Source organism: Fictibacillus sp. UD (assembly GCF_043558025.1).
GTDB lineage: Bacteria > Bacillota > Bacilli > Bacillales > Fictibacillaceae > Fictibacillus.
The window spans coordinates 1-57,671 of the sequence record NZ_JARUHH010000020.1 but is presented as its reverse complement, the minus strand read 5'-3'; the positions used below and the strand labels follow the sequence as shown (position 1 = coordinate 57,671).

64 protein-coding genes, 1 tRNA gene and 1 rRNA gene (1 of these 66 running past the window's edge) are annotated in these 57,671 nt (G+C 41.1%); 3 read left to right on the top strand and 63 right to left on the bottom strand.

Annotated features, from left to right (window positions below; all coding sequences use genetic code 11):
• From lysS to P8610_RS18865, 31 genes are all read right to left on the bottom strand, one after another.
• Positions 1 to 910, bottom strand: partial view of a lysine--tRNA ligase gene (gene lysS, locus P8610_RS19015; protein ID WP_394605785.1) — the 5' portion only. 584 nt of this gene lie to the left of the window's left edge; only the first 910 of its 1,494 coding nucleotides appear in the window; it begins with the start codon at positions 908 to 910; the stop codon falls past the left edge of the window.
• Between the two features lie 16 nt (positions 911 to 926).
• A complete protein-coding gene (locus P8610_RS19010) occupies positions 927 to 1,340 on the bottom strand; it encodes a GreA/GreB family elongation factor (protein WP_289493690.1) in 414 nt (137 codons plus the stop codon).
• A gap of 101 nt (positions 1,341 to 1,441) precedes the next feature.
• Positions 1,442 to 2,431: a tRNA dihydrouridine synthase DusB gene (gene dusB / locus P8610_RS19005; protein ID WP_394605784.1), complete on the bottom strand. Its 990-nt coding sequence runs from the start codon at positions 2,429 to 2,431 to the stop codon at positions 1,442 to 1,444.
• 43 nt (positions 2,432 to 2,474) lie between these two features.
• The gene (locus P8610_RS19000) at positions 2,475 to 2,672 is read right to left on the bottom strand and encodes a helix-turn-helix domain-containing protein (RefSeq protein WP_066238222.1); all 198 of its coding nucleotides are present in this window, start codon (positions 2,670 to 2,672) and stop codon (positions 2,475 to 2,477) included.
• Positions 2,624 to 3,157 (bottom strand): 2-amino-4-hydroxy-6-hydroxymethyldihydropteridine diphosphokinase, encoded by a 534-nt coding sequence (gene folK / locus P8610_RS18995; RefSeq protein ID WP_394605783.1) that lies wholly within the window; start codon positions 3,155 to 3,157, stop codon positions 2,624 to 2,626. The genes P8610_RS19000 and folK overlap by 49 nt, the downstream gene beginning before the upstream one ends.
• Positions 3,158 to 3,520, bottom strand: coding sequence for a dihydroneopterin aldolase (gene folB, locus P8610_RS18990; RefSeq protein WP_394605782.1), 363 nt, complete (start codon positions 3,518 to 3,520; stop codon positions 3,158 to 3,160).
• The gene (folP, locus tag P8610_RS18985) at positions 3,513 to 4,367 is read right to left on the bottom strand and encodes a dihydropteroate synthase (RefSeq protein ID WP_394605781.1); all 855 of its coding nucleotides are present in this window, start codon (positions 4,365 to 4,367) and stop codon (positions 3,513 to 3,515) included. Before folP ends, folB begins: the two co-directional genes overlap by 8 nt.
• A gap of 26 nt (positions 4,368 to 4,393) precedes the next feature.
• A complete protein-coding gene (gene pabC / locus P8610_RS18980; RefSeq protein ID WP_394605780.1) occupies positions 4,394 to 5,242 on the bottom strand; it encodes an aminodeoxychorismate lyase in 849 nt (282 codons plus the stop codon).
• Positions 5,227 to 5,823, bottom strand: a complete 597-nt coding sequence (gene pabA / locus P8610_RS18975) for an aminodeoxychorismate/anthranilate synthase component II (protein ID WP_394605779.1) — start codon at positions 5,821 to 5,823, stop codon at positions 5,227 to 5,229. The genes pabC and pabA overlap by 16 nt, the downstream gene beginning before the upstream one ends.
• 30 nt (positions 5,824 to 5,853) lie before the next feature.
• Positions 5,854 to 7,275, bottom strand: coding sequence for an anthranilate synthase component I family protein (locus P8610_RS18970; protein WP_394605788.1), 1,422 nt, complete (start codon positions 7,273 to 7,275; stop codon positions 5,854 to 5,856).
• Positions 7,276 to 7,399: 124 nt separating this feature from the next.
• Entirely contained in the window at positions 7,400 to 7,534 is a 135-nt protein-coding gene (locus P8610_RS18965) for a hypothetical protein (protein WP_394605778.1), read from the bottom strand.
• A gap of 102 nt (positions 7,535 to 7,636) precedes the next feature.
• On the bottom strand, positions 7,637 to 8,563 hold the full coding sequence (gene cysK / locus P8610_RS18960) for a cysteine synthase A (RefSeq protein ID WP_394605777.1): 927 nt from the start codon (positions 8,561 to 8,563) through the stop codon (positions 7,637 to 7,639).
• Positions 8,564 to 8,719: 156 nt separating this feature from the next.
• Positions 8,720 to 9,604, bottom strand: a complete 885-nt coding sequence (gene hslO, locus P8610_RS18955) for an Hsp33 family molecular chaperone HslO (RefSeq protein ID WP_394605776.1) — start codon at positions 9,602 to 9,604, stop codon at positions 8,720 to 8,722.
• Positions 9,605 to 9,616: 12 nt separating this feature from the next.
• A complete protein-coding gene (locus tag P8610_RS18950) occupies positions 9,617 to 10,387 on the bottom strand; it encodes a type III pantothenate kinase (RefSeq protein ID WP_394605775.1) in 771 nt (256 codons plus the stop codon).
• An 86-nt stretch (positions 10,388 to 10,473) separates the two neighbouring features.
• Positions 10,474 to 10,620, bottom strand: a complete 147-nt coding sequence (locus tag P8610_RS18945) for a hypothetical protein (RefSeq protein WP_394605774.1) — start codon at positions 10,618 to 10,620, stop codon at positions 10,474 to 10,476.
• A 326-nt stretch (positions 10,621 to 10,946) separates the two neighbouring features.
• On the bottom strand, positions 10,947 to 12,851 hold the full coding sequence (gene ftsH / locus P8610_RS18940) for an ATP-dependent zinc metalloprotease FtsH (RefSeq protein ID WP_289493710.1): 1,905 nt from the start codon (positions 12,849 to 12,851) through the stop codon (positions 10,947 to 10,949).
• A gap of 48 nt (positions 12,852 to 12,899) precedes the next feature.
• The gene (hpt, locus tag P8610_RS18935) at positions 12,900 to 13,439 is read right to left on the bottom strand and encodes a hypoxanthine phosphoribosyltransferase (protein WP_289493711.1); all 540 of its coding nucleotides are present in this window, start codon (positions 13,437 to 13,439) and stop codon (positions 12,900 to 12,902) included.
• A gap of 14 nt (positions 13,440 to 13,453) precedes the next feature.
• Positions 13,454 to 14,842 carry a tRNA lysidine(34) synthetase TilS gene (tilS, locus tag P8610_RS18930; RefSeq protein ID WP_394605787.1) on the bottom strand — a complete coding sequence of 463 codons (1,389 nt, stop codon included), beginning with the start codon at positions 14,840 to 14,842 and terminating at the stop codon, positions 13,454 to 13,456.
• Positions 14,843 to 15,156: 314 nt separating this feature from the next.
• Entirely contained in the window at positions 15,157 to 16,131 is a 975-nt protein-coding gene (locus P8610_RS18925; protein WP_289493714.1) for a serine/threonine protein kinase, read from the bottom strand.
• The gene (locus P8610_RS18920) at positions 16,094 to 16,846 is read right to left on the bottom strand and encodes a hypothetical protein (RefSeq protein WP_394605773.1); all 753 of its coding nucleotides are present in this window, start codon (positions 16,844 to 16,846) and stop codon (positions 16,094 to 16,096) included. Before P8610_RS18920 ends, P8610_RS18925 begins: the two co-directional genes overlap by 38 nt.
• A gap of 308 nt (positions 16,847 to 17,154) precedes the next feature.
• Positions 17,155 to 19,650: a stage II sporulation protein E gene (spoIIE, locus tag P8610_RS18915; protein WP_394605772.1), complete on the bottom strand. Its 2,496-nt coding sequence runs from the start codon at positions 19,648 to 19,650 to the stop codon at positions 17,155 to 17,157.
• 674 nt (positions 19,651 to 20,324) lie between these two features.
• Positions 20,325 to 20,401 (bottom strand) — tRNA-Met (locus P8610_RS18910).
• A gap of 122 nt (positions 20,402 to 20,523) precedes the next feature.
• Positions 20,524 to 20,646, bottom strand: a complete 123-nt coding sequence (locus P8610_RS18905; protein ID WP_394605771.1) for a hypothetical protein — start codon at positions 20,644 to 20,646, stop codon at positions 20,524 to 20,526.
• A gap of 204 nt (positions 20,647 to 20,850) precedes the next feature.
• A complete protein-coding gene (locus tag P8610_RS18900) occupies positions 20,851 to 21,300 on the bottom strand; it encodes a S1 domain-containing RNA-binding protein (protein ID WP_289493718.1) in 450 nt (149 codons plus the stop codon).
• Between the two features lie 91 nt (positions 21,301 to 21,391).
• Positions 21,392 to 21,751: an FtsB family cell division protein gene (locus P8610_RS18895; RefSeq protein ID WP_289493719.1), complete on the bottom strand. Its 360-nt coding sequence runs from the start codon at positions 21,749 to 21,751 to the stop codon at positions 21,392 to 21,394.
• A gap of 20 nt (positions 21,752 to 21,771) precedes the next feature.
• A complete protein-coding gene (gene yabQ, locus P8610_RS18890; protein WP_394605770.1) occupies positions 21,772 to 22,371 on the bottom strand; it encodes a spore cortex biosynthesis protein YabQ in 600 nt (199 codons plus the stop codon).
• Positions 22,368 to 22,676: a sporulation protein YabP gene (gene yabP / locus P8610_RS18885; protein ID WP_066390532.1), complete on the bottom strand. Its 309-nt coding sequence runs from the start codon at positions 22,674 to 22,676 to the stop codon at positions 22,368 to 22,370. Before yabP ends, yabQ begins: the two co-directional genes overlap by 4 nt.
• A gap of 346 nt (positions 22,677 to 23,022) precedes the next feature.
• Positions 23,023 to 23,289 carry an RNA-binding S4 domain-containing protein gene (locus P8610_RS18880; protein ID WP_066238169.1) on the bottom strand — a complete coding sequence of 89 codons (267 nt, stop codon included), beginning with the start codon at positions 23,287 to 23,289 and terminating at the stop codon, positions 23,023 to 23,025.
• 2 nt (positions 23,290 to 23,291) lie between these two features.
• On the bottom strand, positions 23,292 to 23,564 hold the full coding sequence (locus P8610_RS18875; protein WP_066238167.1) for an HU family DNA-binding protein: 273 nt from the start codon (positions 23,562 to 23,564) through the stop codon (positions 23,292 to 23,294).
• A 128-nt stretch (positions 23,565 to 23,692) separates the two neighbouring features.
• Positions 23,693 to 25,135, bottom strand: a complete 1,443-nt coding sequence (gene mazG, locus P8610_RS18870; RefSeq protein WP_394605769.1) for a nucleoside triphosphate pyrophosphohydrolase — start codon at positions 25,133 to 25,135, stop codon at positions 23,693 to 23,695.
• On the bottom strand, positions 25,135 to 26,721 hold the full coding sequence (locus P8610_RS18865) for a putative polysaccharide biosynthesis protein (protein WP_394605768.1): 1,587 nt from the start codon (positions 26,719 to 26,721) through the stop codon (positions 25,135 to 25,137). Before P8610_RS18865 ends, mazG begins: the two co-directional genes overlap by 1 nt.
• A 382-nt stretch (positions 26,722 to 27,103) precedes the next feature.
• Here P8610_RS18865 and P8610_RS18860 point away from each other — a divergent pair, with 382 nt between their 5' ends.
• Entirely contained in the window at positions 27,104 to 27,298 is a 195-nt protein-coding gene (locus P8610_RS18860; protein WP_394605767.1) for a hypothetical protein, read from the top strand.
• On the opposite strand, the gene spoVT is transcribed toward P8610_RS18860, so the two are convergent.
• From spoVT to metG, 19 genes are all read right to left on the bottom strand, one after another.
• Positions 27,275 to 27,811 carry a stage V sporulation protein T gene (gene spoVT / locus P8610_RS18855; protein ID WP_394605766.1) on the bottom strand — a complete coding sequence of 179 codons (537 nt, stop codon included), beginning with the start codon at positions 27,809 to 27,811 and terminating at the stop codon, positions 27,275 to 27,277. The genes P8610_RS18860 and spoVT overlap by 24 nt on opposite strands.
• A 144-nt stretch (positions 27,812 to 27,955) precedes the next feature.
• On the bottom strand, positions 27,956 to 31,495 hold the full coding sequence (gene mfd / locus P8610_RS18850) for a transcription-repair coupling factor (RefSeq protein ID WP_394605765.1): 3,540 nt from the start codon (positions 31,493 to 31,495) through the stop codon (positions 27,956 to 27,958).
• Between the two features lie 340 nt (positions 31,496 to 31,835).
• Positions 31,836 to 32,066, bottom strand: a complete 231-nt coding sequence (locus P8610_RS18845; protein ID WP_066238149.1) for an anti-sigma-F factor Fin family protein — start codon at positions 32,064 to 32,066, stop codon at positions 31,836 to 31,838.
• A 64-nt stretch (positions 32,067 to 32,130) separates the two neighbouring features.
• Positions 32,131 to 32,691 (bottom strand): aminoacyl-tRNA hydrolase, encoded by a 561-nt coding sequence (pth, locus tag P8610_RS18840; RefSeq protein WP_394605764.1) that lies wholly within the window; start codon positions 32,689 to 32,691, stop codon positions 32,131 to 32,133.
• 99 nt (positions 32,692 to 32,790) lie between these two features.
• The gene (locus P8610_RS18835) at positions 32,791 to 33,453 is read right to left on the bottom strand and encodes a 50S ribosomal protein L25/general stress protein Ctc (protein WP_394605763.1); all 663 of its coding nucleotides are present in this window, start codon (positions 33,451 to 33,453) and stop codon (positions 32,791 to 32,793) included.
• 337 nt (positions 33,454 to 33,790) lie between these two features.
• Positions 33,791 to 34,741 (bottom strand): ribose-phosphate diphosphokinase, encoded by a 951-nt coding sequence (locus P8610_RS18830; protein WP_066238138.1) that lies wholly within the window; start codon positions 34,739 to 34,741, stop codon positions 33,791 to 33,793.
• Between the two features lie 30 nt (positions 34,742 to 34,771).
• Positions 34,772 to 36,151, bottom strand: coding sequence for a bifunctional UDP-N-acetylglucosamine diphosphorylase/glucosamine-1-phosphate N-acetyltransferase GlmU (glmU, locus tag P8610_RS18825; protein WP_394605762.1), 1,380 nt, complete (start codon positions 36,149 to 36,151; stop codon positions 34,772 to 34,774).
• A 238-nt stretch (positions 36,152 to 36,389) separates the two neighbouring features.
• Positions 36,390 to 36,680: a septation regulator SpoVG gene (spoVG, locus tag P8610_RS18820; protein WP_066238133.1), complete on the bottom strand. Its 291-nt coding sequence runs from the start codon at positions 36,678 to 36,680 to the stop codon at positions 36,390 to 36,392.
• A 417-nt stretch (positions 36,681 to 37,097) separates the two neighbouring features.
• The gene (locus P8610_RS18815) at positions 37,098 to 37,475 is read right to left on the bottom strand and encodes a RidA family protein (protein ID WP_394605761.1); all 378 of its coding nucleotides are present in this window, start codon (positions 37,473 to 37,475) and stop codon (positions 37,098 to 37,100) included.
• Positions 37,472 to 38,302: a pur operon repressor gene (purR, locus tag P8610_RS18810; RefSeq protein ID WP_394605760.1), complete on the bottom strand. Its 831-nt coding sequence runs from the start codon at positions 38,300 to 38,302 to the stop codon at positions 37,472 to 37,474. Before purR ends, P8610_RS18815 begins: the two co-directional genes overlap by 4 nt.
• A 60-nt stretch (positions 38,303 to 38,362) precedes the next feature.
• Positions 38,363 to 39,226 carry a 4-(cytidine 5'-diphospho)-2-C-methyl-D-erythritol kinase gene (ispE, locus tag P8610_RS18805; RefSeq protein WP_394605759.1) on the bottom strand — a complete coding sequence of 288 codons (864 nt, stop codon included), beginning with the start codon at positions 39,224 to 39,226 and terminating at the stop codon, positions 38,363 to 38,365.
• 141 nt (positions 39,227 to 39,367) lie between these two features.
• Positions 39,368 to 39,550 (bottom strand): small, acid-soluble spore protein, alpha/beta type, encoded by a 183-nt coding sequence (locus tag P8610_RS18800; RefSeq protein WP_197134475.1) that lies wholly within the window; start codon positions 39,548 to 39,550, stop codon positions 39,368 to 39,370.
• Positions 39,551 to 39,688: 138 nt separating this feature from the next.
• A complete protein-coding gene (gene veg, locus P8610_RS18795) occupies positions 39,689 to 39,949 on the bottom strand; it encodes a biofilm formation stimulator Veg (protein ID WP_066238125.1) in 261 nt (86 codons plus the stop codon).
• A 465-nt stretch (positions 39,950 to 40,414) separates the two neighbouring features.
• The gene (gene yabG / locus P8610_RS18790) at positions 40,415 to 41,281 is read right to left on the bottom strand and encodes a sporulation peptidase YabG (RefSeq protein WP_394605758.1); all 867 of its coding nucleotides are present in this window, start codon (positions 41,279 to 41,281) and stop codon (positions 40,415 to 40,417) included.
• An 87-nt stretch (positions 41,282 to 41,368) separates the two neighbouring features.
• A complete protein-coding gene (rsmA, locus tag P8610_RS18785) occupies positions 41,369 to 42,244 on the bottom strand; it encodes a 16S rRNA (adenine(1518)-N(6)/adenine(1519)-N(6))-dimethyltransferase RsmA (RefSeq protein WP_289493745.1) in 876 nt (291 codons plus the stop codon).
• A 6-nt stretch (positions 42,245 to 42,250) separates the two neighbouring features.
• Entirely contained in the window at positions 42,251 to 42,814 is a 564-nt protein-coding gene (gene rnmV / locus P8610_RS18780) for a ribonuclease M5 (protein ID WP_289493746.1), read from the bottom strand.
• A 509-nt stretch (positions 42,815 to 43,323) separates the two neighbouring features.
• Positions 43,324 to 44,544, bottom strand: a complete 1,221-nt coding sequence (locus tag P8610_RS18775) for a ubiquitin-like domain-containing protein (protein ID WP_394605757.1) — start codon at positions 44,542 to 44,544, stop codon at positions 43,324 to 43,326.
• A 215-nt stretch (positions 44,545 to 44,759) separates the two neighbouring features.
• A complete protein-coding gene (locus tag P8610_RS18770; protein WP_394605756.1) occupies positions 44,760 to 45,527 on the bottom strand; it encodes a TatD family hydrolase in 768 nt (255 codons plus the stop codon).
• Between the two features lie 184 nt (positions 45,528 to 45,711).
• On the bottom strand, positions 45,712 to 47,673 hold the full coding sequence (gene metG, locus P8610_RS18765) for a methionine--tRNA ligase (RefSeq protein ID WP_394605755.1): 1,962 nt from the start codon (positions 47,671 to 47,673) through the stop codon (positions 45,712 to 45,714).
• 721 nt (positions 47,674 to 48,394) lie between these two features.
• Here metG and P8610_RS18760 point away from each other — a divergent pair.
• Complete coding sequence (locus P8610_RS18760; protein ID WP_066285380.1) at positions 48,395 to 48,679, top strand: AbrB/MazE/SpoVT family DNA-binding domain-containing protein; 285 nt, start codon at positions 48,395 to 48,397, stop codon at positions 48,677 to 48,679.
• 46 nt (positions 48,680 to 48,725) lie between these two features.
• Here P8610_RS18760 and P8610_RS18755 read toward each other — a convergent pair whose 3' ends face one another.
• The 4 genes from P8610_RS18755 to P8610_RS18740 form a co-directional block, all read right to left on the bottom strand.
• Positions 48,726 to 48,878, bottom strand: coding sequence for a hypothetical protein (locus P8610_RS18755; RefSeq protein ID WP_394605754.1), 153 nt, complete (start codon positions 48,876 to 48,878; stop codon positions 48,726 to 48,728).
• A 189-nt stretch (positions 48,879 to 49,067) separates the two neighbouring features.
• The gene (gene rsmI / locus P8610_RS18750) at positions 49,068 to 49,952 is read right to left on the bottom strand and encodes a 16S rRNA (cytidine(1402)-2'-O)-methyltransferase (RefSeq protein ID WP_394605753.1); all 885 of its coding nucleotides are present in this window, start codon (positions 49,950 to 49,952) and stop codon (positions 49,068 to 49,070) included.
• Positions 49,924 to 50,217, bottom strand: coding sequence for a GIY-YIG nuclease family protein (locus P8610_RS18745; protein ID WP_394605752.1), 294 nt, complete (start codon positions 50,215 to 50,217; stop codon positions 49,924 to 49,926). Before P8610_RS18745 ends, rsmI begins: the two co-directional genes overlap by 29 nt.
• Entirely contained in the window at positions 50,201 to 50,953 is a 753-nt protein-coding gene (locus tag P8610_RS18740; protein ID WP_394605751.1) for a tRNA1(Val) (adenine(37)-N6)-methyltransferase, read from the bottom strand. Before P8610_RS18740 ends, P8610_RS18745 begins: the two co-directional genes overlap by 17 nt.
• A 179-nt stretch (positions 50,954 to 51,132) precedes the next feature.
• Here P8610_RS18740 and P8610_RS18735 point away from each other — a divergent pair, with 179 nt between their 5' ends.
• The gene (locus P8610_RS18735) at positions 51,133 to 51,294 is read left to right on the top strand and encodes a hypothetical protein (protein WP_394605750.1); all 162 of its coding nucleotides are present in this window, start codon (positions 51,133 to 51,135) and stop codon (positions 51,292 to 51,294) included.
• A gap of 28 nt (positions 51,295 to 51,322) precedes the next feature.
• Here P8610_RS18735 and yabA read toward each other — a convergent pair whose 3' ends face one another.
• From yabA to rrf, 9 genes are all read right to left on the bottom strand, one after another.
• Entirely contained in the window at positions 51,323 to 51,676 is a 354-nt protein-coding gene (yabA, locus tag P8610_RS18730; protein ID WP_289493760.1) for a DNA replication initiation control protein YabA, read from the bottom strand.
• 14 nt (positions 51,677 to 51,690) lie between these two features.
• Positions 51,691 to 52,521 carry a PSP1 domain-containing protein gene (locus P8610_RS18725; protein WP_137792182.1) on the bottom strand — a complete coding sequence of 277 codons (831 nt, stop codon included), beginning with the start codon at positions 52,519 to 52,521 and terminating at the stop codon, positions 51,691 to 51,693.
• Positions 52,522 to 52,525: 4 nt separating this feature from the next.
• A complete protein-coding gene (gene holB / locus P8610_RS18720) occupies positions 52,526 to 53,515 on the bottom strand; it encodes a DNA polymerase III subunit delta' (protein WP_394605749.1) in 990 nt (329 codons plus the stop codon).
• Between the two features lie 14 nt (positions 53,516 to 53,529).
• Positions 53,530 to 53,970, bottom strand: coding sequence for a YaaR family protein (locus P8610_RS18715; protein WP_394605748.1), 441 nt, complete (start codon positions 53,968 to 53,970; stop codon positions 53,530 to 53,532).
• 20 nt (positions 53,971 to 53,990) lie between these two features.
• Entirely contained in the window at positions 53,991 to 54,320 is a 330-nt protein-coding gene (locus P8610_RS18710) for a cyclic-di-AMP receptor (RefSeq protein ID WP_394605747.1), read from the bottom strand.
• A 15-nt stretch (positions 54,321 to 54,335) separates the two neighbouring features.
• The gene (gene tmk, locus P8610_RS18705) at positions 54,336 to 54,980 is read right to left on the bottom strand and encodes a dTMP kinase (protein WP_394605746.1); all 645 of its coding nucleotides are present in this window, start codon (positions 54,978 to 54,980) and stop codon (positions 54,336 to 54,338) included.
• A gap of 12 nt (positions 54,981 to 54,992) precedes the next feature.
• Positions 54,993 to 56,417: an aminotransferase class I/II-fold pyridoxal phosphate-dependent enzyme gene (locus tag P8610_RS18700; RefSeq protein WP_394605745.1), complete on the bottom strand. Its 1,425-nt coding sequence runs from the start codon at positions 56,415 to 56,417 to the stop codon at positions 54,993 to 54,995.
• 117 nt (positions 56,418 to 56,534) lie between these two features.
• The gene (locus tag P8610_RS18695; protein ID WP_394605786.1) at positions 56,535 to 56,696 is read right to left on the bottom strand and encodes a sigma factor G inhibitor Gin; all 162 of its coding nucleotides are present in this window, start codon (positions 56,694 to 56,696) and stop codon (positions 56,535 to 56,537) included.
• Positions 56,697 to 57,566: 870 nt separating this feature from the next.
• A 5S ribosomal RNA gene (gene rrf / locus P8610_RS18690) occupies positions 57,567 to 57,671 on the bottom strand; the annotation flags it as partial.

Below are 57,671 nucleotides of genomic sequence, written 5' to 3'. Positions count from 1 at the left end.
TTACAGTAGTTGAACCTAGAACATCCTCTGCGATATGGGCGATCAAGTTCTCGGTTAACTCCATAATATCAAGGTAATCCGCATATGCTTCATATAGCTCGATCATCGTAAATTCAGGATTATGACGAGTTGATACCCCTTCGTTACGGAATACACGGCCGATTTCATAAACCTTTTCAAGTCCGCCTACAATTAGACGCTTTAAGTGAAGCTCGATTGCGATACGCATATAAAGCTCCATATCAAGCGCATTATGATGCGTGATAAACGGACGTGCAGATGCTCCACCTGGAATAGAGTGCATTGTAGGTGTTTCTACTTCTAAATAACCATTATCATCTAAATAGCGTCGCATAGAACGAATGATCTTAGAACGAGAAATAAAAGTATCCTTAACTTCTGGATTCATAATCAAATCCACATAACGTTGACGATAACGCTGTTCAACGTCTTTTAAACCGTGGAACTTATCCGGAAGCGGGCGCAAGGATTTTGTAAGAAGCCGAAAATCTTTCGCTTTAATCGAAAGTTCTCCTACTTTCGTTTTGAAAACTAATCCTGTTACACCTACCCAGTCACCGATATCAATCGTATTAAATAGTTCGTATTGCTCTTCACCGACTGCATCTAATCTTACATAGATTTGAATCTTGCCTGTTAGATCTTGAATATGAGCGAATCCTGCTTTACCTTTTCCGCGTTTGGTCATAATACGGCCAGCAAGGGTAACTGAGATTTCTTCGCTATCTAATTCTTCTTTTTCTTTTTCTCCGTATTCAGACACAAGGTCACTTGCTGTATGTGTACGGTTATACTTTGTACCAAAAGGGTCTACTCCTTTTTCTGTTAGAGCAGCTAACTTTTCTCTTCGTACGCGCAGCAAATCATTTAATTCTAATTCCTGACTCATGGGAACACTCCTAGCTTTAGCAGTTTTGAATATCTATTATGGTATAAGTTAAGTTCTCGCCTAAAGGAACAACAACAGTAAATGTTGAATGAACGGCTTTCCCTATTGCAGCTTTTGCGATCGGGGACTGGACAGATATGAGATTTTCACGAGGATCCGCTTCAAAAGGATGAACGATTGTGTAGGTATACCTTTCCTTATAAACAGTGTCCTCTATTGTAAGAACAGAGCCTGGTTCTACAAAGTCTCCCGCTTCTCTTACAATCGGCCATGTGACGGATCGAGCTAAGATATCCGTTATCTCGGCCATTCGTGACTGAATGAATTCTCTTTCTGGAGATTGCCTGCATTCCTTTTTGCGTTTTAATAGGTATTGTAATTCTTGTTCTAGATTCCTGGTGCCTTCTTGGGTGAGTTTAAGCATAGCCATATGCCATTCCTCCTCAATCATTATAAAAGAAAACACCAGATGTTTGTTAATTAAGCAAACAACAGCCAGTCATCTGATGATCTGGCTGTATTTTGCTAGCTTTAGCTGATTTTTTGCAGTTCTTCAATTTGCTCTACATAACCAAACAATAGTTTACTCATGCCATCACGAGTAGTCATCTGGTTGATCTCATTTCGGACAGAACCTGTTTGCGGCAAACCTTTTAGATACCATGCTGCGTGTTTTCTCATCTCTCTTGCAGCAACATCTTCACCTTTTAGTTCGATCAAACGGTCCATATGAAGCATGCAGATTTCCATCTTTTCGCGAGCAGTAGGTTCTGGAGCGATTTCTCCGTTTTGCAGATATTGAACGGTACGATAAAGCATCCAAGGGTTGCCTAGAGCCGCTCTTCCGATCATCACACCATCTACTCCGTATTTGTCCAAATGCTCTTTCGCTTCTTGAGGTGTAGAAATATCACCATTACCGATTACAGGAATCGATACGGTCTTCTTCACTTCACCGATGATGTCCCAGTCTGCTGTTCCTTCGTACATTTGAACACGTGTACGCCCGTGCACAGCTACTGCAGCACCACCAGCACGTTCGACGGCTTGAGCGTTCTTCACTGCATAAATGTGATCTTCATCCCATCCGATCCGCATTTTTACAGTGACTGGTTTTTGAACGGCATCAACAGTCGCAGCTACCATCTCATAAATCTTGTCTGGGTCTAGAAGCCATTTTGCTCCTGCATCACATTTTGTGATCTTCGGAACCGGGCATCCCATGTTTATATCGATAATGTCTGCGTTTGTATGTTTATCAACGTATTTAGCAGCAGCAACCAGAGATTCACGTTCTCCGCCAAAGATCTGCAGACTAAGCGGTTTTTCGCGTTCATCTACATAAAGCATCTTTAGGGATCTTTCATTCTCATGTAAAATTCCTTTGTCACTTACCATCTCTGCACATACGAGTCCCGCTCCGAACTCTTTGGCGATTAAACGGAATGCAGGGTTGCATACACCAGCCATCGGCGCTAGAACTACTTGGTTTTTCAGTGTAATATCACCGATTTTCAACATCCATATCACCTCATTTCGCTTGTTGGATTTGCTATCTATCTGCTTACTGTAACTCTTCAACGTTAATGCTGAACTGATTCGCTATTTTATGAAGCAAATCTACTTTGGGCTTTCGGCTGCCCCTTTCTACCTCGCCTAAAACGGATACTGAGATTCCTATGTCTTTTGCAAGCTGTTCTTGGGTATAGCCTTTTAATTTTCTGAACGCACGGATGCGTCTTCCGAGTCTGTCTTCTTCCATATGCGTACACCTTCTTTATCTCTTTGTTCGCAAAGGACTTGATGTAATGAAATTGTTTTCTCCGGATAAACATCATCAGGAGCAATTTCTCTTAGAGGTATGAGAACAAATGCCCTTTCAAGCATACGTGGATGCGGAATCGTTAACACTTCCGTCTGTATACTTACACTATTATACAATAAAATGTCAAGGTCTATTGTTCTCGGTCCCCACTTTTGAACTCGTTTTCGGTCCAGTTTCATCTCCACCTCTTGCAGTTTGCTCAAAAGCCCCTGTGGAGAAAGACTGGTTTTGAGTTTTAATGCCAAATTTAGAAACAACGGCTGATCTGTAACACCAACAGGGTCTGTTTCGTAGATAGATGAAACGGATTCGATAGATATCTCAGAGTACTCCTCTAAAAGTGAGATTGCTTTTGTAAGCAATTGCTCTCGATCCCCCATGTTGGAGCCAACTGACAAATAAGCGATATGGTTGTTCGCCATTTATGCGCGCCCTCTTGTGATCTCGACCGCCACCGATTCATAGTGACCAGGAATTGGGGGGTCTGGCTTTATAACTTTAATCGTTGCCTCATCAATTAAAGGAAACTTTGCAAGCAATGCTGCAGAGATCGATTCAGCTAATGTCTCCAAAAGCTTTACAGAGTCACCTTCCACGATTTCTTTAACAGCTCCGTATACCTCACCGTAGTTGACCGTATAGTTCAGTTCATCTGAAAGTCCAGCTTTTGATAAGTCCATAGACAACACTGCGTCCACGTTAAAACGCTGTCCAAGCTTTTGCTCTTCTGCAAAGACTCCGTGGTAGCCGTAAAATTTCATACCGTTCACATATATTTTATCCATGAGATAGCGCTCCTTTACCGAGCATGATATCCATCATTTTTGCCATTCTGCTTATTTCCTTTACATCATGAACACGTACGATTGAACAGCCTCTCTCAATTCCAAGGCAAACTGTTGCGCCTGTTCCTTCCACTCGTTCTTCTACCGGAAGATCCAGTGCCTTGCCGATCATTGATTTTCGTGAAGTTCCTAATAAAACAGGATAGCCCATCTCTGCGATTTCATTCAATCTTCTTATCGTTTCAAGGTTTTGCTTAAACGTTTTAACAAAACCAACACCCGGATCCAAGATGATATTCTCAGGATTGACTCCCGCCTTAACGGTAATAGCAATGCTGTGCTCTAAGTCTGCAATGACATCCGGCATAAATTCTTGATAGTTCGTATCAAATCGATTATGCATCAAGATTACCGGTACATTCGTATCGGCCATTACTTTCGGCATGTCAGGGTCAAATTTTGCTCCCCAAACGTCATTAATGATATGAGCACCTGCTTTTACCGCTTGATAGGCCGTCTCTGCTTTATATGTGTCGATGGATAATGGAACATCCACCTCATTTTTTAATGCTTCAATCACTGGAATAACGCGCTCCAGCTCTTGATCGAGCGGTACCTTTTGAGCTCCAGGTCTTGTGGATTCGCCGCCAATATCAATCATATCAGCACCATCCATCACCATTTGCTTCGCGTGGGCAACGGCTTGTTCAATCCGATTGTGATGTCCGCCATCTGAAAACGAATCAGGTGTGACATTTAGAATCCCCATCACATATGTCTTTTTTGAAAAATCCAGTACGTATTCGCCACAATTAAGCCTAGCCTGTTTTAATAACATTTCATTCATGGAGAATCTATCCTTTCAAAAATACATCAAATACTTCGGAGTTGTTTTTTTGTATGTTCGTTATAAAGTCTTCTGTACAGATCGAAAATTTCACCTTCAGCACCAGGGAACTCTTTATCTTGAAACTTGTTCACTGGTACGAGTTCTTGGATCGAGTTCGTAAGGAAAATTTCATCCGCTTCAACTAACTTCTCTATTTTATAATTCCCTGTTTCAAAAGGAATGTTCAGAATATGTGATGCTTTCATTACCCATTTTCGAGTGATGCCTTCTAAAATGCCTGTAGAAGTCCCAGGTGTAAAGAGCTTGTTATCACTGTACCAAAATAAGTTCGACACCGTTCCTTCGCTGATGTATCCTTCTTGTGTTAAAAAAACACCTTCTTGATTCACAGCGGAAAGTTCTCTCTTGCCAAGAATGCTGTTTAAATAATGATGTGATTTTAGCCTCTTCTCACCCTCTGGTGTATTGCGCACCGTTTTTAACGGAATCAGTTCTTTTTCAGAAATGGTGCTGCTTTCAATGAGAGGTTTAGTATATAGAATTACGGCAGGTTTTTCGTAAGGAAGAGTCTGTAGCCCGATATCCCCCACACCCGCTGAAACATTCAATCTAAAGTAAGCATCATCCATCTCATTTTTGCGCAGCAGCGTTTTTACCATTTCTATTACGGTATCCGTATCAAGCTCTAAGTAAATATTCAGCTCTTTTAGAGCTTCATGCAGCCTAGTCAAGTGTTCATTAATCAAAAAAGGGAAGCCGCCATACGTTCTGAACGTTTCGAACGCACCCAAGCCGTACATGAATCCGTGATCGTACGGCGAGATGACTGCTTCTTCTTTAGAAACTACTTTTCCATTTAAATAGATGTACATGATGCTTTTTTACCTTTATAAAAATCGATAAAGTTTCGTAAAAGTTTCTTGCCGTCTTCCGTTAAAATTGACTCCGGATGATATTGTACGCCTTCAATCGGAAGTTCTTTATGACGGATTCCCATGATTTCTCCTTCTTTCGTCCAAGAAGAAATCTCAAAGCAATCAGGTAGCGTTTCTCTTTTAACGATTAGGGAATGATAGCGTGTCGCGGGAAACTCTTGCGCTAATCCTTCATAAACCGTTTTGCCGTCATGAAGAACCGGGGATACTTTTCCGTGCATCAATCGTTCTGCACGTACCACGTCTCCTCCGAATACTTGAGCAATCGACTGGTGACCTAAACAAACACCAAAAATCGGGATTCTTCCGGCAAAGTATGAAATAGCTTCTAAGCTTATACCCGCTTCATTTGGTGAACAAGGTCCTGGAGAAATCATTAAGAATTCAGGATCCAGTTGCTCAATTTCTTCTATCGTTATCTCATCGTTTCGTTTTACGACAAGCTCCTCACCCATCTCTCCTAAATACTGAACGAGGTTGTACGTAAAAGAATCGTAGTTATCAATCATTAAAATCATCTCGTCTCTTCTCCTCTCATGTGCTGTGTGTTAAACCAAAATTGACCCGAGCTCACTTTGCTCTTTGGCACGCCACAACGCCTCTGCTTTTTTTAAACTCTCTTTGTATTCACTTTCAGGTATGGAGTCAATCACAATCCCGGCACCCGCTTGAACGTGTGCAGTTTCATTTTGACATACCATCGTTCGAATTGCGATATTCATTTCGGTATCACCGTTAAAACCGATCCAGCCCATGCTTCCTGTGTAAACACCTCTTCGTACAGGTTCCAACTCCTCAATGATTTCCATCGTTCTCACTTTTGGAGCGCCGGTGATTGTACCACCTGGGAAGGTCGCTTTTATACAATCAAACGCATCACACTCTGGCCTTAATGTACCAATCACATTAGAGACGATATGCATCACGTGCGAATACCTCTCGATCACCATAAACTCGTCCACATTTACGCTGCCATAAACAGAAACCTTACCAAGGTCGTTTCGTTCAAGATCGACGAGCATCACATGTTCAGCACGTTCCTTTTCATTTTGAATCAACGTGTTCGCAAGCTCCAGATCTTCTTCTTCCGTTCTCCCGCGCGGACGTGTGCCTGCAATTGGCCGGGTACTCACACGATCACCTTTTTTCTTCACTAAAAGTTCAGGCGAAGCACTAACAAGCTGAAAGTCAGGGGTATGCAGATATCCCATATACGGTGACGGGTTAATTCTTCTTAATTCTTCATATATGTGAATCGGTGATGTTCGCAGCGCTTTTGACTGACGAACAGACAAGTTCACTTGGAACACGTCGCCTTCAGAAATGTAATCTTGAATCTTTTTGACCGCGTCTACAAAAACGTCTTCTGTCATTGATACGTGCTTAAAATCATCTATAGGAAAGCTCTGACTATCTTGTTGAATATCCCGAGCAGACAGCGGAGCTTCCCACATTTCTTTAAAAGCACGAAGCTTGTCCAAATGATAAGGGTCATTCTTCTCTTTCCCTAGAACAAAGATCCAAAGTTTGTTTGTTTCATGATCGTAGACGAAAACATCTTTAAACAACAGAAAATACAAGTCAGGTAACTGCAGATCATCTTCTGAAGTAACAGGCAGTTTCTCAAACTCACGTGTAAGGTCATAGCTTAAATATCCGATCGCCCCGCCTGTAAAGTCAGGAAATCCTTCTACTCGTTCTACTTCAAAATCTTTAAACCAGTTTTGAAACTGCTCATATACCGGACCGTTTAAAACCGTCGAGCCTTCATCCGTTTGTATGGTTAATTCATTATGTTTACCAGTGACTTCAGCGAAAGGAGAAAGTCCGATGATGCTGTACTTTCCTGTTCTACCGCTCTCCAACAAAACGTGGCGAGGTTCAGTCGCTGCTAAGAATTTATATTTATAAAACCACTCTTCTTTAGAAAGGTGTATACATGAATGCATGACATGCCATTTGTTGTTCATCCCCATACGGTCACTCTCCCAAAAATCTTCTGCTTACATTGTACATGAGGTGTTTCAGTTTGGCACATCTTTCTCCCAATTTCCTGCATTTACATGGGTTTTATCACCATTTAAAAAGCCTTAGTTAAGCCTTGTTGCTTTGAAAGAGGTCGATTTCCGTTTCAGGTGCTCGCTTTCCGCGGGGCAGACGGTGAGCCACATTCGTTCGTGTCACTCTTAAGTGTCTCACCTGCCCACCTGTCCCGCAGGAGTCTCCCACCTTTCACTACAATCCCCTTGCAATGAAGAGAAAACAAAATATATAATCTTGTGAGAAATAACTCATCAAAAAAAAGCCCCCAATAGGGAGCCCGCAAAATGATTAATCTTCAAACTGGTACAACGGTGTACTTAAGTAACGCTCGCCGTTACTTGGAATAATGGCTAATACCTTTTTGCCTTTGCCTAGCTTCTTAGCGACTTTTAGCGCTGCTGAGATTGCTGCACCTGATGAGATACCGCCTAACAGACCTTCTTCACGTGCTGCTTTTCTTGCCCATTCAAACGCTTCGTCATTTGAGATCGTTAACACTTCATCGTAAATGTCAGTTTTTAAGATATCAGGAACAAAACCTGCGCCGATTCCTTGAATTTTGTGCGGTCCTGGTTTACCTCCAGATAATACAGGAGAATCCGTTGGTTCTACAGCGTATATCTTTAAATCTGGATACTTCTCTTTTAATACCTGCCCTGCACCCGTAATCGTACCACCCGTTCCGATTCCAGAAACAAATGCGTCTAGCCCATCTGGAAATTGTGATAATATCTCTTGCCCTGTCGTATCTCTATGAATAGCAGGGTTCGCTTCATTCTTAAACTGCTGCGGCATGAAGTAGCCATTTTCTTTCGCTAACTCTTCTGCTTTTCTAATCGCTCCGCCCATTCCTTCAGGACCTGGCGTTAAAACAAGGTCCGCTCCATACGCTCTAAGCAGGTTTCTTCTTTCTAAACTCATTGTTTCAGGCATTACGAGGACCGTTTTATAACCCTTTGCAGCAGCAACCATCGCCAAACCGATTCCTGTGTTTCCGCTTGTTGGCTCTACAATCGTATCTTCCGCTTTTAATTTTCCGTTCTTTTCCGCATCTTCAATCATCGCTAATGCGATACGGTCTTTTACACTGCTTCCCGGATTCATAAACTCTAATTTTAGATACACATCTGCCATATCCTCTGTTGTAATACGATTCAATTTAACAACAGGTGTCTGACCAATCAATTCTGTTACGGATTGCGCCACTCTTGCCATTTGCCATCACTCCTAAAACCGAGTATTTTTATTGGATTAATTGTAGCAACCCTGGAAATACCCTGTCAATTTTATTGCACACGTAAGTTATCTATTACAATGGTACGCAGAATTCTTCTTTTCATGTATAAAACAAAACCCGGAAAAATTCCGGGTTTAGGATTTTGCTTGATCCAGCAAGCTTTGAAGTTCTTCTTTTGAAAAGATATAAGTCGCATTACAGAACTGACAATTTGTTTCCGCTTGGCCGTCTTCTTCTATTATATCAGTGATCTCTTGCTCACCAAGACTGACGATTGCCTGTCCAAAACGCTCATGTGAGCACGTACATTGAAAACGTACTGGAGATTTTTCTAAGATTTGAACTTGATCTTCTCCTAAAAGCTCAAATAAGATTTCCTCTGGTGTCATTCCTTTTTCGATCAAACGTGAGATCGGTGGGATCGCGTTGATTCTCTCTTCTAGAAGATCAACGATTGTATCTGACGCATTCGGCATGACTTGAACAATAAACCCGCCAGATGCTTTGATCGAATTATCCGGATTCACGAGAACTCCTACACCTACTGCAGAAGGCACCTGTTCAGATGAAGCAAAGTAATACGTAAAGTCTTCTCCAAGCTCACCTGAAACCATCGGCACTTGTCCCGTAAACTTCTCGCGCATGCCGATGTCTTTAAGAACAGATAAATATCCGTCCTTACCGACCGCTCTTGCTACATCCAGTTTCCCATTGCTGTTCAGTTCAAAGTGTGTGTGCGGATTTGTAACATAGCCTCGTGTCTCACCTTTTGTATTGCTGTCTACGATGATTACGCCGATCGGCCCACCGCCTTCGATCTTAACTGTGATGTTGTTGTCTTCGCCTTTTAGCATCATGCCCATCATCGTTGACGCCGTCATCGCTCGTCCTAGTGCGGCCGATGCTGTTGGCCATGTGTCATGTCTTCTTTGCGCTTCACTTACCATCTCTGTTGAGGAGATCGCATAAGCACGAATCTGCCCGTCAAAAGCCAGTGCTTTTATTAAATAATCATTCATCGAACTCATCCTTTAACCGTTCTTATTTTTATCGTAAATAAGTAAAAGACCTTTTAATGTCAAAAATGGATCAACGTGATCGATCACGTTGCTTTCCGCTGCAATTAAATTCGCAAGCCCGCCGGTTGCGATAACTTTTGGCTCAATCGAAGTTTGTTCCTTCATCCTTTTTACGATACCCTCTACTTGTCCTACATATCCATAAAGGATCCCTGCCTGCATCGCGTTAACGGTGTTCTTTCCGATTACGCCTTCAGGTTTTGCAATCTCAATACGAGGCAGTTTAGCCGCCTTTGTATAGAGCGCTTCTGTGGAAATATTGATTCCAGGTGCGATTGCGCCTCCCATGTACTGTTTATGTTCGTTGATATAACAGTACGTCGTAGCCGTGCCAAAATCGACAATTATAAGCGGTGCGTCATATTCATGAATCGCAGCAACCGCATTAACGATTCGGTCAGCCCCAACTTCTCTTGGGTTTTCGTACTTAATATTTAATCCCGTTTTAATACCTGGCCCTACAACTAACGGGCGCTGGTTAAAGTATTTTACACACATGCGCTCTAAAGCGAACATGATCGGAGGTACTACAGAAGAAATAATGATTCCTTCAATTTGCTCTTTATGGATATTAACGTGACGGAACAAATCGAGTATGAGCATGCCATACTCGTCTTCTGTTTTTTCACGTGATGTATGAATTCTCCAATGATGCTTTAATTCATCATTCTCATAGAGTCCTAAAACAATATTCGTATTTCCGACATCAAACACAAAAATCATGGAATTTGTCCCCGCTTCTTATCTTAAGTTTCTATAATAGTTATAACATAAAACGTATAGGAGTAAAGTATCCCGGCTTATTGCAATTATAAGTTGGATAATCTTTGGTGCTCTTGAAAGTGGTAGATTTCCGTTACAGGTGCTCGCTTTCCGCGGAGCAGGCGGTGAGCCACATTCGTACGTTTCACTTTTAAGTGTCTCACCTGCCCGCCTGTCCCGCAGGAGTCTCGCACCTTTCACTCCAATCCACCTGTCAGTGAAGAGAAAGAACAAAAAGACGAAAATCATAAGAGCTAAACCCTGTCAAAAAACAGATTCTAAAGGATTATCGCCAGAGAAACTTTCAAAAATACTTCACTGAATAGCTAATTGGAGCGGAAGGACGAGACTCCTGCAGGATGAGTGGGACAGGTGAGACCATTCAATGACGCAAGCGGCGAATGGGCTCACCGCACACCCTGCGGAAAGCGAGTCCTGCAGCGGAAATTAGCCTCTTTCAAGCATACGAAAACAGTCTACAAAAAAAGGACACCTCATCTCTGAGGCATCCTTTTAAATCTTAATCTTGCTTTGGCTCTTCATCTTTTTTGTTAAGTGTTACTTTAACATCATCAGATGGATTTGAAATCGTTTTTCTGTCAGGAAGCTGACCTGTCTTAACGAGTTCTTTGATTTGCTCTTCATCAAGCGTTTCTACAGTAAGCAATGTTTGAGCGATGATCTCTAACTTAGAATTGTGTTCAGTAAGGATCTGACGGCAGCGCTCGTAAGATTCTTTGATGATGCGCTGAACTTCTAAGTCAATCTCATGCGCGATTGCGTCACTATAGTTTTGCTCGTTATTGAAGTCTCTTCCTAAAAAGACTTGACCGCCTTGCGATGAACCGAACTGCATCGGTCCTAGACGTTCACTCATACCAAACTCAGTAACCATGCGGCGAGCAATTCCAGTCGCACGCTGGAAGTCATTATGAGCACCAGTACTTACTTCTTTGAACGTAATCTCTTCGGCAACACGGCCTCCAAGAAGTCCAACGATTTTATCTTCTAATTCAGGTTTTGTCATGAAGTAACGGTCCTCTTTAGGAAGCATTACTGTGTAACCACCAGCTTGGCCACGAGGGACAACGGTAACTTTATGAACAGTATCTGCACCTTCAAGAACTAAACCAATAACAGTGTGGCCCGCTTCATGGTAAGCTACAATGTTCTTTTCTTTTTCAGAAATCACACGGCTCTTTTTCGCAGGTCCTGCAATAACACGGTCGATCGCTTCATCAACGTCATCCATATCAATCTTTTTCTTATCAGAACGGGCAGCTACTAACGCCGCTTCGTTCAATAAGTTTTCAAGATCCGCACCAGAGAAACCTGGCGTACGCATTGCAATCGTTTTTAAGTTAACGTCTTCTGCAAGCGGCTTGTTACGTGCGTGTACTTGAAGTACCTCTTCACGTCCTTTTACATCTGGACGGTTAACCGGAATCTGACGGTCAAAACGTCCTGGACGAAGAAGGGCAGGATCTAGAATATCGGCACGGTTAGTTGCAGCGATGATGATGATACCTTCGTTTGCACCGAAACCGTCCATTTCAACTAACAATTGGTTAAGCGTTTGTTCACGCTCGTCATGGCCGCCGCCAAGACCAGCTCCACGCTGACGTCCAACTGCGTCAATTTCATCGATAAAAATGATACAAGGCGCATTTTTCTTTGCATTTTCAAACAAGTCACGAACACGTGATGCACCGACACCAACGAACATCTCAACGAAATCAGAACCTGAGATCGAGAAGAATGGAACGCCAGCTTCTCCTGCTACTGCACGTGCAAGAAGTGTTTTACCAGTACCCGGAGGTCCCACTAAAAGAACACCCTTTGGAATACGGGCACCTAAAGCAGAGAATTTACGCGGGTCTTTCAAAAATTCAACGACTTCAACTAGCTCTTGTTTCTCTTCATCTGCACCAGCTACGTCTTTAAACGTAACCTTTTTCTTTTCTTCGTTATACAGTTTCGCTTTGCTTTTCCCAAAGTTCATAACACGGCTTCCGCCACCTTGGGCCTGGTTCAACAAGAAGAAGAATAAGATAAAGATAATGACAAACGGAATAATTGAGGTGAAGAATGTCACCCAGCCACTTGTCTGTTCCTGCTGTTTAAATTCTACATTTGCAGAATCAGCAAGCTTTTCAACCTCAGCAAGTGTGTTACCTGTTAAAGGAGCGTTTGTCTGGAATACTTCTCCTTCTTTAGCTCCCTCTAGCTGGCCGCGAACAACATACACGCCGCCCTCAGGCTGGTAAACGATGCTTTCTACTTTGCCTGATTCAATGTACTTAGTCAGCTGGTCATAACGAATTTCTTTGACTTCATTGTTGTTGCCGTTGAAAAAGCTGACTACTCCAACTACAACTAAAAAGATTAATAAATAAAATATAGTATTACGGAAGATGCGATTCATTCCTTACCTCCTTAGGCGAACAATCAAATCTTATGCGGTTTTTTATTCTTACTTTTCGTAGATCTCTGGCTTTAACACGCCAATGTAAGGCAAGTTGCGGTACTTCTCAATGTAGTCTAATCCGTAACCAACAACAAAAGCATCAGGAACGATAAAGCCCGCAAGATCTGGCGCGATATCAACTTTTCGTCCTGTTGGCTTATCAAGCAAAGTTACAATCTTAACCGATTTCGCTTTGCGTGCCTTAAATAGTTGAACGAGATAGCTAAGCGTTAATCCACTGTCAATAATATCTTCTACAATGATAACGTCTCGACCTTCTAAGGAAGTATCTAAATCTTTAACAATTTTTACTTGACCGGAAGAAACGGTAGATGCACCATAGCTGGAAACTGCCATTAAATCGATCTCGAGATGGATATCCATTCGTTTAATCAGGTCTGCCATAAAAGGTAGAGCACCTTTTAGAACCCCAATTACTAATGGAAAACTATCCTTATATTCCTCAGAGAGCTCTTTTCCAAGTTCTTTGATCTTGTTTTGAATAGCTTCTTCGGATATAAGTGTTTCTAAAATTTCATCATGCATGTTCAACAAGCCTCCTAGACGTCATGGCGATTTTTTTGAAAGCGTAAAATAACCCAATGTTCAGATTGATCTAAAGAATAGCGTCGAGTGTGTTTCAGTCCGGGAAGCCAAACGATCTCGCCATTTGCATCAACTACAATCGGCCAAACTTTCCGTTCTTCATGCGGCACTTTAGCATCAATAAATATATCTTTTAATTTCCGAGAACCGACGCCAGCAATCGCCATCCGGTCACCTGGTTTTCGGCTGCGAACACGCAACGGGAGACTTACATCTTTCATTGAAAACACAAAAACATCTTTTCCTCTTAGTAAAGCGGGCTCACGATCTGTTATTTCAGCAATAACCATTCCATTTGGCAATTCCACACTGCCTGGCAGCTTTAGTGAATAATCATATGACCATTCCTCATTTTTTACGTCTTGCTCAAAACTTAATAAACATCTGTCATAAGTTCGGCTGACAACTAAACCTGACGGAAAATGCAAAGACCCAGATGGATGCTCACTTCCGAGCAAACTAAGAAAGTTTTCCTTATGTACAGAGGAAAGAGATGAAGGATTAATTTTATACAGATAGTTCAATATTAGTGTAATCCCTCTTTTTTGTAAAGGAATAGGCATCTTGTTAAAAGCGGATACAGATAACTCTATTTTCCCCTCTGTTTGACTGATTAAAACCTTTTCTAACTCTATTTCAGCCAGTTTCAATATATACGCTTCATCTTCAGAAATAGTTTCACTTAAATGCTGAAATCTTTCATGTACACTAGGGTTTTCCTTTTTTAAAAAAGGAAGAACATTTTTTCTGAATCTGTTTCGTACATATTTGTCACTTTCATTGCTTGAATCATAAACGGGAAATAGGTTTTCTACTTTACAATAATGCTCGATTTGCTTCTTTGTTATTCCTAAAAAGGGACGAATTATTTCTCCATTTGCAAACGGCCGCCTTACAGGAATTCCTCCTAAGCTTAAGCCTTCACTGCCTCTTGTCATTCTCATGAGGATCGTTTCTACTTGGTCATCACCGTGGTGCGCAAGTGCGAGTGCATCTGCTTGATGTTTGTTCATCACTTCTTCAAAGAACTTATATCTGCAAGTTCTTGCAGCTGTTTGAAGCGATAAGCCATGTTCTCTTTGATAACTTGCCACATCCCCATTGCCGCCTTCAAATACAATATTTCGTTCATCACAAAAGCTTTTAACAAAAGCAAGCTCTTTAGCAGATTCTTCACCCCGAAGCTGGTGGTCGAATGAAGCTGCAATTACATTGATTTTATAAAAAGAGGACCTTTTCCACAAATAATGCAATAAAGCTAACGAATCAGGTCCGCCTGAAACACCTATCACTACTTTTTTGACCGATGAAAGAAGCTGGTGTTTTCTAATAAAGTTCTCCACTTCCTGCAAAGCGAACCGCTCCTTCATTATTTTTAATGTCTTTAAAAAAGGCTGTTCTCGTAATCTTTGATGTTCTTAGGAATGGTTGATTTCCGTTTCAGGATGCTCGCTTTCCGCGGGGCAGGCGGTGAGCCACATTCGGACGTTTCACTTTTAAGTGTCTCACCTGACCGCTCGTCCCGCGGGAGTCTCGCATCCCTACACTCCAATCAACCTGTCAATGAAGTCTAGACAAAAAATACCCTAGAAGCAAGAATCTTTTAGAAAATGAGCCTCTAAAAATCATAACAAAGAAATGCAGGAACTAACACCATTTACATCGTCTGACCGAGCATGTAGAACAGGTACACAACAAAGACAAAGGTAAATACTAAAAAAGTTTCTGCGATAAAGCTGCTTTTCTTTTTCTTTTGACCTTGTCTGGTTGCAGTCTGTTGAGGGGCTTGCTGGCTCTGCTTTTTGGGTGATCTGGCTTTATCCCTGTCATTTAACAAAAGAACGAGTTCGTTTCTCATTTCTTCTGCATAACGGTATTTTCCGTTCCACGCTTTTTCCAATATAGAAGCGTATGGCTTCAGCATCGGACTTCCTGCTATTTTCGCTTTCATTTGTTTTTCAGGATCAGCACTTTTCGAAAATCGTGAAGGGTAAGCCAAGTTCACCATTACCATCCCTGCTGAGAACAGATCATATGAGGGCTCTGCTTTTCGGGATCCCTTCCCCCAGTATCCCCTATCATAGAATTCGGTATATTCCTTGATCGATCTGTCCATCACAGTTGTTCCTCCAACGTCTATCCATCTGATGCGATAGGGAGGTCCTGTTACGAGTAGATTATCAGGCTTTAAATCACCAAATGCCCATCCAGCCTGATGCAGTGTATGAAGATCTGTCAGAAGCTGCACGAGCAAAATGCCGGCCCACTCTGAAGATTTTGTTTTCATAAAATCAAACAGCGTTTCTCCTTTTAAGTACTCCATCGCATAAAAAGGATAAGTGCTATTACGTGCCACCCAGTCATCCACATCGATTAAAGAAGGTCCAAGGACTTTCCCCTGGACCTTAGAAAAACGCTTCAGTACATTCACTTCAGATGTGATCGACATCTGATCATGTCCGATTTTAAGTGCGACCACTCCACGATCTGAATCAGCCAGATAGACTGCGCCTGTCGCGCCATATCCTAGACGGCGGCGGATTCGATACTTAGAGTGATTCCACTTTCCGCGGATTTCTTCGCCAACAACTAAGTTACATACCGGACTCGTTCGTATATCCTGGGGCATCATCGGACAAGAATCTCCTTTTTGACGAACGTTTGCGACCAAAAGCGCCAATTCCTTCTTTTATAGCAGGTCCTGTTGGTGTGATTCCACCGAGTGTAATCTTTGAAAAGATTTTGCCGATCGAGTCTAGTTTGGATGACCAGCTTAATAACTCTTCCGCTTCTGATCTTTTCCCTGGGAAGACATAGATCGAAAACTCATTATCACCGATTCTGGAATTTAACGAGATAGATAGATCAAGCAGAGATTCTTGAACCGTAAGCATCTTATCTTCCATCGAGCCTGAAGCATCGATTAGAACCAAGATTTCGAGATTCATTGTTTCTCCCATCTCATCTACAACTTCAATGACTTCCCCACGTTTATCGGGAGGAAGGTCTTCCATCGTCGACTGACTTCCTAATATTTGCTGCAATTCAGCGTTAACGACTCCTTTTATCGTTTGAGCCATAGCTTTTTGTGTGACCATCTTAACCGTTTGTGCCAACTGCTTTGTGTACACCACCTGACTGATTCCACCGCCAGCCATTGCAATTTCCTCAACTTCTTTTAAACCTTGTCTATGATACTCCGGAGCATTTTCGTTAAGTACACCGATAACATTAACAGCAATTCCTTGTTCGTGAGCAAGTGCAGCCATCGCTACTGGATCTTCGCCTTGGTTTGAACACCCATCTGTAATAAGCAATATTTGACGCAACGTCCCTTTGTTCCGCATTACTCTAACCCCTCTCGCGTACGAATTTTAACTATTACCATCATCGTCAAGAAAGTTATTGTTTATACGCGTAAACGAGACCGGTCAATCTGCGTTCGGGGTGCTGATTTAAAATACTGTCGAGTCTCAGCTATTTACTGTCGACTTTTTAAAGTTTACTGTCCACTTTCAACAAAATACTGTCCACTTCTTGAGTTTTACTGTCCACTTTTGAGAAAATACTGTCCGCTTTATAATTTCTGCAGCAAGTTTATGGACTGGCGTACAAAAAGACCCCTCTAAAAAGAGGGATCTCCTATTATCTTAATCTATTGAGCTTTTTTGCGGTTAATGTTTACTTTCGGGTAATGAGGTACTGTTGCCCACTTTGGAATGTTCTTTTCAATCTTTGTCACTGCAACCGTCATGTCGTCCTCTATTCCGTTATTTCCAGTACGGATGACCTCTTCCATAATCAAATCTGCTATTTCCTGAGGATCATCGGTATCAATTTCTCTGATCTTGCGCTTCATCCAGGCATCAATGTTTTCAATATGACGAGGAGCTTCATAGATACCGTCACTCATCATGATTAAGATATCCCCTGCTTTTAACTGCTCATCAACAACGTCCACATCAAAATCCTGGATGATTCCCATCGGCAGGTTGCTCGCTTCAACCGTCTTGATCTGATCACCGCGTTTAATAAAACTCGGCGTGGATCCGATTTTTAAAAACTTAGCTGATGCATCTTGCAGATCGATCATTGCAAGATCCAGCGTCGAGAAAATTTCGTCTGTCGTACGCAAAGAGAGAACCGAGTTGACTGATTTAATGGCTACTTCCTCTTCAATTCCAGATTGAAGGATCTTTTGAAGCAGTTGCAGTGTCTCGTTGCTTTCGATGAACGCTCGTTCTCCGTTACCCATACCATCTGCGATCGCAACCGCAAATTTCCCAGCACCGATCTCTATCGTCGAATGACTATCTCCAGAAAGCCACGCTCCTCCTTTCGCAGCTGATGCAATTCCGGTTTCAACCACAAATTCTCTAGCCGAATGAAACGATAGATGACAGTAGCCTGTGGCGTAGTTCGCACACTCTTCATGTGTAACAAGAATCGTTTCTTCTAAAATATCAGAAAGGATTGGCGCAATCAGCTTTTCAGCGATCCCTGACCCGCCACAATAAGGAATGGTCATTTCAATATCAACATTTGATGTTTCTAAGCTGTAAATATCTACGTGACCTACATCGATTCCCGCTTGAGCAAGAGAATCTTTAATCTGCTCTTCTTGAATTTGATGGTTCTCTTGTTCGCGCTGAATCTCTTTTGCAAAGTCACCCATAACCTGTGAAACGCCCATCAGCTGATCAGCTACTAAACGGCGGCTTTCTTGCACTTGTATCTTTAATTTTTGGGAAGCTCTATATTGAGTCAGCTCTTGTTTCATTAGGTCTGTTATCTTTTCAGGCTTGATGCAGTGCCTTTCCCAGTCACGCTTTAATTTTCTGTCCTTGATATCACTGTAATCCTCTTGCTCCACCATTAGTTTTGTCATAAGATCGTATGTCGTTGTAAAATTTTGAGCCCAGCACTGTTCCTTTTTAAAACATGTCTGACACGTCTTTTCTGTAATATTGCTTAAGAAAAGATCTACTTCACGTGAGCTTTCTTCTTCATTTAGCGATGAACCTACCGATTGAAACGAGTGTGACAACGCTTGAAAAAGACTAGAAAATCGTTCTACACGGCTTGCCGTTACATCCCGGATCTTTTTCAAATATTGCTGCTGCTGCATCGAATGCTCTCTTGTACCAGGCACATACTTCGAGATGTTGCTGATCGCAGTTTTCGGTGTTAATAGGAAGAGCAGAACAGCAAAGCCAGACTCCATCAGTGTTGAAGTGATCTCAGCCCGACCCTCACCATACAGACCAATCAGCACGGTACCGATGATCAGCCCTAAGCTCACACCAAACCGCTTCCCTTCTTTCAAAAGACCCCCGAGCAAACCAGAGAACGCTAAGAGACTCATCTGAGACAAACTAGCCACTTGGGCGAGACTAAGGATAAGTCCTGTCACAACCCCAACGGTCGATCCGATCGCTGCTCCTCCTACAAACGCAAACAGCAAAACTAAATAACGAGAAACAACATGTTCTACTGAAACATCATTGATCTGCCAGCCGATCGTTCCAGTCATCACGGATGCGAGCAGAATCATTAAGCATACAATTTCTTCATTTTTTAAAGATTGAGGAATTTTTTTATTCGTTAAAAGCGGTATGCTTTGAAGAAAGATTAACGTTAGGACTAAGCTTAGCCCCCCTTCTACTAGCGCTAGCATTGTATCGACCCGCTCTAATCCACCCTCACCAAACATAGAAAATAAAGTTCGTGTGATTAAAGAGGAGCCAAAAACTAAAAGAGGCAAAGTTTGTATACGGTTCTTAATGAAAAGATCTGTCCCTTTTTGGAGACATGCATAAACGAGCAAGGCACTTATAAAGAATAAAGCATTCATCGGCTGAAGTGACATCGCTCCTGCCAATACAGCAAAGACAGCAATGCCTGTCCGCTCTTTTCTTAAAACAAAGACACTTGCCGCAAAAGGTAAAGCGAAAGGAGACATCTCAGCCAAAATCATAGCTCGTCCTAACAAAAAGCCTATTCCAAACAACAGCATTCTCCAATTAAAAATGCTCTGGTTCAAAAGCTGAAGCCATCTCTTACTCGTTTTATAAACCGCTTGCTGGCCTTTTTCTACCCACACCATTCCCCTGATCGGTTCGAGTACTTCTTGTTCAACCTTCTGCCACATCCCATACACCACCCGTTTCCAATTTGTGTAACCATTATAAACAGGTTTAGAACAAAGATTTTGTCAAAAGAACAATGTTGGTCCAAAAAACTTCTCGACGGACTTCACCACTATTTCACGAAAGTAAAGCAAAAGCGGACAACATTCTTACAAAAAGGGAAAAGGAATTTTCATTTTTAAAAGTATTAGGGAGAATTATGAAGAAAAATAAAAGGGGTTCATTGGGGAAGTTAGTTTTCGAGTTTCAGGTTGTTCCCATTAAGCACTGTTTTAGTGTTGTTACGGTACGTGTTCCTTTATTTCTTACACGTTCGCGCGGCTACCCTTCAATTACGCGCAGTCGAATGAGGTTTACGCGCAGCTGAGCTTCATTCCCACGCACCAACGAACGGTTTGCGCGCGCTTCTCGGGGCTTTGCGCGCACCACAGACAATATAGGAAATTTTCTGTATCAAATTAGGCTTTTACGCATGAAAGTATGGGAGTTCCAGCTATTAATAATGACAAATCTTGTTAATACGAAATTTCAGAGGTTTTTTATAATATCTTGCTTAATCCAGCGGGACAATCATCATGCGAACTTGAACAGCTTATGATCCATTCCCTAAACAATAAAAAAGAGCACCCTATGCGGATGCTCTTGAACGTTTGTATGTATATGTCAAAATTAAAAATGGTAGCGGCGGAGGGAGTCGAACCCACGACCTCACGGGTATGAACCGTACGCTCTAGCCAGCTGAGCTACACCGCCATTTGTAAAAGACACAAGTAGTATATTACATCTATCCTGCCATCCTGTCAACGGTTCTTTAGAAATTTGTCGAAAAAGTTTTTTGTAGTTTTTTTAAAAGACTGTTAGCGTAAACTTTGTTGTTATTGAAAGTGGTTGATTTCCGTTCCAGATGCTCGCTTTCCGCGGGGCAGGCGGTGAGCCACATTCGTACGTTTCACTCTTAAGTGTCTCACCTGCCCGCCTGTCCCGCAGGAGTCTCGCACCTTGCACTCCAATCAACTGTCACAGAAGAATATAAAAATGAGGTTTGAAAGCAACAATCTTTTAGAATAGAGCTTTTTAGTATGTATCAACGCAAAAGAAGTCGAGCCAGCCTGACAGAAAAATCAACATCAAAAAAACAAAAAGCACCCTAATGTATAGGATGCTTGCCATATATAGATGAATGAGCATTAAAAATGCAACAATTATCCTCTTCGGCCGCCGCGGCCACCTCTTTTTGATTCAGTACTACGCTTTAAAGTAGTGAGTCGATCTTCACTATCTTTAAGGAATTTATTCATCTTATCCTCAAAAGATAATGCAGTAGAATGGTTGTTTCCGCCTCGGTTCGGACCTTTGCGGGATTTGTTGAATCCGCCGCCGCCTCTTGAAGGGGCTGGTCTACTAACAGAAGCAGCATTTTCCTTTGCTTTTTTAATAGACAAACCAATCTTTCCGTCCTTTTCGACGCTCATAACCTTAACTTCGACTTGATCACCAACTTTAAGAAATTCGTTGATGTCCTTCACGTAATTATCCGCAACTTCGCTAATATGCACGAGTCCTGTTGTACCCCCTGGCAGCTCTACAAACGCTCCAAAATGAGTAATCCCAGTAACTTTACCTTGCAACTTGCTGCCTACTTCAATTGACATGCAAAAAATGCTCCTCCTTAAAAAATCTCAAAAGATATCAATACTTATTATACAATCGAAAAAATCTGCGTGTCAATCTACGCTTATTGCTTTATTCTGGAAGTTTAAAAATCGTTTCACCAGGCTTTGACATAAAAAAGTCGCGTCTAGCGATTTCTCCAATGTATTCTTCGTCTTTTAGTTTATTCACTTCATCTTTAAGTTGTGCCTTTTCTTCCAAAAGAGCTTTGTATTCATCACTTAACTCTTGTTGTTCCATCTGTTTTTCATTTAAAAGGGAAAGCTGTTCTGCAATACCCGTAATAATTAAAAAAGCAAAAAAGGAAAATACGATAAAGGCCCCTGTTAAGCGACGGTACAAACCACGCTTACGTTTTGCGATCACCTGCTCATGACGCTCTTTATTCTGGATGTATTGTGAGTGAATCTCTGTTATTTTTTTTTGGCGCATTAGTTCGCTGTTCCCCTCCTTTACTTCTTTTTTCCCTTCCAATTGCTGACTTTATTCTTCGCTGAAATCAAAAACCCTGCTAATTTTAAATATTTCTCCTTTAAATTATACCATTTTTGCTTTGGAATGAAACGCCATATGAGTCGTCCCACCCACTTAAAAGGAGAAAAAAGAATCATGAAAACTACCATTGCAATTTTCCGCAAGATGTTAAATACATATAATAGAATAGCGGATATGAGCATAATTAACCATTTTATCGGCATAACGATTAAAGAGTTAAGCAGTCGATAAAAAAAGCGAAAAAGGGATACGACAGCTGAAACGATCCACTCGAGTATCTTCTTATAGATTCGTTCAAAAAGTGCTCGGTACGCCGCATAACCACAAATGAGAGCAATAAAAATATAGAATCGAATTTCAGCATGATTCACATGCAGAAGGACATAAAAGACGAGCAAAGCCTGTACCAGCCAAAACAGCAGATCATTCAAAAAGTGAAGCCAGTGCCACTTTCTCTTTTCATGGATGAACCGGCTGTACGTATCGACAGCCATACCGATCCAGATACCCATGAAAACCATAGAAAACATGGTTTGAAACTGAACAGTTAAGGTCATTTGAACAGTTTGCCAAAGAAGCCTTTAGTTTTTTCGCCGGTCTGCTGGTCAAGGTACACAAGATCGAACACTTTGCCTTCAATATTTACGACACCTGATTCAACATCAAGATTCTTCATCTTCAAGTTAGTTCCGCGTATCGCTAAAAAGCCCATCGTTGTCTCAAGCAAAAACTCTTCATTATCAAAACTTTCTACTTGTTTAACTCCTGTAATCTCTAAATTCTTTCTGCCTATCATTCTTACATCGTGGTTTGGTGTGCTCACTTTTTGATTATATCCATTTAAATCATATCGTTGATCCATACAATCCCCTCCTCTATTCCATACAAATTTATGAAGGGAAGTGGTGGAATAGAACAAGCTGTATTGAATAGTTGAATGTTTTGAAGAACCATTGATGTGTTTTTCTAAAAGGTTGTTACCTTTGGGTCTTGTTTCATTCACTTCATTGCAAGTTGATTGGAGTGTAAGGTGTGAGACTCCTGCGGGACAGGCGGGCAGGTGAGACACTTAAGAGTGAAACGTACAAATGTGGCTCACCGCCTGCCCCGCGGAAAGCGAGCACCCTGGAACGGAAATCAACCACTTCCAAGAGCAACAATGATTGCGAAAACAGCAAAAAGAAAAGAACCTGAAAAATTCAGGTTCTTTACTCAGTCGTTTCGATGCGGTTTTCTTCGAGGACGGTGTACATGTTGTCTGCGTCCTCTTTTTTGGTCGTATCTTTAAGCTCGTTGATTTTCACCTTTACAAGCTTTTGACCAAAACGAATCGTAAGCTCGTCCCCAACTTTTACATCAGAAGACGCTTTAGCCTGCAATCCGTTAATGGAGATACGGCCTTGATCTGAAATCTCCTTCGCCACGGTTCTCCGTTTAATCAGGCGGGAGACTTTCAGAAACTTGTCTAAGCGCATGCTTACTTAACAGCTTCTTTCAGCTTGTTTCCTGCTTTAAACGCTGGAACTGTAGCAGCTGGGATTTGAATTTCTTTCCCTGTTTGAGGGTTGCGGCCAGTACGGCTAGAACGCTCGCGAGTTTCAAAAGTTCCAAATCCAACAAACTGTACTTTGTCTCCGTCTTTTAGAGCAGAAGTGATTTCATCGATTACGCCATTAACGACTGTTTCTACATCTTTCTTTGTAAGTCCTGACTTTTCTGAGATATTTGTTACCAATTCATTTTTGTTCATTTTTAATTACCTCCTTGTTTATCTATCACATAATTCGGTAGAAAACCCTTATAATTAAGGGTTTCTTAATATTTCTCGAGAAAATATTCTCTATTTTTCACTATAATCCTTCTTTGTAGAAAAAAAAATTATTTTGCTTCGTTCCAAAGACGGTCCATTTCCTCAAGCGTTACGTCGTCGAACGATAGAGATTGTTCCTTTAACGCATGCTCGATATAGCTGAATCTCTTTCTAAACTTTCGATTAGTCTCATTCAATGCCTCTTCAGGATCTATTTTGTAAAAACGCGCTAAGTTCACCACTGAAAACAACAAATCACCAAGCTCTTTTTGTTGTTCATCACCTTCAGCTTCCTGAAACTCTTTTAATTCTTCTAAGATCTTATCGTAGACAGGTCCAGCTTCTTTCCAATCGAAACCAACTTTAGCAGCCTTTTTTTGATAAAGAAACGCTTTTTGAATACCTGGAATTCCTTTTGGCACTCCGTCAAGCAGTGACTCTCTGTCTTCTTTCCCTGCTTCTTGCGCTTTAATCGCGTCCCAGTTTGCCACTACTTCGTCTGCATTCTCTGCAGAAACATCGCTAAACACATGTGGATGGCGGCGGATCATCTTCTCGGTTAAAACAGCAATAACATCTTCTATGGCAAAGAATCCTTCATCTTCACCAATTTGTGCGTGAAGCAGCACTTGAAGCAATACATCCCCTAGTTCTTCCGCCAGTGCCTCATCATCTTCTTCGTCAATGGCATCCAGCACTTCATAAGCTTCTTCGATCAAATACTTTTTCAGTGTAACATGCGTTTGCTTTTGATCCCACGGACAACCACCGGGTCCGCGCAGGCGAGCAATAACGTTTTTTAAGAACGAAAAGTCTCTGTACAAAAGCTCATCTTCTTTTACAGGAGGAACGTAAACGGCTGTTAGATTGTTCAATGTCACAGTCTGGTCCAGCTCATACAGCGGAACTCTCTTAATGGACTCATCTGAGCTGCCTGCCGCTGTTACGACAACGACTTCATAATCATCCGGATATTTTTCCATTAAGGTCAGCTTCACCTCTGATGCGATGAAGCTATCATACACTTGGACGATCACAAGATGGTGACGGATCTGGATCTCATCTTTCTTTAATGAAGTACCATCAAGAATCTGGCATCCTTCTATCGGATCGATTTTTAGAGCAGTGTACATTTCATCGAGAAAACTTTTGCCGCCTGCAACCGTTACCTCAACTTCTTTACTTTGTGCCTGGTGCAAAAGAATCTGAACAGCTTGTTCTGCAACGAGTGGATGGCCTGGTACAGCATAGATTACATGATTCTCTGCTTCAGCTGCTTTAAACAAAGTTTCCGCAATCTCCTCATACACAGGCTCAAACTGATCGTGCTTTTCATAGATCTCATCAAATGCAATAAATGTCTTTCCTTGTTTCATAAGGTCTTCTACAGCAGGGTGATGGATCGTACGCACATAGACCTTTTCAGATGACTCAAGCATCCTGTAGATGCCAAGCGTCATCTGATCCAGATCTCCAGCACCTAAGCCAATGATTGTAATCTTCTTCGTCATCATGGTCTCCTTTTTTTAAGACGTTTAAACAGTTTTCTAAATATACTAACGGAATGAAACACAGAGTCCCATTCTGCTTGAGAAAAAATCTTAAGCTTAAAGATGCAAATAAAGTAGATGGCAGCCCCAATTAAGGAGGAACTGATACTGATCACCATCGAATGGAATCGCGTATTCGCTATCATTAAAAAGTGTTCAGCAACAAAAACCCAAGCCAAAACTCCAATAGCCATGAAACTTAAGGAGACTATGTAAGAGAGCAGTTTTGCTTTTTGACTGCCACTTAGGAATTTTGTTGCAGACTGAAGCTTAACGAGTTGACCAACCGCTGCTGCAAAGGTGGCTAACACCGTTGATAGTGCAGCACCTTCCATGCCAATATACGGAATGAAAATAAAGTTCCCCGCTACTTTTACAGCCACTGCTAAAAGTACGGTAAACACTGCAAATCGCCCATGACCGATTCCTTGCAAGAGTCCTGTTGTCGTATAAATGATAGATACGAAAATAATGGATATACAAAGTATAGCGAGAGCACGCGAGCCATCCCCGTTTTTAAAAAGCATAACATTAAGATGCTTTATAATACAGATTAGCCCCACCGCTGCCGCTCCACCGAAAACGATAGATAACTTAACAGAGAGTTTAGAAAGGGATTGAATTTCTGCTTTTTTCTTTTCCGTGACTAACGACGCCATTTCTGGGACAACTGCAAGTGCTATTGAAGCTGCGGCTACGGTACCTAATTGAAGAAGTGGTTGTCCACGGTCGAAAACACCTTTCAATATTTTGGCATCATATGCCTCCATGCCGCTTCCTACCCATACATTCACAAAAAGGAAGGAATCCACAAGCTGCATCATAGCTAGTATGAGAGCACTTAGAGACAGATAGATGCTCGTTTTGAGCAGTTCTGCCGCATAAAGAAACCGGAATTCCGCTTGAGGATTGTAAGCTTTCGCAAAACCCTTTTTCCAAAAGAATAAAAGAAACAAGCCTGATGCAAGAGCTCCAATCACTGAACCTGACAGTGCCGCTGCACCTGTTTCATAACTGGTGTAGCCTTTTGAAACGAAATAATAAGATAATAGTAAAATACCTGATACTCTAATTGTCTGCTCGATCAATTGTGAAACGGCCGTTAGCTGCATATCGCCGTACCCTTGATACGTACCTCTTAAAAATGCGGCAAGCGGGATAAACAAAAATAGAACTGAGATCACTTTTATAGGTAATTGAAGATTATAATCTCCCATCCACCGTGCGATAAATGGTGCTGTGAAAAATAGAAAAATAAATGAAAGCACACCTAACGTAAAAGAGATCCATACAGATGTTTTAATCAGATGATCATTGTTGTTTTTCTCGGAAACGATCATTTTTGACAATGCCATCGGAAACCCTGTAAATGCAACAGCTGCTGCTATAGCGTAAAACGGATATGCCTGCTGAAAGACATAAAAGCCGAAATCACCCGTCATGTTCTGGTAGGGAATGCGATATACGACACTTAGTAATTTTACGATGATTGCTGCTGTAGTCAGCAGCAATGCACCTTCCCATACGGAATATTTCTTAGAGTTCATAGTATATACCTCGATACTGCAAATATTTATTTCCCGGGACGACACATGTCGACACGTTCTTTAATTCATCAACTTAATTCAAGGTATTATACCATAGTCAGATTGTATCGCCCTGCGATATGCAGCTTATATAAAGCAATTACCAATAGACTCTTCCTACTTGGTACTACTTGTTCCTTTATTTAGATCGCATATTTTGTTCTGTGGAGCTTTGAAATGAAGCTTAACTGCGCGAAATAAAGGGTAGCAAGTAGCTACGTGGACGCATAGTAAAAAAAGGCTCTTTTCTAAAAGCTTGTTGCTTTCAAACCTCATTTTTATTTTCTTCTGTGACAGTTGATTGGAGTATAAGGTGTGAGACTCCTGCGGGACAGGCGGGCAGGTGAGACACTTAAAAGTGAAACGTCCAAATGTGGCTCACCGCCTGCCCCGCGGAAAGCGAGCACCTGGAACGGAAATCAACCACTTCCAAGAACAACAAACCTTCCGGAAACAGCCTTATAAAAAGGTCTTTAACAACAAAAAAAGAAAGAGCATAATAGCCCTTCCTTCTCTACTGCTCCATCTGTCTGGCTAAAAATCCAGCAGCAGTTTCAGCAAGTTTTTGCTCAAGTTCTGACAGCTTTTTTCCTTCTTTTCCTACCATAACAACTGCCCCTATAGGGTCTCCGCCTGCGATGATAGGTGCTATAACATGAGATGTATTTTCTTTAATCCCATCAATCAGCTCGGCTTCGGCTCCGTTGGATTCAACCAGCGTCTTCCGGTCACTCATGGACGATTCCACTACTTTACCGATGCTTTTATTGTGGTAATCTTTCTTGGATCCGCCAGCTACCGCAATATATGTATCACGGTCAGCAATTAACACAACATGACCTGTACTATCTGCAAGGCTTTCTGCGTATTCTTTTGCAAAATCGCCTAGCTCATTAATCGGAGAGTATTTCTTTAAAATAACCTCTCCATCTCTGTCTACAAAAATCTCAAGCGGGTCTCCCTCACGAATCCGAAGTGTTCTGCGGATTTCCTTTGGAATAACTACGCGCCCAAGGTCATCAATACGTCGAACGATACCTGTGGCTTTCATATAGATAATGCCCTCTCTTTCGGATGATGATGATTCACTGATGTAACAACAAAATGGTTCCTTCTCTGAAAGAATGTTCCATTTTCTAGGTTTATTATTTGTTACATCTGCTGTTCTATTCACGATTGAGAGGGTAATTATATTTTATGGTGTATTTGTTGTCTTTTCTTTCCTAGCATGCTTAATCTCTTTTAGGAAAAGATCAATCTGTTTCAACAGATCTAAATCTTTTACCCGTTTCCTGTTGATGACCACTTTCATTAAGTTGTTCTGCATACCCAGGTTTACGTGTCTGCCTATCTTATTCGCGATCTCAAACATCTTTCCGCCATCCACGGATGCTGTTGTTTTTTCATTTAACAGCATGTTGACCGTATCCTGCTTCTGTTCAATCGACTTAACGCCTTCACGCTTCGCACGAAGTTTAATTCCTGCTACTAGCAGGAGACATTCCACTTCTACTGGATAATCACCGAAACGGTCAATAAATTCCTCTTGCAGGTCTGATATGTCTTTTAGGGCTTTCGCTGCACGAACATGTTTGTACATCTCGATCTTTTGCTTTTCGTCACCGATATAGTGTGTCGGGATATACGCATCAACCTCAAGATTAAGATCAACCTCTTCTTCTACTTCTTTTGGTTTTGTACCTTTTCGTTCTTGAATCGCTTCTTCAAGCATTTGAGAATACAGATCAAAACCTACTGAATCGATGAATCCGTGCTGCTGAGCACCAAGGAGATTACCTGCACCGCGAATAGACAAATCTCGCATTGCAATTTTAAATCCTGATCCTAATTCAGTAAATTCCTTTATAGCCTGAAGACGTTTCTCAGCCACTTCTGTTAAAACTTTATCACGCTGATACGTGAAATACGCATAAGCCACACGATTAGAACGACCAACACGTCCTCTAAGCTGATAAAGCTGTGAAAGCCCCATTTTATCCGCGTCATAAACGATGAGCGTATTCACGTTCGGAATATCTACGCCTGTCTCAATAATCGTTGTTGAAACCAACACATCATAATTTCCTTCTAAAAATTCGAGCATGACGCTTTCAAGCTCGTTCTCAGACATTTGTCCATGCGCATAGGCGACACGGCAATCAGGTACGAACATCGATATCTGCTCGGCCATTCTTTCAATCGAATCAACACGGTTGTACAGAAAATATACTTGACCGCCGCGGCCCATTTCCCGCTCGATCGCTTCTCGTACGAAAGAACCGTTATAATCCATGACGTATGTCTGAACTGGGAATCTATTTTCTGGCGGTGTCTCAATAACCGAAAGATCACGAACACCGAGCATCGACATGTGAAGTGTACGTGGAATAGGTGTAGCAGTTAATGTGAGCACATCCACATTTGATTTTAGCGTTTTGATCTTTTCTTTGTGAGTAACACCAAATCGCTGCTCTTCGTCAATAATAAGCAAACCTAGATCTTTATACTGAACATCTTTTGATAACAAACGATGTGTTCCGATCGCAATATCGACCGTACCTGCTTTCAATCCCTTAAGCACTTCGTTTTGTTCCTTTTTGGAACGAAAACGGCTTAAACTGCCGATAGTAATTGGAAACTCTGAAAAGCGTTCACGGAAGGTTTCAAAATGCTGCTGTGCAAGGATCGTAGTCGGAACAAGGAAAGCCACTTGCTTTCCATCCATAATTGCCTTAAACGCTGCACGAATCGCCACTTCGGTTTTTCCGTAACCCACATCTCCACAAAGAAGGCGGTCCATCGGACGAATACTTTCCATGTCTTTCTTGATTTCGTCGATCGCACGAAGCTGATCATCCGTTTCTTGGTATGGAAAACTTCCCTCAAACTCACTCTGTTCTGCTCCATCTTCAGCGAATGCATAACCCCTGCTCGCTTCACGTTCTGCATAAAGCTTAATAAGATCATCCGCAATATCCTGAACAGAAGATTTAACTCTGCTTTTAACTTTTTTCCAGTCGCTTCCGCCTAGCGTATAGATCTTAGGCTCTTTCCCCTCAGATCCCACATACTTCTGTACTTGATCGATCTGTTCTACAGGTACGTAAAGCTTATCGTTTCCGGAATATTTGATATGCAGGTAATCTTTATGAACACCTTTGATCTCGAGCGTTTCGATTCCTAAGTATCTCCCAATCCCGTGATTGACGTGAACGACATAATCGCCTACTTTTAATTCCGAGTAACTCTTGATCCGTTCAGCATTAGTCATCTTCTGTTTTCTAGCAGGACGTTTAGCCTTCTTCGTAAATACTTCTTCTTCTGTTATGACAACAAGCTTTTGCTTAACAGATTCAAATCCGCTAGCAAGATCTCCGAGCAAAATCTGACTCGTTTTCGGCTGAATATCCTGATCTTTGTCAATAATGCCTGCATCCATTTCATAATCGGCAAGCACTCGTTCCAGCCGCTGTGCACGTTCCCTGTTCATCGCAACAAAAACGATCGCAAATCCAAGCTTTTTCCAGCGGTCCATCTCACCTTTTAATACGTTCATCTGACCGTGAAAGTTCTGCATGCTCTTGCATTCTACATTGAGAATGTTTTGAGGCTGAGTGTGCGGTACGTGTCTTAAGAACAAAGATAAATAAATGATCGGAAACGCCTTTTTGTCACCAAGAAGCTGGTTGGTGTCAGGCGATATGGTCAGATCTTGAACAAGCTCTCCATGCTCTAGCAAAGCGGTCTGCCACTCCGCTTCCTCTTTATCCAGCTGCTGGCTCGTTTCCTGAATGCGGCCGATCTCATCCATAATGATCAAGCTGTCAGACGATATGTAATTCAAAAGACTTGCGGGCTGTTCATAAAAGAGCGAAGCGTACTTATACATGCTTTGAAACTGCTGTTGTTCACGCAATCGGCCCGTTTCATAACTAATATTTTCAACGAGTGTTTCTTTTAAAGAATTATCTTTAATATTTTTTAAAGTGGTTGCTAGCTTTGCATCAATACGCTCTGCAGCCTTGTTATAGTGTTCTTCAAACAGGATAAGTTCTTCAGCTGGAGCAATGGAAATCTGCTCTACTTTATCTTGTGAACGTTGTGTTTCTGCTTCAAAGTAACGAATAGAATCGATTTCCGTATCAAAAAGCTCAATGCGAAGAGGATTTTTTTCCGTAAGTGGGTAAATATCGATAATTCCTCCACGAACACTGAATTCACCTGGTGTTTGTACCATTGACGTACGTTCATATCCCATCGCAACAAGCTTATTTAAAACTTGATCTGGATCGATATCTTCACCCATTTTAAAAGAAAGTCCAGATTGTTTCCAAACGTCTACCGGTGGAAGATATCTTCTTAGTCCTGCAACTGGTGTGATAATGACACCTTTGGATGATTGGCTTAAATAATTTAGCGCTTCAATCCTTTGGCTCTTCAGCTCAGGACTCGAGATTGCCATCTCCGAGGATATTAGATCATTAACGGGATATAAATAAACTTCATCTTCAGATAAAAGAGAAGTTAGATCTTCATATAGTTTTTGTGCTTGAAATAGATTATGGGTTACAACCAGCTGTGGTTTACCCGTATTCTCGTGAAGACTGCTAATGAGCATGGTTCGAGCAGAACCTGAAAGCCCCGCTACTAATTGTTCTTTGAGTCCGCCGTTTATACCATCCAAAATGGATTTAAAGTCTTCTCCCTGGCTAAAATATTTCTTCAATCCAAGCATTTCTTACTCCCCCTCTCACAAGCTAGTCATTGGTTCTATGAAAGTGATTTTTGATCTGTATTAAAAAGGTTGTTGCTTGTGGGTTATGTTTTGGAAACCCCTTCATTGACAAGTTGATTGGAGTGCAAGGTGCGAGACTCCTGGGGGAGCAGCGGGACAGGTGAGACTCCTAACGGCGCAAAGCGCAGAGGAGGCTCACCGCACGCCCCCCGGAAAGCGAGCACCCAGGAACGCAGATCAACCACTTTCAAAAACATCAAAGAAATACGAACACAGCCCATTTTAAACAGAAAAAGGCTTTGGCCCGCGTAGTAGGCTATGGCCAAAGCATTACCTTATTTTATTGAATAAAGGATTTCAACGTATGATACTCAGGATAGCGTTCTAAAGTATCCTGACAATCCTCACAAGTAGTCGTGACCTCTATATCTCCATTCTCTTTATAGGAGAGTAATTCCTGCCGTTCTTCGCTACTTAATGTTTCAAACCCAAGATGTGCCGCATTCACAGTATGGTGATCAATCGTGCCAACATGTGTTTTACAATGCCTGCACCTGTAATGAATAGCCATGTACGGTCCCCTTTCGGTTAGCATTATACTAACCATTATGAGCGGAACATGTGTAATCTATTCTTTACCCGTTAAACTTATTCATGACTTTATCAAACGATGTTTCTATAAAAGCAGCACACGCTTTAACTGATCGGTCAATTCCGCTTTCAACATCAATCTGCTCATCTTTAGAAAAACGGTTCAGTACAAAGTCAGGCACGGGCTGTTGATTTGTAGGACGGCCGATACCAAATCGAATTCTCTTAAATTCTTGTGTGCCAAGATGAGCAATCATCGATCTAATCCCATTGTGTCCGCCAGCGCTTCCTTTAGTTCGGAGTCGCAGCTTCCCCGGAATGGTATCAAGGTCATCATAAACAACCACCATGTCTTCTAATGGAATTTGAAAATAATCCATAAACGGTCCGATGCACTCACCTGATAAGTTCATATACGTCAGTGGTTTCAAAAGAAATACTTTTTCTCCGCCAACAAAACCTGTTCCGTATAACCCTTTAAATTTTGTTTGCTGCATAGGGATGTTTAAGGAATCGGAAAGTTTGTCAATCACTTCAAATCCTATATTATGCCGGGTTCCATCAAAACGAGATCCAGGGTTCCCGAGCCCGATAAACAGTTTCACTTTACGTTCACCTAACCTTTAATTGTCTTACGAACATTATACAACAATTAGGATAACAGAATAAAAACGCAGCGGCTGCTGCGTTTCGTATTCATTATTCTATTCGTCTTTCTTCTCTTCTTCCTGACTGTCATCAGCTACAGATTCAGAGGACTCTGGAGCATCTCCTTCTGCATCCGCTTCTTCTGTTTCAGGATCTGTTTCTTCATCTTGAAGTTTTGGAGGGGTTACACTCGCAACCACTTCGTCTTCTTCATGAAGGATTTCGTATTTTTTCCCTGTCGGTAAATCCTTAACTGATAAAGAGTCACCTATATTTAAGTCTTCAACAGAAGCTTCCAGCTGCTCTGGGAAATCGGAAGGAAGAGCTTTAACGTTTACTGTTGCCAGCACACGCTGCAACACTCCGCCTTCTTTAACCCCAACAGATTCACCTGTAAGGACAACCGGTACCTCGGCTTCTGTTTCTTTATTTAAGTCAATCGCTAGGAAATCTACGTGTGTAACAGAATTCTTCAAAGGATGAACCTGCATATCCTGCACCATAACAGAATAATCTTTTCCATCCACCTTAAGTTTGAGTACACCGTTCTTTCCTACTTCTCTGTAGGCTTTAATAAATTCTGGCTCATCAACAGATAGAGCTACAGACTTTGTTCCATATCCATAAAGGTTCGCTGGAAAATGTCCTTTGTTTCTTAATTCCGTTAACGTTGAACGTTTGTCAGTATTTCTCTTTTCGACTGTTAGATTCGTTGCCATAATGAGATCCACCTTTCCTATTTCGAGTCTCTTTAAAGCATTACCCGAACTGAAAGATTTTAAAACGCGAAGTTAGAAATCGTTTTAGCAAGTGTTTCTTAAAGTGAAAAATTTATTTAGAAGAACTTTGTTGTTCTTGAAAGTCGTTGATTTCCACTCCAGGTGCTTCGCTTTCCGCGGGGCAGGCGGTAAGCCACATTCGTACGTTTCACGTATAAGTGTCTCACCTGACCGCTTATCCCGCAGGAGTCTCACACCTTCCTCTTCAATCAACTCATCAATGTAGCGAAAAATAACGACATAGCTCAATCTTTTAGAGAAAAGCTTTTAAAAGATCTTAATCAAATAATTTAGAAACTGATAATTGTTCGTGTACACGGATAATCGCTTCTCCTAATAAAGGAGCTACAGAAAGCTGAGTCACTTTATCAATCTTCTTTTCTTCAGGAAGAACGATTGTGTTTGTAACTACAAGCTCTTTTATTGAAGAATTTTGGATACGGTCCATTGCAGGGCCTGAAAGTACTGGGTGCGTACAGCATGCATACACTTCTTTAGCACCGTTCTCAATCAGTGCATTAGCCGCTAATGTAATCGTACCAGCAGTATCGATAATATCATCGATCAAGATTGCTGTTTTCCCTTCAATGTTACCAACGATATTCATAACTTCAGATACGTTCGGGCGTGGACGGCGTTTATCGATAATAGCAATTGGTGCTTTTAGACGATCTGCCATCTTACGTGCTCTTGTAACACCGCCATGATCTGGCGAGACAATTACGATATCATCTAGTTCTTTATTCGCAAAATAATTTGCCAAGATCGGCACACCTAGCAATTGGTCAACTGGGATGTCGAAGAAGCCTTGAATTTGAGTTGCATGAAGATCGATAGCAATTACACGTGTTGCTCCAGCAGTTTCAAGCAAGTTAGCTACAAGTTTAGCTGTGATCGGTTCACGGGCACGAGCTTTACGGTCTTGACGAGCATAGCCATAATAAGGCATTACAACGTTAATTGTTTTTGCAGATGCACGTTTAAGTGCATCAATCATGATTAATAGTTCCATCAAGTGCTGGTTAACAGGGTCGCTTGTGGATTGAATAACGTATACTTCACAACCGCGAATACTCTCTTCAATATTAATTTGAATTTCCCCGTCGCTAAACTTTGTTACTGAACTTTCTCCAAGTTCAATTCCAATGTGCTGAGCAATCTCCTTTGATAATTCTTTATTAGAATTTAACGTGAAAACTTTCAATGTAGGATCTACATACGTACTCATTGATGGCTCCATCCTTCCCCACTCTTAAAATTATTGGTTTTGCTTTTCGTTTAACTTTTGAACGTAATTTTCTTTTACCGTTTGACGCGATCTTGCAATGGATAGTGAATCAGCAGGTACATCGTTCGTAATCGTCGAACCTGCGGCAACATAAGCATTTTTCCCAACAGTAACAGGAGCAACTAAGTTCGAGTTGCAACCAATAAATGCCCCGTCTTCTACCTTGGTTAGGAATTTGTTCTTGCCATCATAATTCACTGTGATAGACCCGCAGCCTAAGTTTACATCTTTTCCGATCTCAGCATCACCAATATAGCTTAGATGAGATGCTTTGCTGCCTGTGCTCATCACAGACTTCTTCACTTCAACAAAGTTTCCGATCTTTACTTGATTCTCTAGAACGGATTTCGGACGGATGTGTGCAAAAGGACCGATTGCAGTCTCATCTCCTACTTCACTGTCATGAATGACAGACTGACGAATTGTGTTTCCACTTCCGATCACGCTATCTTTAATTTCGGATTGAGGACCGATGATGTTTTCTTCACCAATTTTTGTTTGACCTAAAATTACAGTGCCAGGGTAGATCACCGTGTCACTTCCAATTTCAGCATCATCTGAAATATACGTTTGTTCTGGGTCGATCAACGTAACACCATTTCTCATGTGGCGCTCATTAATGCGCTTTTTCATGTAACGTTCTGCTTGCGAAAGCGCCACTCGATCGTTTACCCCAAGCGTTTCATTAAAATCTGGTGTTTGATAAGCAGCTACAACTTCGCCTGCTTTTTTGAGAATTTCTATAACATCAGGCAAGTAGTACTCACCTTGTACGTTGTCATTGTTTACTTGCTTTAATGCTTCAAATAGTGCTTTATTATCAAAACAGTAAGTTCCTGTATTGATCTCAGTCACTTTTCGTTCTTCTTCTGATGCATCTTTATGCTCAACATTTCTTTCAACAGTTCCTTCACTGTTACGAATAATGCGGCCGTAACCTGTAGGATCTTCAGCCTTAGCTGTTAGAATGGTAGCTTTTGCACCTAGTGACTCATGTTCAGCAATAAGCTTTTCCATCGTTTCCGAAGTAATAAGAGGTGTATCACCACAAACAACAAGTGTGATTCCTTCTTCATTAGCCAGCGCGTTTTCAGCCTGCATAACAGCATGTGCTGTACCAAGCTGCTCTTCTTGAAGCACATACTGAATATCGGAGCCTAATTGATCCTGAACTTTCTCAGCACCATGGCCCACAACAGCCACCATTTGTTTCATTTGAAGAGAGCTGATCTGATCAACAACATGTTGAACCATCGGCTTACCACAAACAGGATGTAATACTTTATATAATTTGGATTTCATCCTTGTTCCTTGACCCGCAGCAAGAATGACCGCATAGCGATTTGTCATAGTGAACCTCCATCCATTTTCCTAAATCTTAATATACCATAACGAATATATCTTAAACGCGTAGTCATTTCAAGAAGTGGATAGGGATTGTCAACGGTTTGATAAATTTTGGTCGGAAAACTGAAGAAATTCTAGTAATTATGAGGTACGTACAGGAAGGTTCTATCTATTGAGGAAAAAATGAGCAAATAAAAAGAACCTAATCGTTTTGACCAGGCTCTAAATTCTTATTGAGATATTAAGAAGCCCCTGCTTCCTCTAAAGCAGACTCCATTTCTCCCATACGGTGATATTCTGTTAATACCGCGTTTTGGATCTTCTCACGAGTACTTGACGTGATCGGATGCGCGATATCACGGAACTCTCCATCTGGTGTTCGTTTGCTTGGCATAGCTACGAACATTCCATTATTGCCATCAATTACCCTAATATCATGAATAACAAATTCATGATCGATTGTAATGGAGGCAATCGCTTTCATACGGCCTTCTGTATTTACACGGCGTAATCTTACGTCAGTCACTTCCATTCACAAACACCACCTTTTTCCAAAATAAGAACGTAATACTACAATTCTGCAGCTTTTTACAAAATCCTTCTTTGAATAATAAAAATTTTTAAAAAATTCGCGACGCCTTTTCCAGCCTAGCTTTCTTGTATGTTCATTAACCGAATGTACGCGCCAAAATTATCTTCCAGATAGACTCTTTTCTAAAGGCTGTTTTTTAAAGGATTGTTGCTTATAAATTTTTTTATGGTCTTCTTTGAGCAGTTGGTTGTAGTGTAAGGTACGAGACTCCTGCGGGACAGGTGGGCAGGTGAGACACTTAAGAGTGAAACGCTACGAATGTGGCTCACCGCCTGCCCCGCGGAAAGCGAGCACCTGGAGCGGAAACCAACGACTTTCAAGACTTTCACTAGAAAAAAATAAGCCCCATAAAGGGACTTATTTTGTAAGTGCAATCACTTCTATTTCAACTTTTGCATCTTTTGGAAGACGTGCGACTTCTACACAAGATCTTGCTGGTTTATGATCGTTAAAGTATTGGCCATACACTTCATTAATCTCTGCGAACTCGTTCATATCACTTATAAAAACCGTAGCTTTAACGACTTGGTCAAGTGATGATCCCGCTTCCTTAAGGACCGCTTGCAGGTTGCGAAAAACTTGATGTGTCTGTTCTTTTACATCACCTTCAATCATAACTCCTTCTTTTGTAAGAGGAATCTGTCCTGAACTGAAGAATAATTGGTCGATTACGATACCTTGAGAATATGGACCGATTGCTGCAGGTGCTTCTTCTGTATGAACTTTTTTCATCACGCATTACCTCCATTTAGAAAATAATTGCCTTTTTCAACTTCAATACGGTTTTCTTTTTCGTTCACTTGAGCTAGGCGCGCGATTGACACATAGTCATCAACAAGACGTTCGGAAACTTCTTGCGCCTCGACTAAAACACCGATTCCTTCGATATGCGCCTGAAACTCTTCAATCAAGCTGATCATACCTTTAATCGTACCGCCCGCTTTCATAAAGTCATCGATTATAAGTACACGAGAACCTTGTTTAATGCTTCGTCGAGCAAGGGCCATCGTTTGAATGCGTTTTGTCGAACCAGAAACATAGTTAATACTTACTGTTGACCCTTCCGTTACCCTGCTATTGCTTCTCACAACGACTACAGGAACATTTAAATGCGTTGCTACTGCGTAAGCAAGCGGAATTCCTTTTGTTGCTATCGTCATCACAACATCAATTTTTCGAGAAGAGAAGATGGACGCAAACAGTCTTCCGATCTGGTTAACGAGTCTTGGGTTTCCAATGATATCTGTTACGTACAGATAACCTCCAGGTAAGATACGGCTCGGATCTTCAAGAAGCTGAACAAGTTCTTCAACTGTTGTTTCAGCTTCAGCATGATCGATGCCTGGAATGTATTTAACGCCGCCCGCTGCGCCAGGAACCGTTTGAACGTGACCTAACCCGTGCTGTTCGAAATGCTCCTTAATGATAGCAAGATCTTCACTTATTGAAGATTTAGCTGATTCGTACCGTTCTACAAAATAAGATAAAGGGATGAGTTGGTGGGGATGATGAAGAAGGTAAGCTGTTAAATCTACCATTCTTCCGCTTCTTTTTAATTTCATATTATCCTCCAAAACCGAATGTTTGAAGATAATATACCATTTTTATACGGATTTTATCAATCATTCCCCTAATAAACGAACCGCATAAACTTCGTGGCAGAAACCTCTTAATCCGTTATAAACTCTTTGAAGCCGTGACTCGTGTTGAAAAAGACCAAAAACGGTAGGTCCGCTTCCGCTCATTAATACGGCATCCGCTCCAAGTCTCATCATCTGTTCTTTAATGTGTTTTACTTCTGGATACATCTTTAACGTAACAGATTCTAAAACATTTCCGAGAAGATTACAGATTTGATCGTAATCTTTCTCTTCAATCGCCTTGACCATACCTTCAACATCAGGATGTTGTAGTCCTTGAAGTTTTAAATTACGGTACACTTCTCCGGTAGAAACTCCAATCGGAGGCTTAGCTAAAAGCACCCAGCAAGGAGGAGGAGATGAGATATGGTGAATCTTCTCTCCTCTGCCCGTCGCCAATGCGGTTCCTCCATACACACAAAAAGAAACATCTGAGCCTATTTTCGCGCCGAGTTCAGCTAGCTCATCAAGTGACAGACCTAAACCCCAAAGCTCATTAAGTCCTTTAAGGGTTGCGGCTGCATCACTGCTTCCTCCAGCCAAGCCCGCTGCAACAGGTATGTGTTTAGAAATATGTATGTAGACACCCTTATTTATGTTAAATGTTTTCTTTAACAGCAGAGCTGCTTGAAAGGCTAGATTGCGCTCATCAAGAGGGACAAATCCGCCTGAACTTTCAATTTTGATTTCGTCTGCCTCTAATAAAGTTAGTTCGATTCGGTCAGCTAAATCTACCGTTGTCATAACCATAGCCACTTCATGAAACCCATCTTCTCTTTTTCGCAACGCATCGAGAGAAAGATTAATTTTAGCTGGAGCTTTAATGGATACTTTATTAATTGTCATCATTATCCCTGCCTACCATCTTGCACAATTTTGATATTTTTAATAGTAACACAGTATGAGGAATGAAATATAGAAAAAATCAATCTAGAGATATAGAGGAAAACCGGAGACACTAAGGCCTCCGGTCGTTATTACCGCATATTATCTATTTTCATTGTTATAGCGCTGTTCAGCGATTTCTAATGCTCGTTTCACCATATTTCCTGCGTCTTTAGAACGGATGCCGCCCCAGCCTTCTCGCTGGACCGTATCATAAAACCCCAGCTCTTTTGCGATCTCTGTTTTTAAGCCTTCAGACATCATGCCGTTTTTTCTTCGTCCCATGATGAAAACCCCTTTCATATGCGATACACCATAGTATCTCCAAAAGGGGTTTTATCTTTCTCATTAATGTGCTGATTATATGTATTTTTTGTTTTAGACCACAACCAGCAAGGTAAAAAAAATAGCAGTAAAGGTTTCTTACTGCCCGATTGCTGCTTGTGTATCTTCTAAGAATGTAAGTTCTACTGTTTCTGTGAGTACATCCGCGTAACTATAAGAAACACGTTCGAAAGCGTTGGTGTCCTGATCTAATTTGATAATAAAAACTGCTGGGTATGTTTCTTCTAATGTGCCTAGTCGTTCGATCGTTTTACGTCGACCGCCATTTGCACGTAAAGAAAGTCTTCTACCCACGTTGGACTCTAAAGAGCGTCTAATGTCCACTATTGTTTTACCCATTTTAGGCTCCACCTCACTTAGACAAATTATAACACAAATCGTGTTTTTTTGTCAAATTAAAATTTTCATTATAGCAAGCAAAGCATTTTCATGTCAATGACTAAATATCCTTTTTTTGCTTTTTTTAGTATGTCAATATACCTGGTGAATATGTATAAAATGAATATTTTTTACAAATAATTCTTAAATTTATGCCCTTTTGATATGTTTTATTAAGTTTTCAGCATTTTAAAAGACGCTTTTCTAAAGGGGGTATCCAGCTGGTGGGATCCTGAAATTCGTGCACTCAATCCAGAAGTTTTGGTTGTTTATCCACGAGTTTTGACCTTCAATCCAAAAGTTTTGTGCTTTTATCCACGAGTCTACAATCCTCGACATTTTTCGCGCATGTTATGAGTATTACCCTACTCAAATACCTTTACATTCAAACAATAAAAAAACTCCGAATTCCGGAGTTTTACGTTTCTATGGCTTTGATTTAATCGGCATTCCTGTTCTTAGGAACCCTTTAGTCTCTACACCGCCTAATCCCTCTTTACCAGTAAGTGTATTGCGTAGAACATCCATTACGTTCACGCGATCCATAAAGGATGTCAGACTGATCTTTGAAACGATATAGACGGGGTCTAAGGCATGTATATTAATTCGAGCAGGTGAGCTCGCGAAATTTGAACCTACTTTTATTAACGATTCAAAATGCGATTGGCAGGCTCCTGCAAAGATCATCAAATGGTCAAGGTGTGTATATTTCCTTCTCACCTCTCTAACCGTTCTAATGAAATATTTTGTATGCCGATATGCATTCACATCAGAAACATCGCCTTTTGATTTCATATAGGCGTCATGCCCCGTTATGACGAGTATGTCTGGTCTGATTTCATCAACTAATGCCGGTACTTTTTCTGGCATTTCCGATTCCTTCATATGAATGCCGTACACGGGTACTCCAAGCTTTTTGTATAACTCCAGACATTTATTTAAATATAACGGGTCTCCGTCAATATGAAGCACTCTTCCTGGCAGCTCAAAATAAGACTGATCGTATTGATAGCCGTTTGTCGATAGATACTCTCTTTTTTGCCGCAGCAGATAATAATCTTGTCTGAATAATTTTAAGGATGACTCTTCTTTTTCTTTTTCAACTTGCCTATGTTCAGACATATGTTTGTCATCAACAACGAATAAGTCATCAACTGGTGCATCTGCCCATAGCCTGAGCTCTTCTCCAGCAAGTTCAGCAATAGTACGATCTTCACTAAACCCTATTACTCGAAAAAGAAGATCCCGCTTGTAAGAGTTTCTGCTTACAATTGATCCAATCTCTAGTTTCATTTTACTCCCCCTATTTGGAGTAATAAGCTCCTTAGCTCACATTATTCCTTTTATAAGAGTATGTGGAAACCGGGGGAAAAATGAGGTTTATTTTACAAGAGGCAAAAGAGCATCAGCCAACTTGCCAAATTCCTGTATGGATAACGTTTCACCTCTGCGTTTTGGATCGATATCAATGGAATCCAAAATCGTTTGAAGCTCTTCCTTCTTGTCTTTAGGTACAAGCTGGCTCGTCAGGTTGTTCCAAAGCGTCTTACGTCTTTGAGCAAACGATGACCTTACTACATTAAAGAAAAAGTCTTCATCTTTTACTGCAACAGCAGGCTCTTTTCGAAGCGTTAGCTTAATGACGGATGAATCTACGTTAGGAGCTGGAACAAAAACCGTTTTAGGCACTTTGATCATCGTTTCAGCCGTCGCATAATATTGGATTGCAATGGAAAGAGAGTTGTAATCTTTCGTGCCTGGTGATGCGGCAAGACGGTCCGCTACCTCTTTTTGAATCATACAGACAATGCCTCGAATAGGAAGCTTATCTTGAAGAAGTTTCATAATGATTGGTGTCGTAACGTAATACGGCAAGTTTGCCACAACCATCAGATCCTGCCCTTCTTCAAAATGCTCTTTTATCACAGCGTGTATATCTGCTTTTAAAACATCTGAATGAATGACCTCTACATGTGGGTATGGTGCGAGTGTTTCTTCTAATATAGGAAGAAGACGCTGATCAATTTCAAAAGCAACCGCCTTTTTGGAAGACCTCGCGATGAATTCAGTTAACGCTCCAATTCCAGGACCAATTTCAATTACTCCGGATTCCTCTGTCAGATCTGCTGCATTTACAATATTATTTAAGATATTGCGGTCAATCAGAAAGTTTTGTCCTAAACTCTTTTTAAAAGTAAAACCATGCTTCTCCAGTATGGCTTTTGTAGATTGGGGAGTGGATATATCTTTTCTCATTTGTTTCTATTCCTCCTCATTGCTATAAAGCGCCTTTAGGGCCTGTTCAAATTCTTCTGGTGTAACTCTGAACATATTTAGACGTTTATGTAATTGCTTGGCGTTCATATAGCCTATGCGCAGCTCTCTTCCAATCACTTCGCGTCTATGTTTTGAATCCGGGCCGCCCGTTAGACCAGCAGCTATTAGGTCTTCCCATAAAATGCTCTCGTTTTCAGTCTCTGCCATTTCTTCTCGAACATGCTCAAGCGCTTCAACAATTGCCTCTCTTGAAGCGTGTTCGACTCCAACGCCTTTGTCACCTTTAGCGAGTGCATCAGCCTTCGCTAGATAGGCATGCTTACAGCCAGGGACATGCTCTGAAATGATTTCTCGAATTCTTTTTCCTGGGAAGTCTGGGTCTGTGAAAACGATTATTCCTCTTGTCTCGTGGGCTCTTTTTATACGATTCAATGTATCTATACTAATTTCTGAACCATTTGTTTCTATTGTATCTGCTAAAACAGATCGTTTGATGGCAAGCGTATCGCTCTTTCCTTCAACAACGATAATTTCTTTTATTTTTTTCATGATTTCCTCCAAAACGGTGAAACCTTTTTAGGCATTGCAACGTCTAATTATTTGAACGAAAAAAACATCTTTTACTAGTATACCCCAGGCGTCAAGAAAGTCTAGGTTTACAAAGTAATGCCCTGTATATCGGGTGTACTTCTCTTATACTCTTTTCTAAAAGATTGTTATTTTGAAGCAGTTTGTTCAATTCTCTTCTCTGATAACTTGATTGGAGTGTAAGGTGTGTGCCTACCACCTGAGAACCTTCTCGCAAGGCATGCGACGAGGAAGTTACAATAGAATTTAACTTGTAGACGCAGGAGCAAGAAAACTTCCTTGTAGCGTGAAAGGTGAGACACTTATACGTGAAACGTAACGAATGTGGCTCACCGCCCGCCCCGCGGAAAGCGAGCACCTGGAACGGAAATCAACCACTTTCAAGAGCAACAAAGGGTGCGAAAACAGCCTTCTTTTAAAACGAGGCGCAAATAAAAAAGCACAGGGATTTTTCCCTATGCTTTCAAAAATTAATTAATAATACGAATTTTAACTGATTTTCTTCCCCAAGACTCTGCACGTGATTGTGAAGCAAAGAATACGTCAATCTTGTTACCCTTGATCGCCCCTCCAGTATCTGAAGCAATAGCATAACCATATCCTTCAACATATACTTTCGAACCAAGCGGAATCACATTAGGATCGACTGCGATAACTTTCGCATTCGGGTTAGATTTCAGGTTGAATCCAGTAGCTGTAATACCAGAACATCCTGCACAGTTAGCAGTGTAAGCAGTACTTGTAACCGTAATTTCTCTTCCGCCTGAACTGCTTGCTGAAGGTGATTTACTACGAGATACAACTGGCTGCGGTTTTGGAGCTGGTGGTGCCTTTGTCCCAACAGCAACAATTTTGTCAGAGCTATCTGTTAACGTTTTTTCGCTGATCAGTTTTCTGGAAACCTCTTTACCGTTTTCCACAACAACCTCAAAGCGTTTTTCAAGTTTGCCTTTTTTGCCTTCTTGCACAACACGCTCTTTGCCTTTTGTTAGACCACTGTCTTTGCGGTTAACAACAGCAAACGGTGTTTCTTCTTCCACTACATCGGTGACCTTTTCTACTCGGATGACTTCAACCTGCGTTTTGCCAGATATTTTAGCTGTTTTAGCAGGTGTTACTCGATCAATTTCACCTAATGATACCTTTTGTTGTTTCAAAAGGTCAGCGACGGTAGTCGAAGTGGTCCAAACTTGCTGAGCTTTTCCGCCCACAACAAGCTTAACCGGGAATGCTGATTCAATTTGGATCTTCCCTTGATCCTTTATGTCAGCAGTGAGATTTGGCTTGATAGAATCATGCTCATTAAGCGTAAGCTGCTGTTCCTTCACGAATTGTTCAACAGTCTTTGCTGTCGTCCAAATCGTTTTATCCTTGCCATTAACGGTAAGGATAACTTGCTTCGCTTCTGTATAATCAACCTTCATGTTATCTGTAACCTTGGCATTAAGACCTGGTTTTACTAAATCATGCTGGTTAGGTTTTATGTTTTGTTCGCTTAAAAATTCTCTAACCGTATTGGCATGTGTCTTCACTTCAGTTTTCTTTCCGTCTTTCATAAGCGTTACTTCAGCTTTCGTAGTTTCATAACCTACGAATCCGGTAGTTACCGCTAAAACGAGAAGAGCAACGATCGAAAGATAAACTTTCTTTCTTGTGATACTTGAGAATAAAGCTGTAATATTCCTATACATTCAATTTCCTCCCCTACAAGGACTGCATTATAAATATCTTTTTTCTCTCTGTCAAATCACCCTCCTTTTCGTCCTGAATTGACCCAAGGCAATTATGAACGGAAAAGAAGGAAAAAGGGAAGAAAAACCGTTTGACAAATTTCCCGTCCCTTTTGTCAATTCTTGAAAGATTAACGCGATATTTCTCATGCTTTGCTAGTTTCCGACAACATCCCCTATTGAGAAATGTTAAAAATTTGAAACGCGTTGTCGGAAGTTTTCTTTATGATGTCTTCAAGCGGAAGATCTTTTAGTTCAGAAAGTGTTTCAGCGACATACTTTACATAAGATGGTTCATTTCTTTTTCCTCTTAATGGATGAGGACTTAGATAAGGACAATCCGTTTCAATCAAAAGCCGGTCCATCGGAATCTCTGTAGCAACTTCCTTTACCTTCTTTGCATTCTTGAACGTTACTGGTCCACCAAAACTTATGTAGAAATTCATATCCATGCATTGACGGGCAACTTCGATGCTTCCGCTGTAGCAGTGCATGATACCGCCAACCTCATGGGCTTCTTCCTCTTTCAATATGTCAACTACATCTTGCGTTGCTTCACGATTATGAATCACAATCGGAAGCTTCACCTTTTTTGCGAGTCGGATTTGGCGTCTGAATACCTCTTTTTGAACATCTGCAGGCGACTTGTCCCAATGGTAATCTAATCCCATCTCGCCAAGAGCGACAACTTTTGGGTGCGCTGCAAGTTCTTCGATCCAAGCCAAATCTTCGTCTGTCATATCAATCGCGTCTACGGGATGCCAGCCTACGCAAGCATAAATAAAGTCGTATTCTTCAGCAAGTTGCATCGCACCTTTTATGGTTTCGCGGTCAAAGCCGACAACCACAATATGTGTTACGCCTTCATCTAACGCCCGTTGAATAACCGCCTCGCGATCCTCTTCAAACTGTGTTGCATTTAAATGTGCGTGTGTATCAAACATAGTGTACAATCCTTTCAACTTTACAAATCTTATCACATTTTCCATTCATTCGGGTAACAGTAGCATTACAAGTTAGTTACATCGTGGGTATTAAGTCCTATTTTCCGCGGTAAAAATCGTGTTTATTCACTATCTTCCGCCCTAAAAAAGCAAAAAGCAGGGATAAACTCCCCGCTTTTTGTTGTTATTTTACTTTTGCACCGTTTGGAAGTGAAGGGTCTACTGTAGCCAATGTTAATTGGCCATCAGAAGAACCGGCTAAAATCATTCCTTGCGATAGTTCACCACGTAATTTAACAGGTTTCAAGTTCGTCACGCAAATCACTTTTTGACCTACAAGCTCATCCGGTTTATAGAACTGAGCGATTCCCGAGACTACTTGGCGCTTTTCATATCCAAGATCCAATTGAAGCTTTAGTAATTTATCTGCTTTTTTTACAGGTTCTGCTTCAATTACGGTAGCTACGCGAAGATCAACCTTCATAAAATCATCAATCGTGATCTCAGGCTTTTCTTCAGCAGCAGGTGCTTCTTCTTTTTTCGGCTCTTCAACCGCTGGAGTTGAAGTACCGCCCATTGAATTTTTAATAAACTCAACTTCTGCTTCCGTTTCTAAGCGAGGGAAGATCGGGTCTCCTTTTTCCACCGCAGTACCCGCAGGAATCGCACCAAATTCCTTCAGTGTATCCCAATCTGTAATGCTCTTGTCTTTCAAACCTAACTGGCTCCAGATCTTTGCTGGTGTTTCTGTCATAAACGGCTGAATGAGAACAGAAACGATACGGATTGATTCTGCCAAATGATACATAACGCTTGCAAGTTCACCTTGTTTTGCTTCATCTTTTGCTAAAACCCATGGCTGTGTTTCATCAATGTACTTGTTTGTACGGCTTACTAATTGCCATATCGTTGAAAGCGCGATTGAGAACTCAAGCTTTTCCATCGCTTCTTCTGTTTTTCTTACTGTTTCTAAAGCAAAGTCTTGAAGCGTTCCGTCAAACTCGGTGACTTTCCCTTCATATGAAGGAATCTTACCGTCAAAGTATTTTCCAATCATGGCAATCGTACGGTTCAGCAGGTTTCCGAGATCGTTTGCTAAGTCAGCATTTACTCTGTCAACAAAACTTTCCGGTGTAAACACGCCATCAGAGCCAAATGGCACCTCACGAAGCAAGTAATAGCGAAGCGGATCTAATCCATAACGGTCGATTAGAACATTAGGGTCCACTACGTTTCCTTTTGATTTAGACATTTTACCGTCTTTCATCAATAACCAGCCATGTGCAATAACTTGCTTTGGAAGCGGAAGATCTAGCGCCATCAACATGATTGGCCAATAGATCGTATGGAAACGAACTATTTCTTTACTCATTAAATGAACATCAGCCGGCCAGTATTTTTGATATTTTTCATCGTTCTCACTGCCATACCCTAGAGCCGTAATATAGTTAGATAATGCATCAATCCACACATAAATAACATGTTTTGGATTTCCCGGTACTTTTACACCCCAGTCAAAAGAAGTACGTGATACTGCAAGATCTTCTAACCCCGGTTTAATAAAGTTGTTTATCATTTCGCGTTTTCTTGATTCCGGGAAGATAAATGCCGGGTTTTCTTCGTAATATGCCAACAACTGATCCGCATACTTGCTCATACGGAAAAAGTAGCTTTCTTCTTTAACCTTTTTCACTTCACGTCCGCAGTCAGGACATTTACCGTCTTCAAGCTGACGTTCTGTAAAGAAAGACTCACAATCTGTACAATACCAGCCCTCATACTCACTTAAGTAAATATCATCCTGATCAAGAAGCTGTTGAAAGATCTTTTCGACAGATTTTTTGTGTCGCTCATCGGTAGTACGAATATAATCATCATAAGAGATGTCCATCTTTTTCCAAAGAGCTTTAATATCTTCAACGATGCCGTCTACATATTTTTGAGGGTGAAGACCTTGTTCGTTTGCTTTCTTTTGAATCTTTTCTCCATGCTCATCCGTTCCTGTCAGATACATAACGTCAAAACCTTTTAATCGTTTGTATCGAGCCATTGCATCCCCTGCAGTTGTTGTATATGCATGACCAATATGAAGTTTGCCGCTTGGATAATAAATAGGTGTTGTAATGTAGAATGTTGGTTTCGCCAATCGTGCCGCCTCCTCAAAATAGTTACCTTATAGTAAAGAAAACTTGGCTGACGCCAATCTTTCGCGTCAGCCTTAGTTGCGCTTATACTATTAACCTAAACTTGTGCCACTTCGAAAAACATCGTGCTAACTAGTTATACTTTCTAATAGTGGAAAAAAAGCCCCACGATTTAGGGACCATTTGTTCTTTACATTTAGGAAAAAAATTACTTTAACGGAAAATGTATCTTTTTACAAAAACTATAAAAAACTGTTTGCATTAGGACATAAAAGTAAAAAAGTAAGCGAAAGATTTCTATGTAAATACTTTCATTATTCTCTTTTCTTCCTTCAAAATATACCTAAAGCATAGAAAGTGTGTCAAGGCATAGAAGCCAATGGTCGGAAAGGGAAATTTGGATAGTATTTTTTCGTTGTTAGTTTTGTCGAAATTTGACGTTTTATTTTATCGGTATTTCCAGTTAATTTTTTTCATCTTTTACACATTCTTGAATTTTTTATGACAATATATGAATATATCTTCCAATTAAGGGTTTGGGAAGTATTATAATATGGGTATAGTCTAGTAAATTCATTGGTAAAAGTTGAAAAAATGTTTAAGTCAAAACTATTGACGACAATTGGAAATCTTGGTAAGATGTTCTCGTAGGATTTTGTCGAATTCTGACGATTTAAATAGATAGGGAAATCTTTTTATATATCTGGGAGGAGAGATTTTATTATGAAATCTACAGGAATTGTACGTAAGGTGGACGAACTAGGACGTGTCGTTATTCCGATCGAATTGCGCCGTACTTTAGGAATTGCAGAGAAAGACGCTTTAGAAATTTATGTTGATGATGACCGCATCATCCTTAAGAAATACAAGCCGAACATGACTTGTGCAGTAACTGGGGAAGTTTCTGATGACAACTACACTGTTGCAGGCGGAAAGATCATCCTTAGCCGTGAAGGTGCTAAAGAAGTAATGGATGAGCTTCAAAAGCAATTACAAACATCAAAATAAGCATAAAAAACAAGAGCCTTCGATTTAGAAGGCTCTTTTCCTTTGTCTAAAACATTTTAAATTTGAATCTTAGTTGCTTTTGATAGTAGTTGATTTCCGTTTCAGATGCTCGCTTTCCGCGGGGCAGGCGGTGAGCCACATTTGTACGTTTCACTCTTAAGCGTCTCACCTGCCCGCCTGTCCCGCAGGAGTCTCGCATCTTGCACTGCAATCAACTTGCAGTGAAGAGAATGAACAAGAATGACCTAGTAGCAACAATCTATTAGAAAAAAGCTGTTGCTGTTTCCCTAATCATTTGATGCTTTGAAAGTAATTGTTCACCGTTTTAGGATACTTGCTATCCTCAGCTTGTTGCATTTTAGCTATCTTGCTCCCTTTAGAGAAGAGACTACAACCCGTGATACTCCTGATAGACTTCCCGTTTTGGTACGTTTCGGTCTACTGCTGCTAATTTTATTGCTTCTTTTGGTTTTTCGCCTTTTTCTACGTAATGTTCTACGTGATCTTTTACTGATAAAGGTTCCCACCATTGTTCTTGCTCTTCTGCTTCGAATTCTTTATGTCCGCTGCCTTCTACTACTAAACAGAACTCACCTCGAATTTCTGTGTCTCCTTGGCTGAAGAACTCAGATACTTCTTGTAAGGTTCCGCGAGTTATTTCTTCATATTTTTTTGTAAGTTCACGAACGACTGCAATGTTTCGGTTTTCTAAAACTACGCTCATCGCTTGAAGTGTTTCTTTTAAGCGATGTGGAGCTTCGTAAAACAAAAGGGTGGAAGGAAATCGTTTTAAGTTTTCTAGCTCTGCCTTCTTTTCCTTTTTCCCTCTTGGCAGGAAACCATAGAAGGTAAAAAGCTCTGTATTCAGTCCTGATGCAACAAGTGCAGGAAGTGCTGCATTTGCTCCTGGAAGCGGAATAACGGCAATCTTTTCTTCTACGCATTGAACAACGAGCTCGTAGCCTGGATCAGAAACACCTGGCATTCCTGCATCTGTCACGAGTGCAATTTGTTTACCGTCTTTTAACTCTTCTAAAAGCTTTTTGCCGCTTTGCTGTTTATTGTGATCGTGATAGCTCGTTAAAGGAGTGTTGATCTCAAAGTGATTGCACAGCTTTTTTGTTTGTCTTGTATCTTCTGCTGCAATGAGATCCGATTCTTTTAAGATACGAATCGCACGGTAAGTCATATCTTCTAAATTACCGATCGGTGTTGGAACCAAGTACAGCATGCCGCCATCGTTATCATTTCCGTAGCTCTTTTGCTGCCACATATGAAACACTTCCCTCTTTTATCATTCTTTCTTTTTCAGCTCGATTGAGTTTCTTAACTGCAAACTCCATACGCATCGCTTCCTGTTTCGTTGAAAAAGATTTTTGGAAAACAAGTTTTAGAGGACCTCTTCCCCTCGTATACTTAGCACCTTTTCCTTCTTTATGCTTCTCTAGACGTTTAGCCAAATCATTTGTATAGCCTGTATAATAAGTTCCGTCTCCACATTCTAAAATATACAAAAAGTGATTATCTTCCTTCTTCACCATAGAACATCCTCTTTAAATGATCCGTGTATTGGCCGTCTTCACCATATACCGTTATCGGGGGTAAAATATGCAGATCTGGTTTGCCGTTCTTCATTCCTTCTATTAAAAGCATGTTAGCTTCACTGCCCGCTTTCGGATAAATGAGCTGTAATTTCTTTGGTTCGAGTTTGTACTGTCTCATATAAGCTAAGATTTCCATCAATCTGTTCGGCCGATGGACCATCGCCACCTTTCCGCCTTGTTTCACGAGCTGGCTGCTGACGCGTATGACATCTTCTAGCGAACAATGAATTTCATGACGAGCAAAGGCGAGGTGTTCATTTTGATTAAAATCTTCTTCATGCAGAGACGCAAAATATGGCGGGTTGCATGTGAGCGCATCGAATGTACCATGGCCATATGTAGCTGGAGCGTCTTTGATGTCTCCCAAGTCCATTTGTATCTGTTTCTCTAAGTTGTTTAGCTCTACACTTCTCGTTGCCATACTGTGTAATCTATCCTGAATTTCGACTCCAGTAATGTTTGCTTTTGAGCGTTTGCTTAACAAAAGCGCAACGGCGCCGTTTCCACTGCATAGGTCGACGATTCTCCCTTTTTGAATAGGTACCCAAGCAAATCGGCTAAGTAAAACGGCATCAAGTGAAAACGAAAAAACAGAGGGACTTTGTATAATCTTTAAATCTTCATGCACTAAAAAATCAATCCGCTCATCTGGCAGGAGTTGTTTTTCCATGGTAATTCCCCCTTTCTTCTATATAATAAGTTTTTAGTTTTTTTAAATTGTTAATGAAGCGCAATTTCCAACTAGACCTCTGCTTTTCTTTTTAGAAGGAAGGTTTTTTCTATAGATTGCTGCTTACAAAGCATTGTAATAGTTCATTATCTTCATTGAAAAGTTGATTGGAGTGCAAGGTGCGAGACTCCTGCGGGACAGGCGGGCAGGTGAGACACTTAAGAGTGAAACGTACAAATGTGGCTCACCGCCTGCCCCGCGGAAAGCGAAGCACCTGGAGCGGAAATCAACACTATCAAGATCTACAAAGAAAACTCCAAACTTTAAACACAGCCATATAAAAAGAAGCCTTCCCATTTGGAAAGGCGTTTATTTCTTATTTAAAAATGAAAGACAAAACAAACAATCTCCCTCTGAACGTACACTGCCATAATGAAGGTTGCAAATGTGGAATCCTTCTTGGTAGAGACGTGCCAGGTTATCATAGCCCTCACCGATATCAGTAGGCTCTTTTTTGGCTTTAGAGGCTGAAGACTTTTTAACCGAATTCCGCTTTTGGTCAGCATTCAGCTTGTTTCGCAGATTATCATTTTCCATCACGAGATGGTGGTTTTCTTCAATGAGTGCAGCCAAATGGGTCTTGAAATCTTCCAGTTGCTGTGACAGCACCGTGATTTGCTCTTCCATCTGTACTACGCGGGAAAATATTGTTTTCTTTTCCACGAATTCCACCTCTTTTACTCTGTTGCCTGACTGAATAGTTCCTCTCTCTTACCTGCAAGCTCGTCCAAAGTGAACTCGGTTGTTCTTTCCATTGCAGGAATGTTCACTTGAATGATCTTCTCAAGCAAGTTCAAGCCGACAACGCGACCAACACCATGAGGGGTCATAATTTCTTCACCAACATCAGGCATTTCTTCTTTTGCTTCTTCATAATAGTCGTTTTCGTACTTCAAACAGCACATCAAACGGCCGCATAGACCTGAAATTTTAGCAGGATTTAATGAAAGGTTCTGATCTTTTGCCATCTTAATCGATACTGGCTCAAAATCTCCCAGGAATGTAGAGCAGCAAAGCATTCGGCCGCATGGACCTATTCCGCCAAGCATTTTCGCTTCATCCCTAACACCAATCTGCCTGAGTTCAATTCTTGTTCGGAAGATAGAAGCCAGGTCTTTTACCAGTTCACGGAAATCAATTCTTCCGTCTGCTGTAAAATAAAAAATGATTTTGTTACGATCGAACGTATATTCCACATCGACAAGCTTCATATCCAGCTTATGTTCGATGATTTTTTCCTCACAACTTTGAAACGCTTCCTTAGCAGCTGCTTTATTTTCATCTACAGACAAAATGTCTTTCTGTGTCGCGAGCCGAACGACTTTCTTTAAAGGAAGAACAACATCATTCTCCCCGACTAGTTTCTTATCGATAACTACCTTGCCATATTCTATTCCACGCGCTGTTTCCACAATGACAAACGCGTCTTTTTTCACTTCAAGGTCGCCGGGGTCGAAATAATAAACTTTACCCGCCTTTTTAAAGCGGATTCCCACTACCTCATACAAGGTTTTATCCCTCCCGTAATCGTAAAACCAACTGCTCCATCGCCATCAGGGGGCTGACGTTGCTCCTGAGTCTAGCTTGAGCAGTCAGTATAGCTTGCAGAGCTTCACCCGTCTTTTTTTGCGAAGTGTGAAGAGCCTGCTGCTCTAATGCTTGAAGCTGATCGAAAAACACAACGTTTTCCGAGTTTGATAAATGTATAGATAAAAGATCTCGATACCAGATCAAAAGTAAGTTTAACGCTAAACGCAACTGATCTTTTTCTTTAAAAAAACTTAAATACTGATCTTGCAGAATAACAAGACAGTAATCCGGCCGTAGCCGCAAGTCCTCCGTTAATTGTATCACTTTGGCTCTCGCTTGTGCAAACCACTCTTCCCTACAAATTTCGAGCGCTTCTGCATAATCCGACGTTAAGGAAGACGCTAATAGAGCAATCGGCTTCGGTATATCTTCCTGAAGTAATTTTTCTAAGATCCCTTGTGGCGGAAGGGCTGAGAAGGACAAAGTCTGAGCTCTAGAACGTATGGTATCGAGCAAACGATGAACCTGTTCTGTTAAGAGAATAGCAATCGTATCTGCACCAGGCTCTTCTAAAAACTTTAAAAGACTGTTCGCAGCTTGCACGGTCATCTTGTCAGCGTGCTCAATAATGTATACTTTTTTTGAGGACTCCATGCCGCTATAGGCAAATTCCTTTTGCAAGCCTCTGATCTGATCGATCTTAATGTTCTGCCCGTCTGGTGTGATGATATGAACATCAGGATGGTTTCCTGACGTAATCCTCTTGCAGTTCGGACAGCTCTCGCATGGATTACCTTCCTCCGCATTTCTGCAAAGAAATGTTTTTGCAAGTACAGTTGCAATCGCCATCTTACCGGTTCCATGTGCTCCTTCAAAAATATATGCATGAGCAAGGCGCTGTTTTTTTATACTGTTTTTTAATAACTTCACAACACGATGCTGTGTTTTGCTGCACTCTTCCCAGCTCACCATATTCCACTCACCTACTACGTATATAGATTCACTAACAATCCTTTTATTTCTCCAATTTTATCGAGCAGCGTAATCGGCTCTTTTTCTTGGCTCAATACAGCCTCTGTCAAAAGAATCAGCTGTTCATCTACTTCTTTTACAAGGCTCAGCGTTCGTGATCTGCCTTGCTCGTTCCAGCTTTTGTTTTGCTTTAGCTGCATACCGAAATCAACTGCTTCTTTTACGAAGCGTTGAACTAAATTTTTATAAAGCTGCAGATCGCGTACTGTTTGTGATTGCATCAGTCTTTTGCTTTGATTTTCTATATCACCTAACAGTCTTGTTAACTGTTCGGATTGTAACTTTTCACTTTGTTTGGATACGGCTTCACCAAAAGAAAGAGAAGGCTTTTTACCTGTCTTACCGTCGTTCTGTTTTGTTTCAAGAACTGGTCTAATATCTTGGCCGATTTTCATAATTACCCCTCAATTTGTTTTTAAAATTGCTGAAAGTTTTCTACCGGCAGAACAAACACGGTTGCGCCGCCTACTTCAACTTCTACTGGGTATGGCACATAAGCATCTGCGTTGCCGCCCATCGGTGAAACGGGAGCAACCATCTGATTACGGCTTTTGCAGTTCTCACGGATAATTTCCATTACATCCTCGATTTGAGCATCTTCCACACCAATCATAAACGTTGTATTTCCAGCTTTTAAAAAACCGCCTGTTGTCGCGAGCTTTGTGGCACGGTAACTTTTATCAACAAGCGCATCCTGCAATCTATTGCTGTCTTTATCTTGAACAACGGCTATAATCATCTTCATGGCAAATGCCTCCTTTTACTTTTCCTTATGATTCGATAAAAGTTGATCCAAATCCTTCGCGATCTCCTTGAACACTTCGTCAGGATTCTGTTCGCCATTTATTCGAACAATACGGCCAGTCTGTTTAGAGAAAATATGTTCAAATCCTTCTCTAACAAGTTCATGATACGTAAGATCTTTTTGTTCAATTCTGTCGAGATTTTCTGTTCCGTAGCGAGCTTTCATACGTTCTCTGCCAACTTCAGGTGACACATCTACAAAATAACTGCGATCCGGTACAAGTCCGCTCGTTGCAATGTTGTTTACTTGAAGCACAGATTCTTCTCCTACACCAAGACCAAACCCTTGGTAAGCTATAGATGCATCAACGAAACGGTCGCACAGCACAACTTTTCCTTCCTCTAGTGCTGGGAGTATCTTTTCATGAACATGCTGTGCACGTGATGCCGCATAGAGTAGCACTTCCGTAAGGTCATGCATTTCTTTATGTTCTGGATCCAAAATAAGCGCTCGAATTTTATCGCTGATTCGTGTTCCACCCGGTTCGCGTGTTTGAATAAAATCGATCTTCTGTTTCTTAAAATATTCTGCAACCTTCGCGATCTGAGTTGTTTTACCAGACCCGTCAGGACCTTCTAATGTTATAAATAAACCTTTCACTGTTAATGCCCCTTATGTTCTATCAAAAACATACATCTGTTCGTGCCCGAATGTTCCCTGAAACCGAGCACCTTTCTTTTTCAATAAAGAAAACTGATGAATGTGTTTCGAAGTAATTTGTTCCCCTTTTGCGATCAATGGAATTCCTGGTGGATATGGAATAATGGCATCAGCAGCAATCAGCCCTTCTGCTGCCTCAATCGAAATAGGTTTTGCTTTTATCCGTTTCATTTCACGATAAGAAAGTGCTAATCTGCTGACTGATGATAAAGCATGTATAGTCTCACCATGCAGCTGACTTGCTTTATAACTCTGAAGTTGATTGGATATCTTTTCGAATACTTTTTTTAGATCTTCTAAATGAGGAATCCGTCCTAGCGGAAAGACAAACAAAACATTACGATCATCTGCGAGCTCGGTAAATAATCCTTCATTTTCAAATAACATCTGTAGCTCATATCCTGATATTTCCCTGTCAGACTGGACAGTAACCTTTAGTGGATCAAGTACATAATCATTAGGCACAGACTTAACTTCAAGGTGCGGAAGTGAATGGATAAATTCTCTTAGGTTCAAAGTTTGATTAATGATGTTATCTAACTCGATATTACTGAGATTTTCAAGAAAAAGCCGGCTCAAATCAAGTGAAGCCATAATAAGGTAGGATGGGGAACTCGATTGAACCATCTGTAACGCATGAGATAAGCGCTGGATATCTACTCGATCGCTGTTCACATGTAAATAGGCACCCATCGTAAGAGCAGGAAGTGTTTTGTGCGCAGATTGCACCACCATGTCTGCTCCTTTATGTATCGAGCTTTTCGGCATATCTTTTAGTCCATAGTGTGCTCCATGCGCCTCATCTACTAGTACGATACCCCCGACCCTATGAATAAGTTCAGCGATTTCTGTGATGTCTTGCTGCATACCGTAATAAGTAGGGTTTGTTAGAATGATTCCTTTTACACCGTGATACATTTCAACAGCTTGTCTAACCGTTTGAAGTGACACTCCTAATGGATAGCTGCCATCTTCGTCGATTTCAGGCTGCAGAAATACAGGTGTGACTCCAGCTAGCTCGAGTCCATTCAGCACGGATTTATGACAGTTTCGTTGTACCAAAACGATATCTCCCTCTATAAAGGAAGAGAGGATCATCGCATGATTGCCCGAAGTACTTCCACCGACAAGAAAATAACTCTTCTCGACTTGGTAAAACGATGCTAATAACTTTTGTGCTTCTAAAATAGGACCCTCTGGGTGATGCAGATCATCCAGTCCTGTTAGTTCTGTTACATCCAGCGGTAAGACAGACTGAAAAAAAGGTGCCGCCGTCTTTTCAAACAGAAGCCCATTTTTATGACCAGGCACATGAAAAGACCATTTATTTTTATGAATATGATTGATTAACGCTTCGTATAGCGGTGCTTGCTTCATCTTTTATTCCTTTTGTTTTCACACTTTTTTCGTTCCATATATACTTTTATTCTATCATAGTTTCATGTTCTACGAATTTGCAGCAACAAAAAAACAGGCTATCGATCAGCCTGTTTTTCACGAAGACGCGTTTACTAATTTTAATTTTCTCAATTGCGATAAGTAATGTTTATAATATTCATCATTTGTTTTTGCGGTAAGGATTTTCTGTTCACATTCTCGGCAAATAAATTGATGAAGAATGTGTAATCCCCGATCCTTCTGTTCTTCACATACCATACAATTTTCCCCGTACTGTCGTGTCGCTTTCATTCTTCCACCTCCATAATGCCATTGTTGCCAGAATTGTTTATTCATATACGTTTTTTCAGATTATTTTAGGTTCTTTAAAATGTATGAAACTCTGGGCTTTGTTGTGTCTGTCTCTATACAAAACGATAAAATAAACCGAGTTCACGTCTTCATGGTTGCTAAATCCCCGATGTGCAAGGATTTGAAACTAATCGATGTGCAGAAATAGAGAGTTTGAGTGCATTTTGAGGGCGACGTGGGTTTAGGGTGTTGAGTGGTGTTAATCCAGATTGCTTTTTTTGATGTAAGTGGTAATGATTTTTAGCTGGTTGAAGTTATAAATCAGCTTATCTGTATTGCACTTATGTCGAAAATCGGATAAATTTTTTTATAAGCGGATATATAGACCGTATACGCGGATATATCTTACATTACCTTGGATATATTCAGGATTACCGCGGAATTGTGTCTGTATTGGAGGAGAAGAGCGTTGCGAAGACGTAATGAGGGGAAAGTTTTCATTACTTGCATCGAGAATCAGCTACTTCCATCTTATTTTTGAGCGATTTTTGCAGATTTCGTTAAAGAATAGACCGAAAAGAAGATGGCTGTGGCCATCTTCTTCCTTTTTTATAGGTTTAAGACCATGCTGGTGGCAAAAACGAATCTAAGTCGAAACGGATTAAATAGAATATAGGCGATTCGCTATATATCGACAACTGAAACTAGCCCTATACCCTCCAAGCTTACTTCACCCTAGTCACCTTTTAATCTGAAGTTTAGCGAATGCCAAACCACCTTATTTCTTTTTCAAACACAAAAAAAAAGAAGATGGATTTTCATCCATCTTCCTCATTTGCCTAGCGACGTCCTACTCTAACAGGGAGAGACCCCCAACTACCATCGGCGCTGAAGAGCTTAACTTCCGTGTTCGGTATGGGAACGGGTGTGACCTCTTCGCCA

Coding starts and splice junctions, on each gene's coding strand:
- P8610_RS18875 (WP_066238167.1), bottom strand. CDS start 23,564: ATGAACAAAAATGAATTGGTAACAAATATCTCAGAAAAGTCAGGACTT.
- P8610_RS19010 (WP_289493690.1), bottom strand. CDS start 1,340: ATGGCTATGCTTAAACTCACCCAAGAAGGCACCAGGAATCTAGAACAA.
- folP (WP_394605781.1), bottom strand. CDS start 4,367: ATGAATGAAATGTTATTAAAACAGGCTAGGCTTAATTGTGGCGAATAC.
- spoVG (WP_066238133.1), bottom strand. CDS start 36,680: ATGGAAGTGACTGACGTAAGATTACGCCGTGTAAATACAGAAGGCCGT.
- P8610_RS18950 (WP_394605775.1), bottom strand. CDS start 10,387: ATGATTTTTGTGTTTGATGTCGGAAATACGAATATTGTTTTAGGACTC.
- dusB (WP_394605784.1), bottom strand. CDS start 2,431: ATGTTGAAAATCGGTGATATTACACTGAAAAACCAAGTAGTTCTAGCG.
- yabP (WP_066390532.1), bottom strand. CDS start 22,676: ATGGATCAACGATATGATTTAAATGGATATAATCAAAAAGTGAGCACA.
- P8610_RS18900 (WP_289493718.1), bottom strand. CDS start 21,300: ATGTCAATTGAAGTAGGCAGCAAGTTGCAAGGTAAAGTTACTGGGATT.
- P8610_RS19000 (WP_066238222.1), bottom strand. CDS start 2,672: ATGGAAGAAGACAGACTCGGAAGACGCATCCGTGCGTTCAGAAAATTA.
- P8610_RS18880 (WP_066238169.1), bottom strand. CDS start 23,289: ATGCGCTTAGACAAGTTTCTGAAAGTCTCCCGCCTGATTAAACGGAGA.
- P8610_RS18830 (WP_066238138.1), bottom strand. CDS start 34,741: ATGAGTACGTATGTAGATCCTACATTGAAAGTTTTCACGTTAAATTCT.
- yabG (WP_394605758.1), bottom strand. CDS start 41,281: ATGAAACTAGAGATTGGATCAATTGTAAGCAGAAACTCTTACAAGCGG.
- spoIIE (WP_394605772.1), bottom strand. CDS start 19,650: ATGTGGCAGAAGGTTGAACAAGAAGTACTCGAACCGATCAGGGGAATG.
- glmU (WP_394605762.1), bottom strand. CDS start 36,151: ATGACAAATCGCTATGCGGTCATTCTTGCTGCGGGTCAAGGAACAAGG.
- P8610_RS18695 (WP_394605786.1), bottom strand. CDS start 56,696: ATGGTATGTGAAGAACAGAAGGATCGGGGATTACACATTCTTCATCAA.
- P8610_RS18925 (WP_289493714.1), bottom strand. CDS start 16,131: ATGATGCCCCAGGATATACGAACGAGTCCGGTATGTAACTTAGTTGTT.
- purR (WP_394605760.1), bottom strand. CDS start 38,302: ATGAAATTAAAAAGAAGCGGAAGAATGGTAGATTTAACAGCTTACCTT.
- hpt (WP_289493711.1), bottom strand. CDS start 13,439: ATGCATGATGAAATTTTAGAAACACTTATATCCGAAGAAGCTATTCAA.
- pabA (WP_394605779.1), bottom strand. CDS start 5,823: ATGATTTTAATGATTGATAACTACGATTCTTTTACGTACAACCTCGTT.
- P8610_RS18715 (WP_394605748.1), bottom strand. CDS start 53,970: ATGAAAATCGGCCAAGATATTAGACCAGTTCTTGAAACAAAACAGAAC.
- P8610_RS18770 (WP_394605756.1), bottom strand. CDS start 45,527: ATGTTTGATACACACGCACATTTAAATGCAACACAGTTTGAAGAGGAT.
- mazG (WP_394605769.1), bottom strand. CDS start 25,135: ATGACGAAGAAGATTACAATCATTGGCTTAGGTGCTGGAGATCTGGAT.
- rnmV (WP_289493746.1), bottom strand. CDS start 42,814: ATGAAAAAAATAAAAGAAATTATCGTTGTTGAAGGAAAGAGCGATACG.
- P8610_RS18755 (WP_394605754.1), bottom strand. CDS start 48,878: ATGCGAGACTCCTGCGGGACAGGCGGGCAGGTGAGACGCTTAAGAGTG.
- P8610_RS18845 (WP_066238149.1), bottom strand. CDS start 32,066: ATGGCTATTCATTACAGGTGCAGGCATTGTAAAACACATGTTGGCACG.
- P8610_RS18740 (WP_394605751.1), bottom strand. CDS start 50,953: ATGGAAAAACAACTCCTGCCAGATGAGCGGATTGATTTTTTAGTGCAT.
- ispE (WP_394605759.1), bottom strand. CDS start 39,226: ATGACAATTAATAAAGTATCCATTAAAGCTCCAGCTAAAATTAATCTT.
- P8610_RS18760 (WP_066285380.1), top strand. CDS start 48,395: ATGAAATCTACAGGAATTGTACGTAAGGTGGACGAACTAGGACGTGTC.
- P8610_RS18710 (WP_394605747.1), bottom strand. CDS start 54,320: ATGAAGATGATTATAGCCGTTGTTCAAGATAAAGACAGCAATAGATTG.
- folK (WP_394605783.1), bottom strand. CDS start 3,157: ATGGCGAACAACCATATCGCTTATTTGTCAGTTGGCTCCAACATGGGG.
- P8610_RS18700 (WP_394605745.1), bottom strand. CDS start 56,417: ATGAAGCAAGCACCGCTATACGAAGCGTTAATCAATCATATTCATAAA.
- P8610_RS18920 (WP_394605773.1), bottom strand. CDS start 16,846: ATGCGGAACAAAGGGACGTTGCGTCAAATATTGCTTATTACAGATGGG.
- ftsH (WP_289493710.1), bottom strand. CDS start 12,851: ATGAATCGCATCTTCCGTAATACTATATTTTATTTATTAATCTTTTTA.
- veg (WP_066238125.1), bottom strand. CDS start 39,949: ATGGGTAAAACAATAGTGGACATTAGACGCTCTTTAGAGTCCAACGTG.
- cysK (WP_394605777.1), bottom strand. CDS start 8,563: ATGGCAAGAGTGGCGCAATCCGTAACAGAATTGATTGGTCAGACACCT.
- rsmA (WP_289493745.1), bottom strand. CDS start 42,244: ATGAGAAAAGATATATCCACTCCCCAATCTACAAAAGCCATACTGGAG.
- P8610_RS18970 (WP_394605788.1), bottom strand. CDS start 7,275: ATGAACAACAAATGGCATGTCATGCATTCATGTATACACCTTTCTAAA.
- P8610_RS18775 (WP_394605757.1), bottom strand. CDS start 44,544: ATGTATAGGAATATTACAGCTTTATTCTCAAGTATCACAAGAAAGAAA.
- mfd (WP_394605765.1), bottom strand. CDS start 31,495: ATGCTTGGATTGAAGAAATATTTTAGCCAGGGAGAAGACTTTAAATCC.
- P8610_RS18895 (WP_289493719.1), bottom strand. CDS start 21,751: ATGCGCCAAAAAAAAATAACAGAGATTCACTCACAATACATCCAGAAT.
- P8610_RS18835 (WP_394605763.1), bottom strand. CDS start 33,453: ATGGCAACGAATCTAACAGTCGAAAAGAGAAATACTGACAAACGTTCA.
- hslO (WP_394605776.1), bottom strand. CDS start 9,604: ATGAATGATTATTTAATAAAAGCACTGGCTTTTGACGGGCAGATTCGT.
- spoVT (WP_394605766.1), bottom strand. CDS start 27,811: ATGAAAGCCACAGGTATCGTTCGACGTATTGATGACCTTGGGCGCGTA.
- P8610_RS18800 (WP_197134475.1), bottom strand. CDS start 39,550: ATGGGACGAAGAAAAAACGGCATGATGTCTGAAGGCTTAAAAACAGAG.
- holB (WP_394605749.1), bottom strand. CDS start 53,515: ATGGTGAGCTGGGAAGAGTGCAGCAAAACACAGCATCGTGTTGTGAAG.
- rsmI (WP_394605753.1), bottom strand. CDS start 49,952: ATGTGGCAGCAAAAGAGCTACGGAAATGATAACGATGGCGGCATGCTG.
- P8610_RS18865 (WP_394605768.1), bottom strand. CDS start 26,721: ATGAACTCTAAGAAATATTCCGTATGGGAAGGTGCATTGCTGCTGACT.
- yabQ (WP_394605770.1), bottom strand. CDS start 22,371: ATGACCTTAACTGTTCAGTTTCAAACCATGTTTTCTATGGTTTTCATG.
- pabC (WP_394605780.1), bottom strand. CDS start 5,242: ATGTACATCTATTTAAATGGAAAAGTAGTTTCTAAAGAAGAAGCAGTC.
- folB (WP_394605782.1), bottom strand. CDS start 3,520: ATGGATAAAATATATGTGAACGGTATGAAATTTTACGGCTACCACGGA.